The 49,394-nt window shown below is 44.0% G+C and carries 45 protein-coding genes, 1 tRNA gene, 1 rRNA gene and 5 pseudogenes; 29 read left to right on the top strand and 23 right to left on the bottom strand.

The genetic code is table 11. The features are described from left to right. The first annotated feature begins 1 nt into the window (after position 1). Positions 2-103: a cytochrome b6-f complex subunit V gene (petG, locus tag V5G28_RS24885; RefSeq protein ID WP_332989149.1), complete on the top strand. Its 102-nt coding sequence runs from the start codon at positions 2-4 to the stop codon at positions 101-103. A 95-nt stretch (positions 104-198) separates the two neighbouring features. Here the strand turns inward: petG and rsmD are convergent, their stop codons facing one another. Both rsmD and hisH read right to left on the bottom strand, forming a co-directional pair. Further along, the gene (rsmD, locus tag V5G28_RS24880; protein WP_332989143.1) at positions 199-741 is read right to left on the bottom strand and encodes a 16S rRNA (guanine(966)-N(2))-methyltransferase RsmD; all 543 of its coding nucleotides are present in this window, start codon (positions 739-741) and stop codon (positions 199-201) included. Positions 742-1,036: 295 nt separating this feature from the next. Further along, a complete protein-coding gene (gene hisH / locus V5G28_RS24875) occupies positions 1,037-1,672 on the bottom strand; it encodes an imidazole glycerol phosphate synthase subunit HisH (protein ID WP_332989141.1) in 636 nt (211 codons plus the stop codon). A gap of 67 nt (positions 1,673-1,739) precedes the next feature. On the opposite strand from hisH, the gene V5G28_RS24870 reads away from it, so the two are divergent. Together V5G28_RS24870 and V5G28_RS24865 are read left to right on the top strand one after the other, a co-directional pair. Beyond that, the gene (locus V5G28_RS24870; RefSeq protein ID WP_332989139.1) at positions 1,740-2,252 is read left to right on the top strand and encodes a peptidase C15; all 513 of its coding nucleotides are present in this window, start codon (positions 1,740-1,742) and stop codon (positions 2,250-2,252) included. A 40-nt stretch (positions 2,253-2,292) separates the two neighbouring features. Then, entirely contained in the window at positions 2,293-3,684 is a 1,392-nt protein-coding gene (locus V5G28_RS24865; protein ID WP_332989137.1) for a DUF3370 domain-containing protein, read from the top strand. A 118-nt stretch (positions 3,685-3,802) separates the two neighbouring features. Here the strand turns inward: V5G28_RS24865 and V5G28_RS24860 are convergent, their stop codons facing one another. After that, positions 3,803-4,000, bottom strand: coding sequence for a hypothetical protein (locus V5G28_RS24860; protein ID WP_336231324.1), 198 nt, complete (start codon positions 3,998-4,000; stop codon positions 3,803-3,805). Positions 4,001-4,344: 344 nt separating this feature from the next. On the opposite strand from V5G28_RS24860, the pseudogene V5G28_RS24855 reads away from it, so the two are divergent. From V5G28_RS24855 to ureC, 5 genes and pseudogenes are all read left to right on the top strand, one after another. Beyond that, a pseudogene (locus V5G28_RS24855) lies at positions 4,345-5,203 on the top strand (urease accessory protein UreD). 47 nt (positions 5,204-5,250) lie between these two features. Continuing rightward, positions 5,251-5,553 carry an urease subunit gamma gene (ureA, locus tag V5G28_RS24850; RefSeq protein ID WP_332989131.1) on the top strand — a complete coding sequence of 101 codons (303 nt, stop codon included), beginning with the start codon at positions 5,251-5,253 and terminating at the stop codon, positions 5,551-5,553. A gap of 43 nt (positions 5,554-5,596) precedes the next feature. After that, a complete protein-coding gene (locus V5G28_RS24845) occupies positions 5,597-5,905 on the top strand; it encodes an urease subunit beta (RefSeq protein ID WP_332989128.1) in 309 nt (102 codons plus the stop codon). Between the two features lie 254 nt (positions 5,906-6,159). Further along, positions 6,160-6,696, top strand: coding sequence for a DUF1349 domain-containing protein (locus V5G28_RS24840; protein WP_332989126.1), 537 nt, complete (start codon positions 6,160-6,162; stop codon positions 6,694-6,696). Between the two features lie 9 nt (positions 6,697-6,705). Beyond that, positions 6,706-8,483: pseudogene (ureC, locus tag V5G28_RS24835) on the top strand (urease subunit alpha). Between the two features lie 26 nt (positions 8,484-8,509). Here the strand turns inward: ureC and V5G28_RS24830 are convergent. Continuing rightward, positions 8,510-9,331 carry an Rpn family recombination-promoting nuclease/putative transposase gene (locus V5G28_RS24830; protein ID WP_332989122.1) on the bottom strand — a complete coding sequence of 274 codons (822 nt, stop codon included), beginning with the start codon at positions 9,329-9,331 and terminating at the stop codon, positions 8,510-8,512. Between the two features lie 194 nt (positions 9,332-9,525). After that, complete coding sequence (locus V5G28_RS24825) at positions 9,526-10,272, bottom strand: SAM-dependent methyltransferase (RefSeq protein WP_332989120.1); 747 nt, start codon at positions 10,270-10,272, stop codon at positions 9,526-9,528. A 251-nt stretch (positions 10,273-10,523) separates the two neighbouring features. On the opposite strand from V5G28_RS24825, the gene V5G28_RS24820 reads away from it, so the two are divergent. Beyond that, positions 10,524-12,041 (top strand): ABC transporter permease subunit, encoded by a 1,518-nt coding sequence (locus V5G28_RS24820; RefSeq protein ID WP_332989118.1) that lies wholly within the window; start codon positions 10,524-10,526, stop codon positions 12,039-12,041. 108 nt (positions 12,042-12,149) lie between these two features. Here the strand turns inward: V5G28_RS24820 and V5G28_RS24815 are convergent, their stop codons facing one another. Continuing rightward, positions 12,150-12,347 carry a DNA-binding protein gene (locus tag V5G28_RS24815; RefSeq protein ID WP_332989116.1) on the bottom strand — a complete coding sequence of 66 codons (198 nt, stop codon included), beginning with the start codon at positions 12,345-12,347 and terminating at the stop codon, positions 12,150-12,152. Between the two features lie 148 nt (positions 12,348-12,495). Between V5G28_RS24815 and V5G28_RS24810 the strand changes: the two genes are divergently transcribed. From V5G28_RS24810 to V5G28_RS24795, 4 genes are all read left to right on the top strand, one after another. Next, a complete protein-coding gene (locus tag V5G28_RS24810) occupies positions 12,496-13,467 on the top strand; it encodes a transposase (RefSeq protein ID WP_332989114.1) in 972 nt (323 codons plus the stop codon). A gap of 60 nt (positions 13,468-13,527) precedes the next feature. Next, on the top strand, positions 13,528-13,686 hold the full coding sequence (locus V5G28_RS24805) for a hypothetical protein (RefSeq protein WP_332989112.1): 159 nt from the start codon (positions 13,528-13,530) through the stop codon (positions 13,684-13,686). 109 nt (positions 13,687-13,795) lie between these two features. Beyond that, a complete protein-coding gene (locus V5G28_RS24800) occupies positions 13,796-14,038 on the top strand; it encodes a type II toxin-antitoxin system HicB family antitoxin (protein WP_332989110.1) in 243 nt (80 codons plus the stop codon). Next, positions 14,038-14,256 carry a type II toxin-antitoxin system HicA family toxin gene (locus tag V5G28_RS24795; RefSeq protein ID WP_332989108.1) on the top strand — a complete coding sequence of 73 codons (219 nt, stop codon included), beginning with the start codon at positions 14,038-14,040 and terminating at the stop codon, positions 14,254-14,256. Before V5G28_RS24800 ends, V5G28_RS24795 begins: the two co-directional genes overlap by 1 nt. 149 nt (positions 14,257-14,405) lie before the next feature. On the opposite strand, the gene V5G28_RS24790 is transcribed toward V5G28_RS24795, so the two are convergent. Then, complete coding sequence (locus tag V5G28_RS24790; protein ID WP_332989106.1) at positions 14,406-15,683, bottom strand: NACHT domain-containing protein; 1,278 nt, start codon at positions 15,681-15,683, stop codon at positions 14,406-14,408. Between the two features lie 159 nt (positions 15,684-15,842). Between V5G28_RS24790 and V5G28_RS24785 the strand changes: the two genes are divergently transcribed. The 3 genes from V5G28_RS24785 (at position 15,843) to V5G28_RS24775 (ending at position 19,505) form a co-directional block, all read left to right on the top strand. Then, positions 15,843-16,061, top strand: a complete 219-nt coding sequence (locus V5G28_RS24785) for a hypothetical protein (RefSeq protein ID WP_332989104.1) — start codon at positions 15,843-15,845, stop codon at positions 16,059-16,061. Positions 16,062-16,486: 425 nt separating this feature from the next. Further along, the gene (locus tag V5G28_RS24780) at positions 16,487-17,584 is read left to right on the top strand and encodes a sensor histidine kinase (RefSeq protein WP_332989102.1); all 1,098 of its coding nucleotides are present in this window, start codon (positions 16,487-16,489) and stop codon (positions 17,582-17,584) included. Positions 17,585-18,125: 541 nt separating this feature from the next. Then, positions 18,126-19,505: an aldehyde dehydrogenase gene (locus V5G28_RS24775; RefSeq protein ID WP_332989100.1), complete on the top strand. Its 1,380-nt coding sequence runs from the start codon at positions 18,126-18,128 to the stop codon at positions 19,503-19,505. 245 nt (positions 19,506-19,750) lie between these two features. Here V5G28_RS24775 and V5G28_RS24770 read toward each other — a convergent pair whose 3' ends face one another. Together V5G28_RS24770 and rpmF are read right to left on the bottom strand one after the other, a co-directional pair. Next, positions 19,751-20,341, bottom strand: coding sequence for a sulfite oxidase-like oxidoreductase (locus V5G28_RS24770; RefSeq protein ID WP_332989098.1), 591 nt, complete (start codon positions 20,339-20,341; stop codon positions 19,751-19,753). Positions 20,342-20,500: 159 nt separating this feature from the next. Then, entirely contained in the window at positions 20,501-20,677 is a 177-nt protein-coding gene (rpmF, locus tag V5G28_RS24765) for a 50S ribosomal protein L32 (protein ID WP_041042509.1), read from the bottom strand. Between the two features lie 306 nt (positions 20,678-20,983). Between rpmF and V5G28_RS36860 the strand changes: the two are divergent. Then, a pseudogene (locus V5G28_RS36860) lies at positions 20,984-22,854 on the top strand (caspase family protein). A 114-nt stretch (positions 22,855-22,968) separates the two neighbouring features. On the opposite strand, the gene V5G28_RS24750 reads toward V5G28_RS36860, so the two are convergent. Continuing rightward, the gene (locus V5G28_RS24750) at positions 22,969-23,343 is read right to left on the bottom strand and encodes a Mo-dependent nitrogenase C-terminal domain-containing protein (protein ID WP_096570345.1); all 375 of its coding nucleotides are present in this window, start codon (positions 23,341-23,343) and stop codon (positions 22,969-22,971) included. A gap of 647 nt (positions 23,344-23,990) precedes the next feature. Between V5G28_RS24750 and V5G28_RS24745 the strand changes: the two genes are divergently transcribed. Next, complete coding sequence (locus tag V5G28_RS24745) at positions 23,991-25,187, top strand: anion transporter (RefSeq protein ID WP_332989147.1); 1,197 nt, start codon at positions 23,991-23,993, stop codon at positions 25,185-25,187. 697 nt (positions 25,188-25,884) lie between these two features. On the opposite strand, the gene V5G28_RS24740 is transcribed toward V5G28_RS24745, so the two are convergent. The 3 genes and pseudogenes from V5G28_RS24740 to V5G28_RS24730 all read right to left on the bottom strand — a co-directional run bounded on the left by V5G28_RS24740 (position 25,885) and on the right by V5G28_RS24730 (position 30,084). Next, complete coding sequence (locus tag V5G28_RS24740) at positions 25,885-27,657, bottom strand: ribonuclease J (RefSeq protein WP_332989095.1); 1,773 nt, start codon at positions 27,655-27,657, stop codon at positions 25,885-25,887. Between the two features lie 312 nt (positions 27,658-27,969). Then, positions 27,970-28,854, bottom strand: a complete 885-nt coding sequence (dapA, locus tag V5G28_RS24735; RefSeq protein ID WP_332989093.1) for a 4-hydroxy-tetrahydrodipicolinate synthase — start codon at positions 28,852-28,854, stop codon at positions 27,970-27,972. Between the two features lie 185 nt (positions 28,855-29,039). Continuing rightward, positions 29,040-30,084, bottom strand: a pseudogene (locus V5G28_RS24730) (aspartate-semialdehyde dehydrogenase). An 868-nt stretch (positions 30,085-30,952) separates the two neighbouring features. Here V5G28_RS24730 and tig point away from each other — a divergent pair. From tig to V5G28_RS24710, 4 genes and pseudogenes are all read left to right on the top strand, one after another. Next, positions 30,953-32,390, top strand: a pseudogene (gene tig, locus V5G28_RS24725) (trigger factor). A gap of 283 nt (positions 32,391-32,673) precedes the next feature. Next, positions 32,674-33,369 carry an ATP-dependent Clp endopeptidase proteolytic subunit ClpP gene (clpP, locus tag V5G28_RS24720; RefSeq protein ID WP_073635844.1) on the top strand — a complete coding sequence of 232 codons (696 nt, stop codon included), beginning with the start codon at positions 32,674-32,676 and terminating at the stop codon, positions 33,367-33,369. Positions 33,370-33,378: 9 nt separating this feature from the next. Further along, on the top strand, positions 33,379-34,719 hold the full coding sequence (clpX, locus tag V5G28_RS24715) for an ATP-dependent protease ATP-binding subunit ClpX (RefSeq protein ID WP_041042527.1): 1,341 nt from the start codon (positions 33,379-33,381) through the stop codon (positions 34,717-34,719). Between the two features lie 90 nt (positions 34,720-34,809). After that, positions 34,810-35,730, top strand: coding sequence for an alpha/beta fold hydrolase (locus V5G28_RS24710; protein ID WP_096570354.1), 921 nt, complete (start codon positions 34,810-34,812; stop codon positions 35,728-35,730). Positions 35,731-35,798: 68 nt separating this feature from the next. Here the strand turns inward: V5G28_RS24710 and V5G28_RS24705 are convergent, their stop codons facing one another. Then, positions 35,799-36,785 (bottom strand): GntR family transcriptional regulator, encoded by a 987-nt coding sequence (locus tag V5G28_RS24705; protein ID WP_073635846.1) that lies wholly within the window; start codon positions 36,783-36,785, stop codon positions 35,799-35,801. Positions 36,786-36,800: 15 nt separating this feature from the next. On the opposite strand from V5G28_RS24705, the gene V5G28_RS24700 reads away from it, so the two are divergent. The 3 genes from V5G28_RS24700 (at position 36,801) to V5G28_RS24690 (ending at position 38,903) form a co-directional block, all read left to right on the top strand. Next, complete coding sequence (locus V5G28_RS24700; RefSeq protein ID WP_332989087.1) at positions 36,801-36,947, top strand: hypothetical protein; 147 nt, start codon at positions 36,801-36,803, stop codon at positions 36,945-36,947. 39 nt (positions 36,948-36,986) lie between these two features. Further along, complete coding sequence (locus tag V5G28_RS24695) at positions 36,987-37,724, top strand: dienelactone hydrolase family protein (protein WP_332989085.1); 738 nt, start codon at positions 36,987-36,989, stop codon at positions 37,722-37,724. A 276-nt stretch (positions 37,725-38,000) separates the two neighbouring features. Beyond that, positions 38,001-38,903, top strand: coding sequence for a S1 RNA-binding domain-containing protein (locus V5G28_RS24690; protein ID WP_332989083.1), 903 nt, complete (start codon positions 38,001-38,003; stop codon positions 38,901-38,903). A 31-nt stretch (positions 38,904-38,934) separates the two neighbouring features. Here V5G28_RS24690 and V5G28_RS24685 read toward each other — a convergent pair whose 3' ends face one another. Next, on the bottom strand, positions 38,935-39,423 hold the full coding sequence (locus tag V5G28_RS24685; RefSeq protein ID WP_332989081.1) for a hypothetical protein: 489 nt from the start codon (positions 39,421-39,423) through the stop codon (positions 38,935-38,937). A 197-nt stretch (positions 39,424-39,620) separates the two neighbouring features. Here V5G28_RS24685 and V5G28_RS24680 point away from each other — a divergent pair, with 197 nt between their 5' ends. Then, entirely contained in the window at positions 39,621-39,833 is a 213-nt protein-coding gene (locus tag V5G28_RS24680) for a helix-turn-helix domain-containing protein (protein WP_096570359.1), read from the top strand. Positions 39,834-39,922: 89 nt separating this feature from the next. Here V5G28_RS24680 and V5G28_RS24675 read toward each other — a convergent pair whose 3' ends face one another. The 3 genes from V5G28_RS24675 to V5G28_RS24665 all read right to left on the bottom strand — a co-directional run bounded on the left by V5G28_RS24675 (position 39,923) and on the right by V5G28_RS24665 (position 43,049). Beyond that, positions 39,923-42,109, bottom strand: coding sequence for a DEAD/DEAH box helicase (locus V5G28_RS24675; protein WP_332989078.1), 2,187 nt, complete (start codon positions 42,107-42,109; stop codon positions 39,923-39,925). A gap of 221 nt (positions 42,110-42,330) precedes the next feature. Continuing rightward, complete coding sequence (locus V5G28_RS24670; protein WP_332989077.1) at positions 42,331-42,783, bottom strand: type II toxin-antitoxin system VapC family toxin; 453 nt, start codon at positions 42,781-42,783, stop codon at positions 42,331-42,333. Beyond that, positions 42,780-43,049, bottom strand: coding sequence for a hypothetical protein (locus V5G28_RS24665; protein ID WP_332989075.1), 270 nt, complete (start codon positions 43,047-43,049; stop codon positions 42,780-42,782). The genes V5G28_RS24670 and V5G28_RS24665 overlap by 4 nt, the downstream gene beginning before the upstream one ends. A gap of 204 nt (positions 43,050-43,253) precedes the next feature. Between V5G28_RS24665 and V5G28_RS24660 the strand changes: the two genes are divergently transcribed. Beyond that, entirely contained in the window at positions 43,254-43,949 is a 696-nt protein-coding gene (locus tag V5G28_RS24660) for an Eco47II family restriction endonuclease (protein WP_332989073.1), read from the top strand. 9 nt (positions 43,950-43,958) lie between these two features. Here V5G28_RS24660 and V5G28_RS24655 read toward each other — a convergent pair whose 3' ends face one another. Continuing rightward, entirely contained in the window at positions 43,959-44,999 is a 1,041-nt protein-coding gene (locus V5G28_RS24655; protein WP_332989071.1) for a DNA cytosine methyltransferase, read from the bottom strand. A 113-nt stretch (positions 45,000-45,112) separates the two neighbouring features. On the opposite strand from V5G28_RS24655, the gene V5G28_RS24650 reads away from it, so the two are divergent. Beyond that, positions 45,113-45,331 (top strand): hypothetical protein, encoded by a 219-nt coding sequence (locus tag V5G28_RS24650; RefSeq protein ID WP_332989069.1) that lies wholly within the window; start codon positions 45,113-45,115, stop codon positions 45,329-45,331. A gap of 81 nt (positions 45,332-45,412) precedes the next feature. On the opposite strand, the gene V5G28_RS24645 is transcribed toward V5G28_RS24650, so the two are convergent. Both V5G28_RS24645 and V5G28_RS24640 read right to left on the bottom strand, forming a co-directional pair. Further along, positions 45,413-45,497: transfer RNA gene (locus V5G28_RS24645), tRNA-Ser, on the bottom strand. Between the two features lie 73 nt (positions 45,498-45,570). Beyond that, complete coding sequence (locus tag V5G28_RS24640) at positions 45,571-46,500, bottom strand: TIGR04168 family protein (RefSeq protein ID WP_332989145.1); 930 nt, start codon at positions 46,498-46,500, stop codon at positions 45,571-45,573. Between the two features lie 153 nt (positions 46,501-46,653). On the opposite strand from V5G28_RS24640, the gene nadA reads away from it, so the two are divergent. Further along, positions 46,654-47,628 carry a quinolinate synthase NadA gene (gene nadA / locus V5G28_RS24635; RefSeq protein WP_332989068.1) on the top strand — a complete coding sequence of 325 codons (975 nt, stop codon included), beginning with the start codon at positions 46,654-46,656 and terminating at the stop codon, positions 47,626-47,628. 99 nt (positions 47,629-47,727) lie between these two features. Here nadA and V5G28_RS24630 read toward each other — a convergent pair whose 3' ends face one another. Next, the gene (locus V5G28_RS24630; RefSeq protein ID WP_332989066.1) at positions 47,728-48,639 is read right to left on the bottom strand and encodes a hypothetical protein; all 912 of its coding nucleotides are present in this window, start codon (positions 48,637-48,639) and stop codon (positions 47,728-47,730) included. A 517-nt stretch (positions 48,640-49,156) separates the two neighbouring features. Continuing rightward, positions 49,157-49,274: ribosomal RNA gene (rrf, locus tag V5G28_RS24625) — 5S ribosomal RNA — on the bottom strand. Between the last annotated feature and the right edge of the window lie 120 nt (positions 49,275-49,394).

Raw genomic sequence — 49,394 nt, 5'->3', positions numbered from 1 at the left:
CTTGCTTGACGGCATTGTGCTGGGTCTAATCTTCGTAACCTTGAGTGGATTGTTTTACAAAGCTTACCAACAATACAAGCGCGGCAATCAGCTAGGTTTGTAAAGTACTGAGTACTGAGTGGGGAGTCGGGAGTGAGGAACTTTAAATTTTGAATTTTGAATTTTGAATTTTGAATTTTGAATTGTCCCCCACTCCCCTCACTCCACAACTCTGTAAAAGGTTAAAGCTGTGTTTCCGTAAACTTTTTCGCGGTAGATTTCCCAAGATGGAATGACTGGAGGTGTCCAATCTTGAGGATTATGTTCGACTGCTATTTCACCATTGGCGTCTAAAAGCCCAGAGTGAGCGATCGCCTCTAGCACTGGCTGGTATAATCCACTCGCATAAGGTGGATCGAAGTAAATTCTGTCAAACTGTCCTGACAATTTTGGCAAAAGCTGTACCACATCTCCCCGCAGTACCTTCCATTCTTGTTCGGCACTCGCTAAGCTCTGCCAGTTTTGTTGGATAATTGCACAAGCACGGTTAGATTTTTCAATCCCTACGACTAGGCTGGCTCCTCTACATAAAGCTTCTGCGCCCATTGAACCAGTACCGGCGCACACATCCAGCCAGCGACAACCTTCTATTGTCCCTTGCCAAATATTAAAAACTGCCTCCCGTACCCGCGCACTTGTCGGTCGGGTTTCTCTCCCTGGTAAAGTTTTTAATTGTCGATTACCGTAAATTCTTAAACTCATTAGTCATTAGTCATTAGTCATTAGTCATTAGTCATTAGTCATTAGTCATTAGTCATTAGTCATTAGTCATTAGTCATTAGTCATGATTTGCAAACATCTTTTTATTGGGTAAGCATCACCCACCAGTCACTTGTAAAGGTGGGCAATGCCATCCTATATGAAATTTACAAATTTTAACAATCAATTCTCAAAAAACCCTTTGACTATGAACTAGAGACTATGGAGTATTGACGACGACAATTGTATTTAGGCAGCAACTTGTGACTAGAGACTATTGACTCATCCACAATTGTATTTAGGCAGCAACTTGTGTCCAAACTTGGGAGACAAAATTAGACAGAATTTGCAATCCAATATTAGAGGATTTTTCTGGGTGGAACTGAACTGCCATAAGGTTATCGCGGGCGATCGCAGCTGTTACAGTTTGACTACCGTGGGTAACATTTGCAGCACAAACTTGCGGATCTTGTGGATCAACATAATAGGAATGAACAAAATAAACCCAAGGTTGAGATGGGAGATACTCCCACAAATTACTTTTTGGGTGAGTCAGTTCGAGTTGATTCCAACCCATATGAGGAATGGCAATTCCTGGTTCTCGGTGAAATCGCCTGACTGTTCCTTTAATAATTCCGAGTCCCGGTTCAACTCCTTCTGCACTTGACTCAAAAAGAATTTGCAGCCCTAAACAAATGCCTAAAAAGGGTTTGCCAGATGCAATTGCTTCTTTGATTGGTTTTTCCAAACCACGCGATCGCAAGTGTTGCACTGCTGGATCGAATGCACCCACTCCCGGCAAAACTACAGCATCTGCCTTTTCTAATTCCTTTTGAGAGTCAGTAATCTTAGGAGTTGCCCCGGCTTTTTCCAAACCTTTGCAAACCGAGTGCAAATTTCCCATGTCGTAGTCTACGACTGCAATCACTGTCATTTACCTGCTCCCTGTTAATTTATAATGGAGGGTATTTCTATATTATCTATATTAAATAATATTCGATATGAAGAAAAGAATTCTATTAACTTCTTTTGACACTTGGCTATCTGATCAAAAATCAAATTCTTCTGATGATTTGTTGGCAGAAGTTGCTCGGCTTAACTCGTTACCTTATGATTTAACCTTGTTGCGACTGTTGCCTGTAGATGTGCAGCGAGCCCGTTTTCGAGTCATAGAAAAAATCCATGAACTCCAACCAGACTGCATTATCTGCTGTGGCATGGCACGAAAGCGGACACTATTAAGTGTGGAAGTCGGCGCTAGTTGTGGAGAAAATGTGTTGCAGACAACAGTTGATTTAGAGCAATTAGTGGCGGGAGCAAGGGCAGTTGAGATCAGTCACGACTGCGGAAAATTTGTTTGCGAAGGTCTTTACTATTGCGTTTTAGATGAACTACGCCAACAGCAATTAACAACCCCTTGCATCTTTGTCCACGTTCCTATTGTGACTGAAGAAAATTTGCCCTTAGTCGTTGACGATTTTTTATTGATTATGCACAGGCTGGCACTTTGGTAAAGCTGTTTGCGTCTGTAGCGAGAAAAATATATGTAAGTATATGTTGCCATTCTTACTAATTTTTCCGATCGCTCAAATCACTCCTCCCCCTGCAGCACCGCCACAAGAAATTGTGCAACAGCAACAAGTGCGTCCTTTACCAGGAAATCTGGATAATATCCCTGTATTTAACAGCAATAGCCCAGAAAAGGTTCTGAAAGAAGGAATTTTGCTTTCCACCTTTCCATCCGAAGGGAAAAAAGTCCCAACAGCACACCTGAATTTTCCTTTTAAAGGACGATTTGATGTTTTTGCCCACCATGTTGCTCAAGCACCCACACCAGAAGACTTGCGATCGCTGTACCTCGGGATAATCCTGCACAACCCAGGAAAACAACCCGTGACAGTGAATATCTTGCAGGCGGCGAGTTATTTAAGCCAGCCAGATGCGCCGTTTGCGGAGTTGCCATCTAAGAGTGAGAATATTTTGGGGACAATTTTCGCCGGACCAGGCGATCGCGTGATGTATGATGTCCTGCGGGGACAACGACAAGACACATTTCCTCCTCAAATCATCATTCCACCAGGCGAAAGCCGGATGTTGATGAATGCGCCCATTCCTGTGAACGGACTCACACCACCCTTAAATGGTCGGTCTACATTTATGCGACTGTGGAGTAACGACACAGTATATGCAGCGAGTCTGGCAATGTTTGCACCAAAGAATCCTGATGGCAGCGAGCGTGAGCCTAGTTTAGAAGAATGGCAAAATTTACTAGATAATGGTGATTTATCCGGACCACGCGATAAAGTCCCCACCCCTCTTGAGGAGACTAACAAACCAATCATATATGGTCGCGTTGCCGGAGTCGCCCAGGGGACTGAATGGAAAGCATTATTAATAGATGATCCAAAAGCTCAACATCTGACCATTCCCAGTCCGGGACTTGCCTTTTCTTACGCCCTAAGCGCCCTAGATCGCGGTACCTTAGGAACGAGTCAAATACAAAGTGCGCCGATGCTGGTACGCTATCCTGACACCGCATATCGCGCTCATGGAAATTACACTGTGCAATACAGCCTAACATTGCCACTGTATAACAATACTCAGAACCCCCAAACGGTTATGGTGTCAATGCAGACACCAGTAAAAGAAGACCAGTTAACCAAAGCAGGATTGCGCTTTTTAAATCCACCAGCGCCGCAAGTGTTCTTCCGGGGTTCGGTAAGAGTACGTTACAAAGATGACCAAGGTCTACCCCAAACGCAGTATTTGCATTTAGTGCAGAAACGGGGACAACAAGGAGAATCATTAGTGATGTTAAATATGAAAGGAGGCGAGAGAAGATTAGTAGAAGTAGACTTCCTCTATCCGCCAGACGCCACCCCACCCCAAGTGCTGACAGTTCAGACCATGAATAATGTGAGTTCAACTAGTAGTTCATCGCATTAATTATGATGGTTGTATAAGTTTGTAGTAAGGACTTTAGTCCTAGACTCTTTGAGCGTTTGCGCTCACTAGTTAGCCTTCAAAAAAAGAAAAAATCCCACGCTTTCTAAGCATAGGATTATCAATCTGACCTTTCATTTCCCAAAACTTTCACCTTGACGAGAACGTCATCATTGACCTTGACATAAACCTTGACCACCACTCCAAATGTGGGATCGACTTTGACGAAAACGTTGACCTTTACCACAATTTGCAAGAAACCCCGGTAGTTAAACCGGGGAAAAGGGGTTTTGTCGTGTACTTTGAGTCTTTTATGCAAGACCGCATTAATTTATAAAGATAGGCTTGTTTCAATCCAAATAATTGCCAAATTGCCAAGTAACTAAGCAAGAATAGCTAAAATAAAACCCCAGGCTTATTACCTGGGGTTGACGGTGTTTCAACCACGATGTGCATGACGGCTTATCGCCCTAATCTATCCTTTTGTTGTTAACAAGAGTAGCCAAAATGCCAAAAACACTTATCCACAGATAACTACTGAGTTTGCGACAATTCCCTCAACAACTATGTGTTCTTGGCGAAAAATCGTAATAAATATTAAGTAGAGTCGGCAAGGCATACCCTATAGACTAAAAAAAAGAAATTAAAAAAAATTAATAATTTGTGAATCAACAGCCTAACTATCAAACCACAGCACAATCCTCAAATGGCTGGCATGGCAAACTTAATTTAGTGTACGCTCATCGCCAAAATACAACAACGCTCATTCACAACCAAAATCAAGCACCGCTGAAGGTACAACGCCCATTTTATCCAGAAGGGCAAGAGGTTTGTCATAGCGTAATATTACATACAGCAGGGGGAGTTGTGGGAGGCGATCGCCTTTCTTGCAATTTTCACCTCCAAAAGGACGCCCAAGCACTGATCACAACAGCAGCAGCAAGTAAGATATATCGCAGTAATGGCACTCAAGCAAAACAAAGCATTGAGATACAAGTTGATACTGGTGCTTGCTTGGAGTGGTTACCCCAAGAAACAATAGTCTTTAACGGGGCAATTTATCGGCAAGACTTGCGGGTAGAATTAGCTACAGGAGCAAGCTGGATAGGCTGGGAAATCAACCGATTTGGACGCAGTGCCAGAGGAGAGAAATTTGCAACAGGAGAATGGCGATCGCACACGGAAATTTGGCAGCAAGGCGTCCCCTTGTGGATTGATAGGCAATGGTTACCGGGTAGCGAAGAGGTTTTTCACAGTCCCCACGGCTTGGCAGGACAACCTTTGGTAGGTAGTCTGGTATACGTTGGGCAAGAGGTTTCACCGGATTTGGTGGAGAAGGCGCGTTCTTTGTGGTGTGGGGGAAGGGGAAGCAGGTGTGACTCGTCTTTCATGTGGATTATTGTGTCGATATCGTGGTTGTGCAACATCTGAGGTGAGAAACTGGTTTACAGCTGTCTGGCAACTGCTGCGACAATCATTTTTGGCGCGTCGTGGCTGTATACCGCGAGTTTGGCTTCTTTGAACCGCAGAGGACGCAGAGTACACAGAGAGGAGAGAAAGAGGTAGGAAATGCAACTTACGCCGCAGGAGAAGGATAAATTGTTGATATTTACTGCTGCGCTATTGGCAGAAAGACGGAAAGAAAGAGGTTTGAAGTTGAATTATCCAGAAGCTGTGGCGTATATTTCTGCTGGTATTTTGGAAGGCGCGAGAGACGGGCGAACTGTGGCAGAGTTGATGAGTTATGGTACAACGCTGTTAATGCGGGATGATGTGATGGAAGGTGTACCAGAGATGATTCATGAAGTGCAGGTGGAAGCAACTTTCCCGGATGGGACAAAGTTGGTAACAGTGCATAACCCAATTCGTTAATTCTGTCGCGTTTTGAATTTTGAATTTGAAATTTTAAATTATTATGATTCCAGGGGAAATTATCACAGCAGTTGGGGAAATAGAACTTAATTCAGGTCGTCCTACTGTAAGATTGCAAGTGTCAAATACAGGAGATAGACCGATACAAGTTGGTTCTCACTTTCACTTTTACGAAGTTAATGCTGCGTTGAATTTTGAGAGAGAACAAGCGCGGGGAATGCGTCTCGATATTCCCGCGGGAACAGCAGTTCGCTTTGAACCAGGCGATGAAAAAGAAGTGACATTAGTCCCGTTAGTTGGTAGTCGTCAAGTCTACGGCTTCAACGCCAGAGTGAACGGGCAACTAGATTGATGATAAGTCCGCCAAGGGTTAGAAACCCCACAGCGAGTAGCCTAAGTCCTCTCAAGACAACTAAACGCAAAACGAGGCAAGATTTTCAGTCCATTTTAATGTAGAGACGTACCATGGTACGTCTCTACATAGCCGGGAACTTCAGTTCTGAGCGGGTGCGTGAGCTAATTGAGAATAATGCAAGATGTCAGTTCCTAAGTTCCCCACGCCAAAGCCATAAGTGTACACACTTTAGATGTGAGGATTCAACAGAGATGGAATGGTACAATGAACCGCCTGTTTGGAATGTCCAAGGTGACACAATCCACATCACTTCTGGATCGAAAACGGACTTTTGGCGTGAGACGCACTACGGCTTTATTAGAGATAATGGTCACTTTTTTTATGAACAAATTCAGGGTGACTTTGTTGTTGAGGTAAAAGTCACTGGTGAGTATCAAGAATTATATGATCAAGCTGGAGTGATGGTGCGTTTAAATGAGTCTCATTGGTTGAAATGTGGTATTGAATTTGTTCATGGTGTCCAACAAGTCAGCGCTGTCGTCACACGCGACTACTCGGATTGGTCTGTTATCCCAATGCCAGAAAATCCCTCTACAATTTGGGTGCGTGTGACTCGACGCGGGACTGCTGTGGAAGTGCAATACTCTCTGGATGGCAATGATTACACGATGCTGAGACTGGCGTATCTCACTCCTGTGGAAACAGTGAATGTTGGTGTCATGTGTGCTTCTCCTGAAGGGAATGGCTTCCCGATGAAGTTTGAAAAATTTACAATTCGCAGTTTGTGAGGAGTTGTTATGAGTTACAGAATGGATCGCCGCGCCTATGCGGAAACCTTTGGTCCAACAGTAGGCGATCGCATCCGACTAGCCGACACAGAATTATTTATCGAAGTTGAACAAGACTTCACCACCTATGGGGACGAAGTGAAATTTGGCGGCGGTAAAGTTATCCGTGATGGGATGGGACAGTCTCCTATTTCCAACGCCGATGGTGCGGTTGATTTAGTCATTACCAATGCCTTAATTCTCGATTGGTGGGGTGTCGTCAAAGCAGATATCGGTATTAAAGATGGCAAGATATTCAAAATTGGTAAAGCTGGAAATCCTTATATTCAAGACAACGTAGATATTATTATTGGTCCTGGTACTGAGGCGGTAGCTGGAGAAGGAATGATTCTCACTGCTGGCGGTATCGACACCCACATTCACTTTATTTGTCCTCAACAGATTGAAGTGGCGATCGCCTCGGGTATTACCACAATGATTGGCGGCGGTACTGGTCCTGCTGCGGGTACAAACGCTACTACCTGTACCCCTGGTCCTTGGAACATTTACCGAATGCTGCAAGCCGCTGATGCTTTTCCTATGAACTTAGGATTTTTAGGTAAAGGCAATGCTAGCTTACCTCAAGGACTCGTGGAACAAGTACAAGCAGGTGCGATCGGGTTAAAGCTGCACGAAGACTGGGGAACGACACCCGCTGCAATTGATACCTGTCTCAGCGTCGCCGATGATTATGATGTACAAGTAGCAATTCATACCGATACTTTAAACGAAGCGGGGTTTGTGGAAGACACCATCGCCGCTTTCAAAAATCGTGTTATCCATACATACCATACTGAAGGTGCAGGCGGCGGTCACGCACCAGATATTATTAAAGTGTGCGGGGAAGCGAATGTGCTACCATCTTCCACCAATCCTACACGTCCTTACACCGTCAACACCTTAGATGAACATCTGGATATGTTGATGGTGTGTCATCACCTCGACGCTGGTATTGCCGAGGATGTGGCGTTTGCAGAGTCGCGCATCCGACGAGAAACCATCGCCGCTGAAGATATTTTGCATGATTTAGGTGCGTTCAGCATGATTTCTTCGGACTCCCAAGCGATGGGACGGGTAGGAGAAGTGATAATTCGCACCTGGCAGACAGCGCACAAAATGAAAGTGCAACGGGGAGACCTCACCCTTGATACCCCCCTTTCTAGGGGAGCCAGCCGCGTGCGGGGGTTCCCCCCGTTGAGCGGACTGGCGTGGGCAGGGGGGATCTGGCAGACAATTTCCGGGCTAAGAGGTATGTTGCGAAGTATACGATAAATCCAGCAGTTACCCACGGTATTTCTCAGTATGTGGGTTCAGTGGAAGAAGGAAAACTTGCAGATTTGTGTTTGTGGCGTCCGGCGTTTTTTGGTGTCAAGCCGGAGATAGTTATTAAAGGCGGGATGATTGCATGGTCACAAATGGGCGATGCGAATGCAAGTATTCCCACACCGCAACCAGTGCATATGCGACCGATGTTTGGCAGTTTTGCGGGTGCGCGTCACGCCACATCATTAACTTTTGTCTCCCAAGCAGCTTTGGAAAGGGAAATTGCCAGCCAATTGGGTTTGCAAAAGCAAGCCGTTGCAGTCTGTGGAACACGCCAGTTGAGTAAGCGGGATATGAAGCTGAATGATGCGTTACCTCATATTGAAGTTGATGCCGAAACTTATGAAGTGAGGGCTGATGGGGAGTTGCTGACGTGTGAACCTGCAACAGTTTTGCCGATGGCACAAAGGTATTTTTTGTTTTGACGCTAATGGCAAGGAACAATTAGCAATTAGCAATTATTAGCCTGTAACCAGGTGACTAAATCAGCTGGTGAGGAAAAATCCAACAGCGCCTCACCTAAATTTTCTAGCTGCGTGATGGATAGCCTCCTAATTTGCTGTTCCAGTTCTGGCTCAACTGTAACAAGTCGGCGTTTCAGTAGGCGCATAGTGTACGTTAGCGCCTCTTCCCGCTTTCCTTCTTCGAGAATGTCTTGGTAAATAACAGATTCCCGCATAATTTCCTCGCTAAAAAGTTGGCGAATTAAATCCTTTTTAAACCGTAAACCCGCCAGCAGCTGAGTACAGTTGGAAATCAGCTGTCGCTGTTCTGGTTCTTCTATATTACCGACCTCTTCGGCTACTTGGCTGAGCAGCTGGCTGCTATCCTCAGCTGCACAAAGAACTGCCAAGGGCAGCAGTCCTGTATTCTGGAGCAATGGCTCTGGGTTTTGTTCCCACATCCGCACCACATTGTAGCGATGGCGTGTTTCTTCCAGTTGGAATTCACTTGGAACTTCAGCAGCAGCGCGTGATTCTTGCAGTAATACAAGAAATTGCGTTATGGGTAGGCGATAGCTGCGGTGCAATCTCACCCAATAATCCAGCATCCGCAGTGGTAAAGGAGGATTAGTCTCTCCCGCCACTTGAAATTCTATTTGTAGAAGCCGTTTCTGACGGGGTAAATAAGCAACAAAGTCCGCGCGGATTGGCTCGATACTCAATTCGGTTTTTAAGACTTCTATCGATTTAGGAGTTGCTCCAAATAACCAGCTAGCGAATGATTGAGGGTAAGTTTCCGAAAGATATTTGCATATATTGTCGAAAGACATGGTTATTTGGCAAAAATTAGACTTATATTGCTTATTATCTCCATAAAAAGTCGGATTTGAGCATTTCGTTTTGTTTGAGGCACAACATAAAGAAGAGTTTAGTTTCAACGAGTATGCTGGTATTATTAAACTTACTCAAGACCCTTTGGAGTATCAGCAGCGAATTAGGGCTGAGTAGCATTAGCTAAGTCACGTTATTTTGACTTGTTTGCTATCACAATCATTCGGCGACTATCAACCGCCAACGGTTCACCATCATATCCGTAGCCCTCTACTTCGGTGAAGCCCGTTTGCAACAGCCAATCGCGGATTTCAGGAAAGGTAAAATTGCGAACAAAGTACTCACCGCGTCGCACCTGTCCATCGCGAATGATAATACGCTCGCTATAGGTGCGATTGGTAAGCGCATCGTAGCGATCGCGTGTAAGCATATAATTGCCATCACGTTCAGTCACTAAGTCTGGGGTAAAATTTTGCAAGATGTAGCTCAGGTTCCGAATATCGATGAGCAATTTGCCCCCTACTTTCAGAGCGTCATACGCTTGGGCTAAACAAGAGCGATTTTCATCGTCATCGAAGTAACCAAAGGCTGTGAAGCAGTTGAGGATACAGTTGAAGCGATCGCAATTGGGTAGGGAACGCATATCCCCTTGAATGTACTCTACCTTAACGCCGTTACGCTCGGCATCAAGACGTGCTTTTTCTAAGAAGAAAGCCGTACTATCAAGCCCAGTCACATGATAGCCACGAGCCGCTAGCTGATTAGCAATCCGCCCATGCCCACAAGCTAAGTCTAAAATAGTCATCCCTGGTTGTAGATCTAGCAGTCGGCAAATCAAGTCAACTTCGTGTTGGGTGCGTTCTGGTGTTAACAGCGTTTCATAAAAGTAAAGATAATCATCCTCGAACACGCTGTTACCATCGAATGTATTTGCATCCATTTTAAATCTGATTTATAAAGTGAATTTTGAATGTGTAGGGACGACACTTGTGTTGTCGGGTTTATGCCGCACCGAAGTGTCCGTTGCTTGAGAAAATTTTACTATTATTAGAGCAATCGTGCTTAATCGGTTTTTTGTAAGTATTGTTCACTGAGACTACTGGCAAGGCAAATTCTACTTTTGAATCTCTCATAATTATGGAAAGCCAGTCACAAACTAAGCTTGAGTATTTTTAAAGAGGTCTACTGAATATGGCTGGATTGACTGGTATCCGTTGGCTACGTCAGCTAGTTCTTGGCTTAAGCTGTCTACTTCTGCTTTCAACTTGTAGTTTCTCGAACGGTCCCACTGCCGGTGGTAAAACACTTACGATTGCCACAGAACCAACGTATCCGCCTTTCGAGTTTCAGTCTGCAACTGGTGAGTTACAGGGCTTTGACATTGACTTGATGAATGCGATCGCCCAATCTGCTGGCTTTCAAGTTAAGTATCAAAGAATGCCCTTTGATGGTATGATTCCAGCGTTGCAGGCGCAAACTGTAGATGCGGCAGTTGCGGCGATGACGATTACTGCTCAACGGGCGAAGACAATTTCCTTCTCGCGCCCTTACTTCAAATCGGGTGTAGCGATCGCCACCCGCATAGATAATCAAAACATTACCAATTTCGACAGTCTTAAGAATAAGATTATTGGTGTGCAAATCGGGACAACCGGCGCACAGAAGGCTCAAAATATTCCAGGTGCTGAAGTTCGCACTTTTAATGATTCACCCTTAACACTTCAGGCATTACTCAACGGTAATGTCGATGCCGTTCTTAACGATCAAGTTGTGATCTTATACGGCATAAAAAGCGGCAACCTCAAGGGGCTCAAAGTGGTCAGCAGCCTGCTTACAGAAGAATTTTATGGCATTCCTACACCCAAAGGATCACCCTACTTACAAACGATTAACCAAGGTTTGGCAACGGTGCTGAAAAATGGCACTTACAGCCAAATTTACCAAAAGTGGTTTGGTATCCAGCCACCACAACTCCCAGAAAAATCACCCATTGAAAACCAGACTAGCGAAGGCGTATCTGAGCTATTAACCTCACTGGGCATCATCTGGAAATCACTACCCGTTCTGCTGGGTGGGGCTTTGATCACACTTCAACTCACGGTACTCTCGGTATTGCTGGGTACGCTTGCGGGTTCACTAATTGGGATTGTTCGCCTACATCCTGCTCCGTTTTTGCGCTCTTGTGCTAGGGGGTATGTGGAGTTCTTTCGGGGGACACCTTTGCTTGTGCAGATTTTTATGATTTACTTTGGGTTGCCTGCTGTCGTCCAAAGTTTTGGTTTTACCTTCAGCTTAAATCGTTTGGCGGCAGCGGTGATCGCCTTGAGTCTCAATAGCGCTGCCTACATTGCCGAAATTGTCCGCGGAGGCATCCAATCAATTGAGCCGGGGCAAGCAGAAGCCGCCCAATCACTAGGCTTGAGTTCAGTGCAAACAATGCGCTATGTGATCTTTCCTCAAGCCCTCCGCAGGATGCTGCCACCTCTGGGCAATCAGTTCATTAGCCTGCTTAAAGACACCAGCTTAGTCGCTGTCATCGGGTTTGAAGAGTTGTTCCGCAAAGGGCAGTTGATTGTAGCCCAAAACTATCGCTCGTTTGAGATTTACGCCGCTGTTGCCCTGGTTTATTTATTCCTGACGCTGCTTTCTTCCCAAGCGTTTAGTCGTTGGGAGCGATCGCTCAATCCCGTTAAGGAAAAAAGAAATTAACACTCAGTCGCGTGCAAATTGTGTAATCGAGGGCGATGGCGCTTTTCTCCCGCCTTTCCTGCGGTGCCGCTAGGCTTACGCCGATCGCCTTTAAGGTTAGATAACGCATTAAGCTAGCCGTTTGTACAGTTCACCATTTTTCTTAAGTACATACCCCATAGCATCTTGAAAGGATGCTTCTGGCTGTTTCACCAATTGTTCAATGCCCATTAGCACTAATTCTTCTATTGATACGCCAAGACGAGAGGCGGTTGCTTGCAGCTTGACTAAACGATCATCAGGAATGTGGATGGTGATGGTGTTCATTGCTAGCTAAAGCTTTGAGGATACGATCACTTTAGCATTGCAACTTATTTCATGATGTTGAGGCTATTTGAAAAGGCGATCGCTTGCTTTAGGGTAAGAGTACGTTAGCAAAGTTATTTATTCTTCAAATTCGACAATTGACAATGAGATGACCGAACAACGCACTGATTACGATAGTCCTTGGAAGGAAGTTATTGAAAGCTTTTTTCCGCGCTTCTTGGAATTCTTTTTCCCTGACGCTTACGCCGTCATTGACTGGGAACGAGGCTATGAATTTCTGGATACAGAACTGCAACAGCTAGAACCGGATGCAGAAATTGGCAAGCGACTCGTCGATAAAGTGGCAAAAGTTTGGCTACTTAATGGCGAAGAGGCTTGGGTATTGGTTCATGTGGAAGTCCAAGGACAGTATGACAGTGAATTTGCCCAACGGATGTACACATACAATTACCGCTTGTTTGACCGCCACCAAAAGCAAGTTATTAGTTTAGCAGTTTTGGCGGACGAAGAAGCTTCTTGGCGACCTTCGAGTTACGGATACTTACTCGGAGGATGTCGCGTCAGTTTAGAGTTTCCCGTGGCGAAACTTTTGGATTATGAGGCGCAGTGGGAAAACCTAGAACAAAGCACCAATCCCTTTAGTGTAGTGGTTATGGCGCATCTGAAAACCAAGGCGACGCACCGAAACCCAGAAAGTCGGCTAAATTGGAAATTGAGCCTAGTAAGAAGATTATTTGAACGGGGATATAGCCGAGAAGATATTCTGGGGTTATTTCGGTTTATCGACTGGATAATGGTATTGCCAGAGGAATTGGCGCGTAGTTTTAAAGCAGAAGTAAGAAGTTACGAAGAGGTACAGAGGATGCGGTATGTAACTAGTATTGAACGGCTGGCAAAAGAAGAAGGTATTGAGGAAGGAATGCTCCTGACAAATCGAGAAAATGTGATTAAGATTCTACAGACGCGGTTTGGAGTAGTCCCTGAGCCAGTTGTGAAAGTTATCAATGGCATCGATAATATGTCTATGCTGGAAACACTTTTCACAAACGCGATTACCATTGGTTCTATAGAAGAATTCCAGCAAGTTCTTAACGAGAGTACATTTGGGGGAGAATCATAAAAGGATGAAATTACCCTCATCCATTTTTTTTGTTTAAAGTGATGATGTAACAGTTAGACTTTGCATCGGAAGCAAACAATTATCTTACCTGTTAATAAAAAAATTGTAACTGATGAAGAAATGCGTCCAGTTGCAGTGTTGATTGATTATCAAGATTGGCAGAGAATTGAGCAAATATTGGAGGCTTATCAATTACAACAGAAAGAAGAGTTGAATTGAAACAAGTATGCTGGTATTATTAAACTCACTCAAGATCCTGTGGAGTATCAGCTGCAAATTAGGGATGAGCAGAGTTGACACAAGCTTTCATTATTATTGCACACAAATTATGCTAACGAAATACATACAAGCTGCTCTACTTAAAGCAAAATATAAGATTTTGTCAGATGATGGCACGTTTTACGGAGAAATACCCGAGTTCCAAGGTGTCTGGGCTAATGCAGATACTTTAGAAGCTTGTAGAGAAGAATTAGTAGAGGTTTTGGAAGAGTGGATTTTCTTACGAGTTTCTCACCATCTGCCATTACCTATAGTTGATGGCATTGAACTTTCAATCAAGAAAGTAGCATAATGCCTTCCTTCGGATCTATCAAGCGCCCAGACTTAATTAAATATTTGAGGCAACTAGGGTTTGAGGGGCCGTACTCTGGTAGCAAACATCAGTATATGGTCAAGGATGATATCACGGTACGAATACCAAACCCTCACAGAAGTGACATTGGTAAAGGGCTTTTGGCTGAAATATTGCGACAAGCTGGAATTGAAAAGGATGAGTGGGAACAGTTGTGATATTTAAGGGGCGATCCCTCAATTTTTCCTCCAGACCTGGAAGACTCTGCTCGTTTTTCGGAACTTCTTGAGAGAGTTCAAAAGACTAAGCAGGAACGTAGACGTTCTGATGTCTAGCGATCGCGCTTTCTCTTCCATAGGCGATCGCTTCACCTGTGCCGCTTTTCAATCTCCGCCATAGGCAACAGCAGCGTATCCTCAATTTCCAGCCTGACTTCGCGGCTGACATAACAATCGCTATTCAGGCAATCTATTAGTAGCCTATTAGCATCATTATACTGCTCGTGTAGTTGCCTCTGTTGATTGCTGAATTGCCAATTGTAAGCAATATTACGTTGTCTAATTATTCCTGTTCTTAATTGCTTAATCCAAGCCGAACTATTAGTTGCCCACCATTGTTGTTGTTGCTCGTTGCTACTACTTGGGTTAGGCAACTGACCTCTAAGTGAGTGAAATGCTTGCTCAATTTCCGGGTCAAGAATACAAACAAGGTCAAGTTTTTTCAGAAATAGATAATAACCGGAAATTAAGTTAGTATCCTTAGAGGAAATAAAGCCAGAAACTTTACGCCTAATTCCGAGTAAAAACGGGTTCATTTCGGCATCGAAAATCGTAGAGTTAAGTAGGTCATCAATGACAAAGTCAATAAAGTCTTCAAGCTCATTTTGGGGAAGATTACCAACGCCGTATATCTTGTTATCAATGAATTGACCAGGAGCGAGGATCTCTCTGTCGAGAGTATACGAAAGAATCCTATTAATACTGTGGATATTGGGATTATCAAGGGCAAAGTAGTGTGCACGAATGGCGGCTGGTTTGTAGGGAGCATTAACTGAACTGGATTTCTCAGTGACCCACTCCAAAAAACGCTGCAACTTCTCATCCTCTGTCAACAACCCATCAATCTTTCCCTTCATCAACCACACCAAATCATCAGCCTTCCTCATCATGCCAGCAGTCAGTAAAAAGACCTCTCGCCAGCGTTTTTGAGTAATATGCTCTACCAAATTTTTCCAAGCAGAATTAGCAACAATTTCCCTAGCAGCAAAATACTCTTGAAACGTCAGATGAGAAAAGGAATAAATACCCTTTGCTCGTTCCACCAGTAGCCCATGCTGTCCTTCAATCGACTTCAAAACGGCTTCACTGTCAAGTTCTAAATTCTTCGAAGGCTGATACTGTGCGTATCGTTTGCTCAGATACTCCCGCAAGCGGTTTTCTTTGACAGGACCACTGCCACTGATGCTGAATTTCTTGTATATTCCTGTCAGACAGCTACCGAGATTACTGTCGGAGATATTAAGCGCTTGAGTAACTTGGACTCGACTCTTCCCACGACCAAATCTTTCCAGAAATACTTCCTTTTCTCTTTGCGACAATTCACTATATTGTTCCAGTTGCGTAAGGAAGTTTTCTGGTAACGACATATACCTTATCTCAAATCGCCTCAAAGTTCAGTTTAGCTAAGTTTTCTGGGAAATTTACCCTTAGTCAAGATAAGTCAAGGTAAGTCACTGCAAGTCAAATAAATAACCACAAAAGAAAATTGCGACAGTGAACTCAGTCAAGCAACTGAGGCGATCGCAATGCTGGAAATTATCATTAATAAATCTGTTGAAATTATTCTTGGTCTGCTACTAGAGAAGTTTTGGGAATGGGTGCTGAAAGAGCGCAACCTCAAACGCCTCAACCTCTTGCTGAAAAAGCAGATTCTCTTCATGTACTTCCATTGGGTTTTGCTCAAAACACCGCTAAAATCTTTACCTGAGCAACCACAACAAAATACTTCCGAAACACAAGGATAGTATTGATAGAGAGGATAGCAAGGGGCTAAAGCTGTTTTTCTTGTGGAATGGGCGTCTCACCCCTTCTACACTGCCCACTCCACAACAGCGATATAGTATAAAAGCGGGAGTCTAGAACAACAGTAACTCTCGCCTAGGCAATTTTATCTACAACTGGATACCAGCCTACTGATACAAAAATCGTAACCTTTATCGCCTGTGTGTTGTTCTAAAATTCTACGAGCCATGATTGAATTAGCTTGTCATTATTTCTGGCAAACAGGAGCAGCATTCAACCTCTAAAAAAATAAAGACTAAGTTGAGAAAATTTTAGAGTAAAAAATGTTTCCTCCGTAGGAAGTCAACGTAAGTAAAAAATGACAAAAATAATACAAGTCTAGCTTTGTATACACTCATCTAGTTTTACTGCATCTGTTCTATGCTGTATGTCTAAATCTTCTAACTCTGATAAGATTCTGGTTGTAGATGATTCTCCTGATAATGTCTTTCTAATTAAAACCATTTTGGAGGAAGAAGGCTACACAGTTAGCACGGCAGAAAATGGTGCTTCAGCATTGGCACAGATTGAAACATCGGCTTGTGACTTAGTCTTGCTGGATCTGATGATGCCGGGTATAGATGGTTATGAAGTCACCAAGCGTATTCGCCAAAATATGGCATTGCCATTTATCCCAATTTTGCTCATTACCGCCCATGACTCACCCAACGTCGCTCAAGGATTAGACTTGGGTGCTGACGATTTTATCCGCAAACCTGTCACAGTAGATGAATTGCTGGCGCGGGTGCGATCGCTCCTCCGTCTCAAGCACAGTATAGATGAACGCGATGAAATCGCCCGCCAACGACAAGATTTTGTCTCCCGCCTCACCCACGACTTACGCACACCCCTAGTCGCAGCGGATCGGATGCTGTTGCTCTTTCAGGAGGGTGCTTTGGGAAATCTGTCAGATCAAATGCAGGAAGTCATAGAGATTATGGCTCGCAGTAACAGCAACCTGCTGGCTATGGTAAATACCTTGCTAGAAGTTTATCGCTTTGAAGCAGGTCGTAAAACCCTGGCGTTTCAACCTGTTAATGTCAGCCAGTTACTAGAAGAAGTCTCTGAAGAATTAAGTTCTTTGGCAGCACAAAAGGAACTTGCAGTCAATCTGCATTTGGGTGAAGATTCAGGGATTAGTAAAGTGATGGGCGATCGCCTAGAACTGCATCGGCTATTCACCAATCTTATAGGCAATGCTATCAAATTTACCGATACCGGGTCAGTGACTATCCGCATCACCCCAGCGACTGCTTCAGATGAACATATTACCGTTGAAGTAGCAGATACAGGTCCAGGTATTCCTGCTGAAGAACAAGCAACTTTATTTGAACGATTTCGCCAAGGAAGTCACAAGAGTTCTGGTAGTGGCTTAGGGCTGTACCTTTCTCGTCGAATTGTCGAAGCACATCAAGGCACTATTCTCATGAATTCAGAAGTGGGCAAAGGGAGTGTGTTCACAGTACGTTTGCCTATCAAACAGTAATCATTATCGCTTATTCGAGATTAGTTATAAATAAGATATAGGCAAACAGCCCACCGTGACCAAAACAGTGCTGAGTGCTGAATGCTGAGTACTGAGTGAGATAAACTCAGATCTTGCACCTAAGAGTTCACCCGCTAGAGATTGAAATTTCACAGCGAGTAGCGCAAGTCCACTCAAGTGGACTGAAAAGTTTTTCAATTAAGGGTTTGAGTCAGTTTAAACTGACTTGAGCTATTAGCAGGGAAATTGATTTCCGGGCGGGTCGGTCGGAAGTTGCAAGATCTCAGATAAAGGAAACTAGGGGAAATTCACATCTTCCACCAAGCTTTAAAACCCTTATTTTTTGCCCCCTCCTCGCTTGCGGTGAGACCAGTGCTGCAGGAGGGTTTCCCTCCGCAGGCAACTGGCGAACCCGAAGGGGGAGGGGGTTGGGGGGTGGGGTGCATTCCGGTGAGGGGAAATCTTACTCAGTATTCATAGCTCAGAACTTAGAACTTAACTGGCTAAGGGTGGGTTAATTTTAGCTACCAAGGACAAAAAGATGATTGCTCAAGAATTATCAATTGCCGATATCATCCGCAAACAGCGTGATTTTTTTAAGACTGGTCAGACAAAAGACGTTAATTTCCGACTTGAACAACTCAAAACTTTAAAACAAGCAGTTACTGAGAATAAAGAAGCGATTATCAACGCACTAAAAGCGGATTTGAATAAACCAGAATTTGAGAGCTATGCTACAGAAATTGGAACAATTCAAGAAATTGACTATGCTATCAAACATATCAAAACTTGGACTAAACCTCAGAAAGCACCAGTTTCCCTGCAACTATTTCCTGGTTCAGCAAAAATTTATCCTGAACCGCTAGGAGTGGTTTTAATTATTGCTCCTTGGAACTATCCATTTCATTTAATTATCTCACCATTGATAGGTGCTATTGCCGCAGGCAACTGTGCAATTCTCAAACCTTCAGAACTTGCACCCCACACCTCTCGTCTTTTAAGTCAGATGATGGAAAAATATTTCGATCCGGCTTATATTGCTGTGGTAGAAGGAGGTGTGCAAACAAGTCAACAACTCCTGGCAGAAAAGTTTGATCATATCTTTTTTACTGGTGGTACAGCTGTAGGCAAAATAGTCATGGAAGCAGCCGCAAAACACCTGACACCCGTGACTTTGGAATTGGGCGGCAAAAGTCCTTGCATTGTAGATTCTGACATCAATATCGAACACACCTCCAGACGCATTACTTGGGGAAAGTTTCTCAATGCTGGACAAACTTGTATCGCACCTGACTATCTTTTAGTTGATAAAAAAATCAAAGAAAATTTGTTAAATGAAATCCAAAAACGTCTGCAAGAATTTTATGAAGATAATCCTGCCAAGAGTTCTGATTATGCTAGGATTATCCATCAAAAACATTTTGACAGGTTAGTTAGCCTCTTGAAAGATGGCGAAATTCGCATTGGGGGAGAAACTAATCCTTCAGAACTTTATATTGCTCCCACAGTGCTTGATAATGTCTCCTTGACAGACTCGGTAATGCAGGAAGAAATTTTTGGTCCGATTCTTCCTGTCATTGAATACACAGATATAACAGAAGCGATCGCCCTAATTAACTCTAAATCAAAACCCTTGGCTTTGTACTTATTTTCTAATAACAAAAACCTGCAACAACGAGTCTTGCAGGAAACCTCATCTGGTGGAGTTTGTATTAACGACACAGTGATGCAGATTGCTGTTTCATCGTTACCATTTGGCGGTGTAGGTGATAGCGGAATTGGCAAGTATCACGGTAAATTCAGCTTTGACACCTTTTCCCATTACAAAAGTGTCCTGCACAAATCTTTTCTGCTGGACTTCAAATTGTTATACCCTCCCTATAAAGACAAGTTGTCTACACTGAAGCGATTTATTGGTTAACAGTTAGGAGTATGCGTGAAGAGTGAAGAATAAAAATTGATAATTCACGCGGTGTGCGACTTTTTCTTAAGCCCCCTTTTTAAGGGGGTTGGGGGATCTAAAATCTGGGTTACATCACGTGAAGATCCCCCTAACTTGAGAAAGGGGGAACAAAATAAAGTTGCACCGAAGCGTTAATTCATAACTTCTAATTAATGTAGAGACGCTTTCATTCGGCGCGCCTCTACAACTAAAACCCAAAACCACTAACTATATCGTTCCTCCGCCCAGGGTTCACCACGGCGGTGATAGCCATTGCGTTCCCAAAAACCCGATTCCTCGCGTTCTAGAAATTCCAAACCATTAATCCACTTGGCACTTTTCCAAGCGTAGAGGTGGGGAACGACAAGCCGCAATGGACCACCATGTTCTGCTGGTAACGGTTCTCCAAAGACTTTAAAGGCAAAGAAGTTTTCTTCCCGCACAAAGTCTTCCAATGGGATATTGGTAGTATAGCCACCATAGCAGTGTTCCATAACGTGAACAGCTTTGGGGTCTACCTCAATGAGCTTCATAAAGTCTGTAACCTTGATACCAGTCCACTTGACATCAAGTTTCGACCAGCGCGTGACACAGTGGAAATCTGCTGTGAATTCGTGCTGGGGAAGCGCCATAAAGTCTGACCAGGTAAAGGTTGCTCCTTTTGCCAAACCCCATACCCGAAACTCCCATTCATCTGTGGTAACTTGCGGAGTCGCACCGTAAGTTAATACAGGAAATCCCTTAGTCAAGTACTGACCAGGAGGAACGCGATCGCTCTCTTGGTTTGTAGGCTTTTGAAAAAATTTTCTTACCATAGTCACAGAAAAATAGCTTTTCTGAAGACACTCTAATTTTTATAGGGTTATTTGTTAATCAGTCAGAGGTGATAGTTAGTCATTAGTCAATAGTCATTGAGTCAAAGGACTCTAGACTTTTGACTATGGACTCAAGCCTCAGGACTTTTAACTTAGGAATTATGATTCCTCTTCTTCCTCTTCTTCAGCTGTTGGATAAACAAATGTAGAACGTCCAGTCAAAATAGACTTGCCCAGAGAAAGAGCTTTCTGCGCTTCAACTGCGGCTTTGTGCCTCCATGTAGCTCGACGTTTGTCTCGTTTAGACTTGGATGTTTTCTTCTTTGGAACAGCCATTGTAACGGGTACTGCAAATATAGACAACCTTTTTATTCTAAAGCATACAAACAAATGCAGTGAGTCCTTGGGTACAAATCACTATTTTGCTTGCGTCGATGGTGCAGGAGGAGCCAAGTGTGGGGGAACATTCATAGATCCAGTCCTTCCCCTTGGAGCAACAGCACCCAAATTGAGGTATTGCTGGGACAGTACTGGTGATCTGTGGTTTAGCTAGATAGACTATTAGACGTAGGTTAGCCTTGTTTTTTTCACAAAGCCAACCACTACCAAAAGGCAAGTAAACAAGGAGTAACAAAAATCGCGATGGCAAATAACTGGGCGATCGCAATTGGCATCAATCAATATCAGTTCTTTCAACCTTTAAGTTGCGCCCAAACAGATGCCGAGGCGGTCAAAGATTTTTTGGTAACACAAGGTGGTTTTTCGCCGCAACAGTGTCTGCTGATGACAGAGACTTCGCCACCGTTTCGAGAGAAGTCTACCTATCCCACTAAAGAGAATATTTTCCTGTTGTTTGAAGATTTAGCAGCCGCTTGCTGGCGACCACAAGACCGATTGTGGTTTTTCTTTAGCGGTTATGGCGTCAACTACAAGGGACAAGATTACTTAATGCCAGTCGAAGGTGATCCCAATCGCATCGAACAGACGGGTATAGAAGTGCGAGCATTAATGCAAAGTCTGCAAGTTGCTGCCCTTGATGCATTGCTATTGTTCGATATTAACCGTGCTTTTGGAACCCACGCAGATGCTCGCGTTGGCAAAGAAACGATAGAACTAGCCAAAGAACTACAAATTCCTATTATTCTTTCTTGTCAACCAGACGAATTTTCTCACGAAAGTAGCGAACTAGGTCACGGATTCTTTACAGCAGCGCTGTTAGAAGCTTTGCGTTATGGCAATCGTACCAATTTGGCGAATTTAGAAAAATACCTGAGTGTTCGCACGCCAGAACTATGTCAACACTACTGGCGTCCCACACAAACCCCCATCACTATTTTTGTATCAAAGCCGCAGGTTCCCTCCCCGCAATTGGAGGAGAAAAGCGAACCAAGAGTCAAGGAACTAGCAGAAGTAGGGGTAAACAATACTCTTTCATCACCCCATCACCCCATCACCCCAGTTCCCCATCTCCCCATCTCCCCAGCTCCCCAGCTCCCCATCTCCCCATCTCCCTCATCCTCCTCACTCCCCTCACTCCCTCACTCCCTCATCCTCCTCATCCTCCTCACTCCCTCACTCCCTCACTCCCTCATCCCCCTCATCCTCCTCATCCCCTCTATCCCCACAAAAGGTCATCAAACAACCAATTCTTGCCTGACCTTCTACTGGGGAGCATAGCTACAATCCTTCTTCTATGCTTAATCGTGGTTGTTTTGTTCCGCGATCGCCCTTTCTTCAAGTTAGCCCAGATATTACCAGCGTCCTCCAAGCCTGCTAGCAATAACACAAAGGTAGTTAAAGTATCACCAAAACCCAGCCCCACAGCATCACCAATCGTACTAGCCCAACCAGAAATCCAATCAACTCCTCAAGTTACTTCTAGCTCACAAGTCACTCCAAGTGCTGACGAATCGAAACAGCGTAACCAAGCACTGTTGGAATTGCAGAAAATGTCCCTCAGCCCAACTCAGGCTAGCGATTTGAGGCAAGCTATTAATACGGCTCGTAAAATTCAGCCAGGTGATCCCCTGTACACACAAGCTCAAGACAACATCAAGATTTGGAGCCGCATAACTTCAGATTTAGCCCAAGATCGTGCTAAGCAAAAACTATATGCGGGTGCTATCTCAGCAGCACAGTTAGTCCCCAAAGACCAACTTGTATACGCAAAAGCACAAACATCTGCTCAGCAGTGGCGGCTAGAAGCAAAACAGTATGTCAGCAATACAACCCTTATCGATGCTGCTGTTGGCTTAATTCGGTCTGGACAGGCTTCTAGCTACAATCGCGCTATAGAAGTTGCCAAAAAAGTCCCACAAGGTGAACCAGGGTTTGATGTTGCCGAAAAATCTATTCGACAGCTGGAGTGAAAATATTTTGCAGCTTGCTAAAACAAGTCGCCCGAAGAAGAATTTCAAGCCGCAATTGCAACCGCTGCTCTAGTTCCAGAGGGAACAGCCGCATATAAAAAAGCGCAAAATGCAATTACAGAATGGGAAAAAAACAGTCAATAGTTATGAGCTATTGCTAGTTGTTAGTTGTTAGCCGTTGGCTACGAGTTTTTGTACCAACCACTAACTACTAACGACTAAACAGTCTGGATGAGTCCTTAACAAGAGGCTCATTTATCAGCAGTATTGTGTGACATCCTCGCCACATTCATCTGCTAGATAGCACAGCGCTCGAAAACGTAAGCCAACGACTTCTTCATATACGGGGTTGAGCTTGCACATTGGCGGAATATGAAACAAGGTTTTACCCAAAAATTTCACATCGCGCTCAAAGGGACACTGGGAAGGAATCACCTTGCACAAGCGATGAGCAAGTTGGCGATCCCGAACTTGAAAGTTCTCTAACCAACGGCGTATGGGTTGGAGGATATCAATTTGAGCCTTGGCGGAAGGACGGTGCTGGTGGGTTTGTTGAGCATCGCCTTGTGCTTGATTTATCAACACCCAGCTTGCCAAGAAAATGTTTTTTGTGGTATTATCGTATACCTTCATGGTTCACTCCTCTATTTGATTGAGGCTCTTGAACTGCCTGATGAACATCTACAACATTGCCACGACGTGTTCGGGAAGAATGTTGTTCTGACTAAGATGCAATCTGATGATTTGTCTCATCTGATGATTTCGTAGCTACTGGCCTCAGTACCTGTTCTATATTACGTCAAATTAACAATAATTTCCTTTTCCTCGGAAGTATGGTATGGATATCTTGTTTATAACTTGACACAGATAAAATTATAGTAAAGACATCTACCTTTAGGTAGAGGACAACGTATCATTTACATAAACTTCACAAAACAGCTTTACCAGTATTTATGCTTAAGTTAAAATACTGTTTTTTTGTATCAGGCAGTTATGAGCTATTAGGACAACTGCGTAAATTCTACATTGACAGTAACCTCTAAATATTACATCCTTGCTACCAAAAAAAAACTTATATGTAAAAGAGGTTAAGTAGGAGATACATAGAATAAACCAAAGAAAATTTGGCAAAAAAGGCAAATTACCATTTTTTAAGAGTTCATTTTCCGTGATTTCAGCCAGATTCTCACTCGTAGTTTAGAAGTGGTAATCTTGCATTGGAATATGAGTAATTTTGCTGATAGCTGTATCGCTGCTGTGAATAAGTTGATAAATTTGTGATTCTCCTGCGACAATTTGCAATCTATAGTGTGTTAGGGCTGACTTACCTGGGGTTAGCACTGGGTTATCTACCCGGTTTACGCATGAACCGTGCCACAATTGCCCTAGTTGGTTCTGCATTTCTCATTGCTTTGGGTGTTCTGAGGTTGCAAGAAGCATGGGATGCGATCGATGCTACCACCATCGTGTTTTTGTTAAGCATGATGGTTGTGAACGCGAATCTATCTTTTGCTGGATTTTTCCCAAGAGCGCTGTCAGTGCTGTTGAGTTTCACCCGCAGTCCTTTAGGCTTGTTAATCGCCTTAACTTTTTCCAGTGGTATTCTTTCCGCCTTTTTTCTTAATGACACCTTGGCGCTGATTTTTACACCACTGACTTTGAGCCTGACAGAAGCTCTAAGTTTGAATCCAATTCCCTATTTACTTGCACTCGCTGGCGCAACAAACGTTGGTTCAGTAGCCAGCTTGAGCGGTAACCCGCAAAACATTCTCATTGGCTCTTTCTCAGGCATCCGCTACATCGATTTTCTGCGGGCGTTAGCTCCCGTCGCCGTGATAGGCTTGACAATTCAGGTGGGATTACTATGGCTACTTTACCCTGAGGTGCGCTCAACTCAACCCAGCGAGCAATTACTCCTTGGGAAGGCACGTATCTTCAAACCTCTGTATCAAAAAACCATTATCATCACTACCGGGCTGCTTGTCGCCTTTGCTGCAGGCTTACCCCTTGCAGTGTCTGCCCTAGTTGCTGCTGCTTTATTGCTTATTACTCGACGTATTAAACCACAGCGGATTCTCAAAGAGGTGGATTGGAACTTGCTAGTGATGTTTTCTGGACTGTTCATCCTCACGAAAGCGACCCAGAAATTGAACTTGTTGCAACCATTCACTTATGCAGTCAACTCTTCTGCTGGTCTAGTGAGCGTCACAGCTATTCTGTCTAACCTGATTTCCAATGTTCCTGCTGTACTCTTGCTGCAACCCTTGATTCCTAAAGATGATACTCAGTCTTGGCTATTGCTTGCAGCCGGCTCAACCTTGGCTGGAAATTTAACTTTGTTTGGTTCAGTCGCCAATCTGATCGTTGTCGAAGCAGCTACTGAGTTAGGCTACAAGCTGACTTTTTGGGAACATCTCCGCTTTGGGTTGCCACTGACGGTGTTAACTCTACTTCTATTATACCTGTGGATTCACTGAATATATGTAGTGACTGATGGAACGTGCTATTGCGCTTTTAAAGAGCAGGGCATGATGCTGGGGAGAACCAAAAACTATGAGGATTAGCAGTCGGTACTTGAGCGACCAGAATCACATCACCATTCGTATCTATTACCCAACCCTGCGCTTCCACAATTTGAGTGGGGGAATTGACATTATTGAGTAGGACAGCCTCTGTTGTATTCTGACCTTGTGGTTCTTAGCTTGGGACTGTCACTAATCAGCTAGTAGTTTATGTCATTGATTTTGATATGTTCATACGGGTCAGATCCTCGACAACTTTTACGAAGTCGGGGATCTTGTAACCCATTAGAATTAATGAAACAGACCACTAGTACCGCAAGGCGGAAGTCAAAAGTCAAAAGTCAAAAGTCAAAAGTATTATGGAATGGGCTTTTTAGGGATTTTAAATGGTGAACCAGCGCTGCAGGAGGGTTTCCCTCCGTAGGCGACTGGTGAACCCGAAGGGTTGCCCTATTTACGCCGAACTGTACTAGTAGTCTGCCAGTGTTAATTTGATGAATTAACCTAAGCATAGAAACCCAGTTTCTTTAAGAAACCGGGTTTATTGAACCCTTCAAGTGAAAATTGACACAGTACTAGAACGCACCATAATTCAAAGATTCGTTACGTCCTTTTAATGTTCACTGAGTCATTCCCACTCAGCTAGCACTTCTTACGATGCAACTTGAGCAGCAGTACGAGTACGACGCCTTCTTCCATCACTAACTTTTACTGGTGGCTCATCAGGAATTTGCATCAGCAAGGTTACAGATGGTTGACAATGCAGTTCCTTTCGCAAAGAGCGTGCTAGTTCCCGCTCCAAAACCTCTTGTAATCCACCCCAGTCTACCTCTGGCTGGTCGCCATCAAAAGAAGGGGCAAATGCTGACCAGCGCACGGTGAGGATTTCTTCGAGCCGCTGTTGTATCCACTTTTGCAGCAAGGAGCGCTCGACGCTCGTCACAACACCTCGCAGGTGAATTTCTGGCTTCGCCATCAGCTTGCCATTCCAATCTATTGCCGTCGCAATTGTGACAATTCCTTCTTCTGCCATACGTTGCCGTTCTTGCAGCACTTTGGCGCTCACCATACCAGAACCGGAAGTATCCACCAGTTCTAGACCAGCTGACACTTTACCAGCAACACGCAGGGATTCCTCAGTGAGTTCGACGATATTCCCATTCTGAATAATCACCATGTTTTCAGCGGGAATACCCATACTCTGAGCCGTTTGGGAGTGCTTCACCAGCATCCGATGTTCCCCGTGAACTGGTAAGAAGAACTTCGGTCTAGTCAGAGCAATCATCAGCTTTTGGTCTTCCTGACATCCATGACCGGAGACGTGAATTCCTTTGTCCCGACCATAGATAACGTTTGCCCCCTGCATCATCAATTTATCAATGATGGTGACTACGGCGATCGTATTTCCAGGAATTGGGTTAGCTGAGAAGACTACCGTATCTCCTTGTCGGATTTTGATGTGGGGATGTTCTTGATTAGCAATTCGGGTCATTGCTGACATTGGCTCACCTTGAGAGCCAGTAGTCAAAATCAGCACATTTTCCTCAGGAAGATTGCGGACTACGTGCAACGGCTGGAATAGATTATCTTCACACTTGATGTAACCTAGATTGCGGGCATGGGCAATCAAGTTGAGCATTGATCGTCCTACCACGCTGACGACGCGGTTATACTTCTGCGCTAGCTGCAAAATCATGTTAATGCGATGCACGCTAGAGGCAAAGGTGGTTACGAACAGTCGCCCACTGGCTTGACTGAATACCCTGTCTAGATTTGGAAACACAGAACGTTCTGAAGGCGTAAATCCTGGGACTTCTGAGTTCGTTGAGTCGCTCATCAAGCACAGTACACCTTTTTCACCGTGTTCCGCGAGCCTTTGCAAGTCAAAATGCTCACCATCCACAGGCGTGTGGTCAAATTTGAAATCCCCTGTGTGGATAAGTACACCAAGAGGTGTATGAATCGCGACAGTGAAGCTATCAGCGATGGAGTGGGTATTGCGAATGTATTCTACAAAGAAATGTTTGCCAATTCGCACCAAATCGCGGGGAACGACGCTTCTTAACTCTGTGCGATCGCGCACCCCCGCTTCTTCCAATTTGCCCTCTAGCATTGCCAGTGCTAATCTGGGACCGTAAATCACGGGAATGTCAAATTGCTTCAAGTGAAAGGCTATCCCACCGATATGGTCTTCGTGACCGTGGGTCACAATCATGCCTTTAATTTTATGGCGATTTTCCCGCACATAAGTCATGTCTGGAAGAACAATATTGACTCCATGCATCCCGTCTGTGGGAAAAGCCAATCCTGCATCTAACAAGATAATTTCGTCGTCATACTCGAAAACACAAGTATTTTTACCAATTTCATGCAAACCGCCCAACGGAATGATTTTTAGGGCGGCTAAAGATTCGTTTTTAGCCATTTTCTCCTTAGATTGTTCTTTGTCGTTAAAAATTTGAAATTTAGAGATTGTTCTTTGTCTTTTTAGATGTGGAATTTAACGCTCTTGTAAAACTCACAAGACAACCAATCTATGAAATCACTCTCAAAACAGTTGAATTTTTATCAGATATTCAATTGTTGTTTAATTAATTGGGCTTTAAAAGCTCAAAATTCATCATCTATTGATTCAGTCGTAGCACAGGCTTTTCACCTGGATTTTTGTAAAATTACGCACCAACTTTTTATAAATATCTTCCACTAACGAGCCCTGAGCGCCTTCAACAACTTGCTGCTAAATTAGACCTAGCTCTTTGAGAACCACTTCTAACTTACGACTGACTTCTGAGTCAGCTTCGCACAAGGGCGGACGAGTTGAACCAACCTCCCAACCTAAAAGTTTCAGTGCTTTCTTGACTAGGATAGGGTTTGTAGTTGCAAACAAAGCTTTAAACAGAGGGAAGAATTGGAGATGTATTTCCCTGGCTACTTCAGTTTCACCCGCATCAAAGGCTTGAATCATCTTTTGTAGTTGGTTTCCTACCAGATGAGAAGCCACACTGACGACACCCTTCGCCCCTATTGCTAACAGAGGCAAAGTCATGTAATCATCTCCAGAGTATATCTGGAATTCTTTTGGCGTCAAGCGACGGATTTCACTTGCCTGGTCTATACTGCCGGTAGATTCCTTAATTCCGACAATATTGTCAATCTCTGCTAACCGAGCAACTGTTTCTGGTTGAAGATTTTGACCGGTACGACCAGGAATATTGTATAACAGCACTGGTAGGTCAGGCGTAGCTTGAGCGATCGCCTGAAAGTGCTGATAAAGCCCCGCTTGCGGTGGTTTGTTGTAGTAAGGAACAACATGCAATGCGCCATGTACTCCTATTTTAACCGCCTTTTGGGTAGCGGCAATTGCTTCTTTGGTGGAATTGGAGCCACACCCTGCTATCACAGAAGCTTTTCCCGCCACCGCCTGCAACACCACACAAAACAACTGGTATTCTTCCTCCCAACTCAGGGTAGGAGATTCTCCCGTGGTTCCACAGAGCACGAGTGTCTCCGTACCGTTGTCAGCTAGATGTGCTGCCAGTGCTGCTGCTACATCATAATTAACACTGCCGTCTTCTTTAAACGGCGTAATCATAGCGGTTAGAACTCTGCCAAAATCTACCACCCTCTTTTCACTCCTAAATATTCCTCTTTGTTCTTTGTTTTTTTGGGTTTTGGTGGTTTTCTATTGTAATAATCTATCTGACTATTACTTTCTTTGCTTTAGCAAGCGCCTTAGTCCTTTATCATTTCTCTTTGTCATAAGTCATTTGTTCTTTTTCTCATACCCATGACCAAATAACTGATGACTTATAACTTCTGACTAACAGCTACCGCCCCTTTAAGCAGATTTTTTTCTACTAATAACTCAGCAATTTGTATTGCATTCAAAGCTGCACCTTTACGAACCTGGTCACCACATAGCCACAGTTCTAAGCCGCACGGGTGAGAAATATCCTGACGAATTCTCCCTACCAAAACTTCATCTCGACCTGTCGCTTCAATTGGCATAGGAAAATGATTTGCCTTCCAATCTTCCACCAATTTCACACCAGGTGCTTGACTTAGAATTTCTCTTGCCTTATCTGGACTAAATGGCACCTCAAATTCTAGGTTAATCGCTTCCGAATGGCTACGAAGTACGGGAACCCGTACACAAGTTGCAGTAATTCTTATATCCTGATTGCCAAAAATTTTACGAGTTTCGTTAACCATTTTTATTTCTTCCTCGCAGTACCCCAAATCGTTCAATGGGGTGTTGTGCGGGAAGACATTAAACGCTAAGGGATATGGAAATACTTCAGCAACAGGTTCTCTACCTTCTAAAATGGCGCTTGCTTGGGTTTTCACTTCTTCCATTGCTTGAGCACCAGCGCCACTAGCAGATTGGTAAGTTGCAGCAATCAGACGCTGCACTGGTGAAACCTTGTGTAGGGGCCACACTGCTAGTGTCATCAAAATCGTCGTGCAGTTAGGGTTGGCTATAATGCCTTTGTGGTCAGATGCAGCTTGCGGATTCACTTCTGGAACCACCAAAGGAACTTCTGGGTTCATGCGAAACGCACTGGAGTTATCAATCACCACAGCACCAGCCGCTACAGCTTTTGGTATCCATGTTTTCGATGTGGAACCGCCTGCCTTGGCACCAGATCCACATTCTCAAAGGCTTTTTCGCTGACTGCCTCTACAGGCAAATTTTCCCCTTAAAAGGCAGCGATCGCCCTGCACTGCGAACGGAAGCCAATAACTTTATGTCAGAAACAGGGAAATTTCGACTTTCTAATAATTCCAGCAACTCTTTGCCAACGGCACCAGTCGCTCCCAAAATAGCTACACGGTAGGATTTAACAAACAGGCTTCCTTCCTTACATGTTATTATGTGCAATTTGTTGTAAAAATTCAAAGTTTAAATGGCAATAGCAGACATTCAATAAAAACTTTTTAATAGTTTGATTATTTTTTCCAAATGATTGTAATTCTTAATTTAATACATTTATTTTGTTACTTATCCTGATTTATGTTGCAATTTATAATTATTTCTGAATCAAATTGGGACTCGCTTAAAATATCTATTATACAGCAGACTATCTTTCAACGTCAGCATGACACAAGCTTGATGCATATTAGCTCCAGACAGGTATTGGTGTCTTTAAGATGCGTTCGTCTTGATGATTGGTGTACTATGATTCAAATGGACTGAAACCACCAAGGTCATCAGCGAGAGCTTTCAGCGAGGCAGCAGCTAAGCATAAGCTCTCGCTCAGTCTTATAAGGCAGCTAGCACCAACGTTACAACAATGGAAATGCAAACTCCTAGTTCAGAAACAGGATATCACGGTGTTAACCCTTTGGTAAAAAACAATTTAGAGTTGAAATTGCTAAACTAGTTAGCGCTAAAATGTCAAGAACTTTTAGCAACTAAAGGGTAAAGGATCAAGGATGCACTAAGAAGCAATAAACAGGATACAAGCCCTTGGAGAACTCCGTCGAGAAAATCTTTACTGTGTTGTATCCTTGTCTAGAGGCACCGGATTCAGCAAGAAGTGGATACTTCTAAGTCCATAGTTTACACTTGGGTCAACAGTTGGCATCTTTCATCCAAGTCAGGAAACTTTAACTTAAAAGACGCTATTCCCTTGCGCCAAATCACGTAATTAGTAAAAAGAAATACCAAGAATAGAGACAAGCATGAAAGTTACCAGGAAAAACTTCCCGCCAGTCAAATTGGTCTAGAAATAGAGATTACGCCAGAAAAGACCAAGGAAACTTACGAAAAAGTTGTTAAAAACTTAGCCAGTACTGCAAATATTCCTGGGTTTCGCAAGGGTAAGGTACCTCGGCAAATATTGTTACAGCGCCTTGGCGTAACTCGAATCAAGGCAGCAGCTCTAGAAGAATTAATTCAATATGGCATTGAGCAAGCGCTAGAACAAGAACAAATCCAGGCGCTTGGTCAACCACAGCTGCGCTCCTCATTTGAGAATTGATTAACAATTATGAACCAGGCAAACCCCTAACATTTGCTGCATCTGTAGATGTGCCACCAGAACCCAATCTGGGTGAGTATACGACTTGCAAGTCAAAGCCGAGGAAGTCAAATACGATCCAGAGCAAGTGGACAAAGTTTTGGAAAGCGAACGCCAAGAAATGGCGACGTTAATTCCTGTGGAAGGACGTTCAGCACAGATAGGTGATGTTGCTGTCGTCGATTTTAAAGGTGTTGTGGTTGCATCCGAGGGTGAAGATGAAACAGCAGAACCCCAGCCAATACCTGGCGGTGAAGCAACTGATTTCCAATTAGAGATGCAGGAGGACAAATTCATTCCCGGCTTTGTGACAGGGATAGTGGGAATGAATCCTGGAGAAACCAGAGAAGTTTCAGCTCAGTTTCCAGACCCTTACGCAAATGAAGATTTAGCAGGAAAACCGGCTGTTTTCACCGTAACAATCAAAGAACTGAAGGAAAAAGAACTGCCCGAATTGAATGATGACTTTGCCCAAGAAGTCAGCGATTACGAGACTCTAACAGATTTGCGCTCTTCTTTGGAAGAGCGTTTTCAAAAAGAGGCTGAACAGAAAACAAAAGCGAACAAGCAAGAAGCCCTGTTAGGTGAACTGCTCAAGCAAGTAGAAGTTGACTTGCCAGAATCAATGATTCAGCAGGAAGTGGATGCGATGCTGACGCAAACAGCCATGCGGCTTTCTCAACAGGGGCTTGATATTAAAAAATTGTTTACCCAAGATGTGATTCCCCAGTTGCGGGAACGTTCTCGCGGTGAAGCAGTTGAGCGCATTAAGCGTTCTCTGGCGCTGCGAGAAATTGGGAAACGCGAGTCCATCCAAGTGTCAGCGGATGAAATCGAAGCCAGAGTCAAAGAATTGATGGAACAGTACGCCGAAAAAGATGTTGATGAGGAAAGACTGCGTGAAGTCGTAGAAAACGAATTGTTGACCGAAAAAATTATCGATTGGCTTTTAGAACGCTCAACGGTTGAATTAGTCCCTGAAGGTTCTTTGAGTGCAGCAGAAACTGAAACTGAGACTGAGACTCAAGAAGTCAAAGCTGCTGACTCAGATGCTGCAACTGAAACAGTAGAACAAACCCCCCAAGTTAGTGCAGAAATCTCACCACAAGACACAGAGTCAACAGAGGCACAATAGATGACAAGGGGACAAGGGAAAGAGGACACGGGGACCAATCAATCCAAAATTCAAAATTTTGAATTGATTTGTCCCTCCCTCACTCCCTGTCCTAAGGTGGAAGTTTAAGAAATTTTAAATAAGTAACAGTGTACGTAACACCCTTGGTTTGATACTGTTTTACACGATAAGAATTTATATGAGGCATAATGGTTAACACATAGCCACATCAAAAATCAAATTCCTTAAAAAGGCAGCGGTTGCTGTCTCGACCATTGTTACACTTAGTGTGAAACGTTCTTTTATGCTTGTATCGCAATCGGGAAACTACCAATTTAACAGTTTGAGTGACTTTAAACTCTACTCCCTAGACAGTCCTAACAACATCGTCCCGATGGTGGTAGAACAATCTGGCATGGGAGAACGCGCTTTCGATATCTATTCTCGCTTGCTACGGGAGCGGATTATCTTCTTAGGAACGCCAATAGACGATAACGTTGCCAACTCAATTGTTGCCCAGTTGTTGTTTCTAGATGCTGAAGATTCCGAAAAGGATATTCAACTGTATATTAATTCTCCTGGTGGCTCGGTGACAGCAGGCATGGCTATTTATGATACTATTCAGCAAATCCGTCCTGATGTAGTCACGATATGTTTTGGATTAGCCGCGAGCATGGGGGCGTTCTTGTTAGCAGCAGGAACGGCTGGTAAACGGATGTCTCTTCCTGATTCGCGGATCATGATTCACCAACCACTGGGTGGTGCACAAGGACAAGCCGTTGACATCGAGATACAAGCCAGAGAAATTCTTTATCATAAGTCTAAGTTGAATCAGTTATTGGCGACTCATACTGGTCAACCATTAGAAAGAGTCGAAGCCGATACTGATCGCGATTTCTTCATGTCGGCTGAAGAGGCGAAAAATTATGGGTTGATTGATCAGGTCATCTCCAGGCAAAATCTTCCCTCTCCAGGGGAAAACGTCACCATTGTCAAATAAGAGGCTGGTATGTCTAAGTACGACTCCCATTTAAAGTGTTCATTTTGCGGCAAGTCCCAGGAGCAGGTTCGTAAACTCATCGCCGGACCGGGAGTCTACATCTGCGATGAATGCGTAGACTTGTGTAATGAAATCCTGGATGAGGAGTTACTCGACACAAATGCGGCAGCATCGTCGCAACCAGCACCCAGGTCAGAACCACCTCAGAAACGCCGTGCTCGTTCCTCTAATCTCTCGTTGAATCAAATACCTAAGCCACGAGAGATTAAAAAGTACCTAGACGAACACGTTATTGGTCAAGACGAAGCCAAAAAAGTGCTTTCAGTCGCAGTTTATAACCATTACAAGCGGCTAGCATTGGTTCAGTCTAAAGGCAGTGGCAAAGGTTTGGATGATGCTGTAGAACTCCAAAAGTCCAACATTCTCCTGATTGGTCCGACAGGCTGCGGCAAAACTCTGCTAGCACAGACTCTGGCAAAAATTCTCGATGTTCCTTTTGCTGTTGCTGATGCCACCACGCTAACAGAGGCAGGGTACGTGGGAGAAGATGTGGAAAATATCTTGCTGCGACTATTGCAAGTAGCAGACTTGGATGTAGAAGAAGCGCAGCGGGGAATTATCTACATCGACGAAATCGATAAGATAGCTCGCAAGAGTGAGAACCCCTCAATTACCCGAGATGTCTCTGGCGAAGGCGTACAGCAAGCTTTACTGAAAATGTTAGAGGGGACGGTCGCCAACGTACCACCCCAAGGAGGACGCAAGCACCCCTATCAAGACTGCATCCAGATTGATACGAGCAACATCTTGTTCGTCTGTGGCGGTGCTTTCGTCGGTTTAGAAAAGGTCGTAGAGCAGAGAACTGGCAAAAAGTCAATAGGGTTTGTACAACCTGGAGAAGGTCAGACCAAGGACAAGCGTACAGCAGATACTCTGCGCAATCTCGAACCGGATGACCTCGTGAAATTCGGCATGATTCCGGAATTTATTGGGCGCATACCAATGGTGGCGGTGGTAGAACCACTGGATGAAGAAGCGCTGATGGCGATTCTCACCCAACCGCGTAGTGCCTTGGTTAAGCAGTACCAAAAGCTGCTGAAGATGGATAATGTCCAGTTAGAGTTTAAACCAGAGGCTCTGCGAGCTATTGCTCAAGAAGCATACCGCCGCAAAACCGGCGCGAGGGCGCTGCGCGGCATTGTAGAAGAACTGATGCTAGAAGTGATGTACGAGTTGCCTTCGCGCAAAGATGTGACTCGTTGCACAGTCACGCGGGAAATGGTAGAGAAGCGTTCCACCGCCGAACTCCTGATCCACCCATCCACACTACCCAAACCAGAATCAGCGTAATTGTCATTAGTCATTAGTCATTAGTCATTAGTCATCAGTGAAAGACTTTTGACTTTTGACTTTTGAGTTTTCACTTTTGACCTTTGACTTATGCCCTACATTAATGTTCGTGGTGTTGAGAATTACTACGAGTGGATAAAAAAGCCGTGGAAGACTGAAGACAAGCCTGTGATGGTTTTTATTCACGGTTGGGCTGGTTCCAATCGGTACTGGCAAAGTACGGCACATGCTTTATCAGAACAATTTGATTGCTTACTTTACGATTTACGGGGATTTGGGCGTTCCCGTGGACAACCAACTGTAGCCAAAGCGAGTGAAGCTGTGGTTGAGTCTGTCGAGTTGCACTCACCGCAGGCAGAATCTGTAGCAATCCAAGAGTTAACTTATGAGCTAGAGGAATACGCTGACGACTTGGCAGCTTTGCTAGATGAGTTGCAGCTCCAACGCGTGTATATCAATGCTCATTCGATGGGAGCGTCCATTGCTACTTTGTTTCTCAACCGCTACCCGCAACGAGTGGAAAGAGCAATTCTCACCTGTAGCGGTATTTTTGAGTATGACGAAAAAGCATTTACAGCTTTTCATAAATTCGGTGGCTACGTGGTCAAATTTCGTCCGCAGTGGCTGGAGAAAATACCGTTTGTTGACCGAATGTTTATGGCGCGATTTCTACACCGTGCCATACCAGCAGCAGAACGTCGGGCTTTCTTGCAAGATTTTCTCATAGCAGACTACGATGCTGCTTTGGGTACAATTTTTACATCTGTTAGTAAAGCCGCATCTGAGTTAATGCCGCAGGAATTTGCTCAGTTGACGGTGCCGACACTACTGGTGGCGGGCGAGTACGACAAAATTATTCCAGCCCAGATGGGTCGTCAGGCAGCCGCACTGAACGATAAAGTAGAATTTTGCTTGATTCGCAATACGGCTCATTTCCCTATGTTGGAAGACTCAGCTACTTACCTCAAACGGGTGCGAGAGTTCTTGCAACTAGAGCAAAGATTAGGATAGAAAATTGGCTTATGAATGAGTGAATTATGAATTGGGAATTGCCGTATTCATAATTCACTCTTGATCATTCAACCCAAACCCAGCTCTCGTTTGAGCAAGTTAATCGAGTTGGTACCAATATATTTTTCGCTAGTCATGTGTTTAGGTGGGCGAATAATGTCATCCATCGCAGCTTGCATAGCAGCTTGCACCGCAGAAAAACTCACCTGATCAACGCTAAAAATGACTTGTGCCCGCTTGACGATCGCCTGAAGTTTGTAGGCATCTTTTGGTTGTGCAGTCATCACCAGTATTTCATCCCCTCGTAAACCGTGGAGGATAACTTCTGCAGCTCGAAGAATTCCAGAACTGATGCTGACTATGCCAAGACAGCTGTCTTTTGGTAGGTTTTTAAACTGGTTGAATTCGTTGGCGTAGTCATGAATGTCAAGGGGTATGACGCGCACAGCTTTAGGTGCGGCGATGACTTCCACCTCACCAATAAAATACCGACTGGTGACAACTGTCGCTGAGGAAGTTTGATCTAGCACAGCCGCTAATTGTTCCATCGCTACCAACTGCACTGGTATTTTCAGCGCTTGTTCTAATTCATAGACCATCAATTCCCCAACACCGATATCCTGAGTTGGAACAGCAACCAACACTCGCGCACTACAACGCAAGCGCCAATCAACTTCCGCCAAGAATAACTCACGTGCTTGATTGAGGGAGCAGCCTTGAGAAAGGAGCTCGTCTAGTGCAAGCTGAACAACTTTGTATGCTTGAGGATATTCTTTGAGAATCGGTGATTGCAGCCTACTACCACCCTCATGACCTTGGGCGCGGACGTAAATTCCTGACCCCGCAAGACTTTCTACAAGCCCGTCGTCTTCCAATTGACGGTATACTTTGCTAATGGTATTACGATGCAAGCCTGTCTGCATTGCCAGCGCTCTCGTACTCGGTAGTTTATACCCAGGTGGATATTGCCGAGAGGCGATCGCAAACCGAATTTGATTAAACAGCTGGTTTGATGCGGGGATTTCACTGTCTGGCTGTATACGAAACTGAATCATCACCAAAGCTCCTGCATGATAGTAGCTGCATATGACCAGCTGCGAATGCTAACTGTCAAATATTTTACTTATATATTGAATTTCTATGAAGGGAAAATTCTGGTGTGGTTGTTACTCGTAGTTGATAATTTGATTGGAGATCGCCTTGACATCTTGGCATAGCTATTTCTTCATAGTCACACAACACTGGTAAAACCTATTATGGCAGAGCGAGCAATACATACCACAACTGTTAAACTTTCGCAAGATGATTTGCAAATCGACGCCTATCTAGCTAAGCCTTCTCAAGAAGGTTCTTATCCAGGAGTTGTGGTATTGCAGGAAATTTTTGGAATCAACTCCCACATTCGGAACGTTACAGAACGTATCGCCCAAGAAGGTTATGTCGCAATTGCACCTGCACTGTTCCAACGAATTGCCCCTGGTTTTGAAACTGGCTACACCCCGCAAGATATTGAAATAGGCAGAAACTACGCAATGCAAACCAAGGCATCAGAGTTACTGAGCGATATCCAACGATCCATTGACTATCTGAAAACCCTCCCTGAGGTGAAAAAAGATGGCTTTGGCTGTATAGGCTTTTGCTTTGGCGGTCATGTCGCATATCTTGCCTCTACCCTACCAGATATTAAGGCTACCGCTTCCTTCTACGGTGCTGGAATCGCTACCCGTACCTTTGGGGGTGGAGAGGCTACCATTTCTCGCACAAGAGAGATTAAAGGCACTCTCAATGCCTTCTTTGGTATGGAAGACGCCAGTATCCCAACAGAACAGGTAGACCAGATTTCGGCAGAGTTAGAAAAATACAACATTCCTCATCGTGTGTTTCGCTACGATGGAGCTGACCACGGATTTTTCTGCGACCAACGCGCCAGCTATAATTCTATAGCTGCTGCTGATGCGTGGGAGCAGGTAAAACAACTGTTTGGACAACTTTAGCTATCCGATTTGATTTGCGTTCTGGTTGCATTCAGGTCGTCCCTACTCATTAGTCATTAGTGAGCCAGCGCTGCAGGAGGGTTTCCCTCCGTAGGCAACTGGCGAACCCGAAGGGGTTTCCCGACAGAGGCGACTGGCGAACCCGAAGGGTCATTACAAAGAACTAATGACTAATGATAGTCTTCACGAGCAATCATAGTCACTCGAATAGTGTTGTTTAGCGTTGAGTAAAACTCCAGTGGCATCAGCTAGAATCGCAATTTATCTTTAACAGTCATGGATTCCGAAGCGCAATTTTCTCAAAAAGCCAATTCGTCGTTTACAATGGACGACTTTGCCAAAGCACTGGAAAAACACGATTACCAGTTTCAAAAGGGACAGGTGGTAAACGGCAGGGTGTTCCAACTTGATCCTGATGGAGCATATGTTGATATTGGTGGCAAGTCGTCGGCGTTTGTCCCTCGCGATGAGGCTTCTTTGAGAACAGTAACCGATTTGTCCGAGATACTGCCATTAAATGAGAATTTAGAATTCTTAATCATCAGGGATCAGGATGCAGAAGGTCAAGTCACCCTTTCGCGAAAGCAACTGGAAATCCAGCACATTTGGGACCGACTGGCGCAAATGCAGGAGAATTCTCAAACGACGCAAGTGCGGGTAATAAATGTCAATAAAGGTGGCGTTACCGTTAATGTTCAGGGTTTGCGAGGATTTATTCCGCGATCGCACTTGGTTGAGCGAGATAATTTAGAAGCACTTAAGGGTCAATCTCTCAATGCTGGCTTTTTGGAGGTTAACAAGAGCAACAATAAGCTTATCCTTTCCCAGCGCATAGCAACTCGTTCTGCTAGCTTCAGTACATTGGAAGTTAATCAGCTGGTGGTTGGGAAAATCAGTGGTATCAAACCGTTTGGTGTCTTTGTGGATTTAGATGGCACAAGCGCCTTGCTTCATATTAAGCAGATAAGCCAGAAATTTATTGAAAATCTGGAAAAGGTGTTTCAAGTCGGTCAGCCGATTAAAGCTATAATCATAGACTTGGATGAAGGTAAAGGTCGGGTTGCTCTTTCCACGAGAGTTTTGGAAAATTTCCCAGGCGAGATGCTAGAAAATATGGACGAAGTTATGGCATCCGCCGAGGCGCGTGCAGAACGAGCAAAGAACAAGGTGTCGGAATAGGGAATTTGGTTGTAGTTGCGACACGCGACTACTAACCCATTAGCAATGCCAAATCGTGGCGATAGCTCTCTCGAAGTTTCTGCAATGTCGATTCTGTTAAGGCAAACTTGATTAAACCGACTAATTTGCCCCAACTGTACAACACAGGCTCTGAGAGAGCTTGCCAAAATTCATTAGCAAAAAATTCTGCCCACCACTTGGGTGCTTGCTTCCTTTGAGCAGGGTCGTTTCCTCTTTGCCAGCGTTTGCGCCATTTGACAAATTCTGCTGGAGCGGGTGGCTTGACTCCGATAATTGGCGGAAAATCTGCGTAGCTGACAAACTTACTGACACCCTTGGCGTGGACGTATACCACGTAACGCCAGCATTCTACGACGTAGATATCTTCTAACTTGATATTAAACATCAGGCAAACCGCCTCTTCGGTCACAAATCGCGCTAGCTGGTGGAGAAGGGACGATTTGTGGACAATTTTTGAAGAGCGAATGAGGAGCGTTTTTGGCTTGAGTGATGATAGCATATAATAGAATTCCTGTGAAACGTCGAGGTATCTCCCGTGAAACGTTGAGGTACGTGATACGTTGAGGTGTCTCCCGTAATGCGGGATATTTTGGAAAATGTAAATGCGATCGCTCTTCAGTTTCCTACGCCGGAGGGTGATCGTTTTTTAGAATATAATTATTAAACGATAGAATTCAATCGTTTGTCAAGAGTAAAATGGGGCTGATTAGGCTGCGGATTCGAGAATTTGCTGACTATAAGGGTTGGACGCTTAAAGATGTGGCTGACCGTTCTGGAGTAGCCTACAGTTCGGTGAGAGCCTACGCAAGAGCGCCAGGGCTGGCAATGGTTGATTTTACCTCAATCTTGAAGATGGCGCGTGCCTTGGACGTAATGATTGAAGATTTGGTTGAAGTAGTAGAAGAGTGAAGCAACGGATAAAATAACGGATGTAACGGATAGATTGACTGGGGAAATTACAGAGAAATCATCCGCTACATCCACTATCTCATCCGCTGCTATGCTTCATCTCCATCACCAATATCTCGCTTGGGTGGGCGCTTGTAGGTAAACGTGAAAGTGTCACCACTGGTAATAACTTGCCGCATCTCATCATACATTGGATAATTGCCCACACCACTCAGGTTTGCCCAGCCCCGTGTCCTGGTTAAAGCGACAAACAACTGGTTACGATAATTCACATCACTTTCATTACGAGCGACATTATCAAAGCCGACTACATAAACCATATCAGCCTCATTTCCTTTAGCGCGAGGGATACGAGAGACTGTAACAGCCCCATCACACCAGAAGTTGTTTGGCTGACTAACTTGCCATTCAAACTTTAAGATATTACTGCTGGGAGCACTGGGAATATAGATATCAATACCCTGTTGCATCAAAAATCCTGCCACTTGAGTTTCTAAGTCCATTGCCTCGGAATTAGAGCCTAAAATCACAACTAAGATATCTCTGCTGGGATTAAGACCATCATGGACGATGTTATGCATGATGTTCTGCGCCAACGCAGTCATTTCTTCTTGGCGAGAACCGTAAGTTTGAAATTCCAATACAGGTGTGTCCCAGAGTTCAGGAATTGGATTTGGTGAATATTGTGGAGGTCGATGCACAGTTATTGGCTGACCGACACGCCTGAAGTCTCCTGTGACTTCGTAACCGATTCTGTCCCAATATGTTTTATTTGTGATACCAGAAACCATTCCCTCTGGGCGTAGCAAACCCATAGCAATGGCATGAGCAGTTGTGAGAATTGGTCCAGGAGTGCGGTAACAGTGGCGCATCACTACAGCACGTTTGATACCGCCTGGATATTGTGGTTGCTTGCTCAAAAGATTGCTCAAATTCTCGCCAAATACCTCTTTAGCTTTTGGCACTACTATACTATCGAGGCTTTGTGCTTCATCGTAAGCCCAAATTAACCGCCTGTCCTCTGGTTTTTCCTCACTCACTGGTCGCAAGGCTTGATAAGCCATCCAGTAAATAGCTTGCTTATCCTCATATTTCAAATTATCTTCAGTGACTAAATCTTGACCTTCATCAATCAACATGGCATCGAACATCGGCTCAATCTCTATTTCCTCTTGTAGCCGTTTACATAACTCTGCCAAACCTCGGTTAGGTTGTTTGTTCTTTGTATCTGCAACAGTCCCGCGTCTTTTACCGTGGTACTCGCAAATCGTCCCGTACAAACCTGGTTGTTCCCTTGCTCCCCAAGCATGAAGTACTTGCAGTTTCTGGTTTGTCTTATGGTCGTACTCTATCTCACCACAACTGAAGCGGCGTATCCACTTATCTACTAGTCCGGTAATTTGCTCGTAGAGCGATCGCGTAAAAAATACCAAAGCAATATCCCACTCTGGGTGCTTAAGGTGCATCATCGCCGCTTTTTGACACAGCAGCACTGTCTTACCTGAACCTGCAATACCGCGAATTCGTTGAGGTCCTGGGGGAATTTCTTTTCCTATGTGTTCTTGCTGTAAATCTATTTCGTATAGCCTTTGCCGCAAAGTGTCCATAATGCTGGCGCGGGTTTTGCCTGTGGTTGAGGTTGTAGCGCGAGGAGGTTTACGAAGTACAGGTGTTCCGCCAATCACTGACAGTAGTAATTCCCAGTCTTTATCTTCCAGGCTTTCTCCTGGAACTACACAAGAGATTTGTTGAATACGTTCCAATAACCCAACTTTGCCTAACTGGTCTTGGAAAATTACAGGAGGACAGTTGGGTAGTTGGTCAAAACCTTTTTGTTGCCATTGTTCTTGGGTAATCAGAGGTAATGCAACGAGCGATCTTCCAGTAACCCTGCGCCAGATAGCAGATTCGCGGTCAGTGTATGCAATCAATGCTCGCAGTTGATGTTCGGCTCGTTGATAAGGATTAGCTTCTGCGATGTGATAGTTTTGCAACTGCCAAATATCATCATTAATAGTCACTATTTGGTCAATGGCGACTGGCAATACTTCAATAACCACTAAACCAAATTCTCTATCAGCTATGAGGATATCAGGTTCCTTACGAATCTCTCCCACCTTCGAGAAAATCGGATAGCGCCAGTATCCGATACAGTTTCTATCAGAAAAAGCACTCTTAACAGCATCCCAAACTTTTTGCTCACCTGCTTCACTGCTAGCTTTTAATGGTTCGGTAGTGATAAATTTGCTACTTTGTTCTTCGTTACCACGATCCATTCAGTACCTGCCTGTATTTGTTAAACTTCTGATACAAAAGCATTTTGAGTAATGCTGTCAGGCTAGCACTGCAAATGTAATACTTACCAGTGCAGATACACGGAACTACGTACCTGAGTGAGTTCAGCAGATATGCGGTGTTAGTTGAACGAAGTTTGTGATAATTTTGCTTGTTAACTTTTAGATACTGAAGCTAAGTTAGCGTTGCTCCTCCTCTAAATTCAGGGCAACGATGGAATCTCAAAGTCATTGAACAAGCAAACATCATAAGACGTAGCCCCTAAAGCCCTAACCAGGCGCTGGTCTAGAGTCAGTAGCGTAGCACCAACCTGCTGTGAAAGGGCAACGTAAGAAGCATCATAGGCGGAAATGTTATAAGCCAAGGCGATGCTTACGGCATCTGCCATCAAGTCAACCGTCGAGACAACACGCAAGGGGAAAGTTTTGAGACTAGCTAAATCTGCCGGAACGTCACCAGCTGCATACAGTCCGGCCCGGACATATTTCCAAAGGATGTTTGCACACTCAATGTAAAACAGGTCAGGTACGAAAAATTGATTTTGAGGATTGGCAAGGTGAGCAAACAGTTGATTAACTTTAGGGGTTAGCGGATCGGGAACAAATTGCTTAATGCCTACACTAGCATCTACGACGCATCTAAAAGGGGTTGTCATCTGTCGCGGTCTTCTCGGATTAGGGCTGTGCTATCAGGCCATTCGATATCAGTCCTACGACTCTCACGACGACGACCTATTTCTTCCAAGAGTTTTGGCACATCTCGTCGCCTCTGTTGTTCGCTGCGCTGTATCTCAACTGCTGACAAAGCATTTCGTAATAGAGTGATGACTTGGGCGTTAATTGAGCTATTTTCGGTTCTGGCTAGCTCTTGTAGCTCTTGATACAAGTCATCGGGTAAATCTACGTTATCAAGGATAGCCATCTGTCGAACTCCTTGTTGAATTTATTGGACATAGTAGCATGATGCAACTGGTGTGGATTGGAAGGGAGAGAGAGGGCGATCGCGCAATAGCAAATTTATACTACACGAAGTTTGAACTAGTCGAACCCATTACCCTGATTGTGCTGAGGTATAACTGAGGATTGGTTAGTATATACAATTGTTAGGACTACTTAATTATTGAGCATGAGTTATCTTTCCTATATAGCCGATGATGACCTTAAATCTGCCGTCAAAATAGTTGTTGAGTGTATTCTTGAAACTCAACAAAAAGCTGAAGAAGGAATGTATAAAAATGTTATAGATCCGTTTTCAGCCATTTTTGATGGTGCTGTGCAAGGTTTTGGCTTAGATGATTGGCTCAAAAAGGAAAGAGCTAGACAAAGTCAAAAAACTGTACAAAATCAAATAGGTTATTTTCACCAGAATATTTTAGGTAGTATTCCTGGCTGGAGAGTACTTCCTCAAGGATTCGATATTTGTAACGATACAAGGCAAATTTTTGCGGAAATTAAAAATAAATATAACACGGTTAAAGGAAGCGATAAATTTGGAATATACGATTATTTATCAAGCCGCTTAAACGAACCAGATTATCAAGGTTTTACAGCATACTATGTAGAAATTATTCCTAGTAGGAGAAAACCATACGATAGAGCTTTTACTCCTTCAGATAGGACTACTGGCACAAAAAGACCTTTAAATGAAAAAATCAGACAGATCAGCGGTCAAGAATTTTACAACCTGGCAACTGGTGTCCCAGGAGCATTAAGTATGCTTTTTAATGTATTACCAGACGTGATCGGTGAAGTTTCCGGACTTGATAGACTCAGTGAACAACACCAAGCAAGCTATAGAACCATATTTGATAGGGCTTACTGAGGTAATAAATCAATGGGATGCACTTGCTAGCACGTTAAGTATAGCTCTTCCTAAGTGATAAGCAAAATTTACAGGAACTGCATTACCAATCTGTTTATATTTGGAGCCTACACCACCCATAAATTGCCAATCATCGGGAAAAGTTTGAATTCGGGCATACTCCCTTACTGTAAAAGGTCTAGTTTCTTCTGGATGACAGCGTTCCGTTTGTTTTTGTGAGGGAGAAGTAGTCAGCGTTAGACTTGGCTCATCCCAAGAAATTCTACGTGCCATGCCAGTACGTCCACCTGTGAGATAGTAGCTTTTCATCATGTAGCTTTTTTGAACATCTTCAGGTAAATCTCGCCAGCAACCGCCTGGTGGAACTAACTCTAAAACTTGAGATCTCTTTGGACTATATTTCATACCTTCAGAAGGTGGAACATCTTTCAAAGCATCTCTCAAAGTCAGAATTTTAGAAGAAGGAGCAGGGTACTGAAAGCGAATATCTGGACGAGTTCCGACAATGATAACTCTTTCTCGCTTTTGAGGAACGTCATAGTTAACTGCATTTAGTAAACGATACTGAACGTTATAACCAAGAGATTCCAGAACAGATAGAACTGTTTTCAGTGTTTTTCCTTTCTGATGACTTATTAAACCTCTGACATTTTCAGCCAGAAATAGTTTAGGCTGTACCTCTTTAACACAACGGGCAAATTCATAAAATAAGGTTCCACGGGTATCTTCAAACCCTAAACCTTTACCTGCATAGCTGAAAGCTTGGCAAGGAAAACCTCCAGTTACAACCTCTGCATTCATGCCTGCATAGGAGACTTTAGACACATCAGCCTCAATTACATTCCATTGTGGACGGTTATGCTGAAGTGTTGCTACTGCGTCTTTGTCAATTTCAATTAGTGCTTTGGCTACCAATCCAGCTTTTTCTAAACCAAGTGCCAAACCACCAGCCCCAGCAAATAACTCAATGACGGTTTTTGTGGTTGTGATAGGTTCTTGAACCTTCGGTTCCAGGTAGGGCAGTTCAAACAAATCTAGCTGTTTATACATACTTAGGCAGAGGTAAGCCGTCTCTTCATTATTAAATTAGCTAATTAGCCAATTGTCAATACAGCTATTTAGCTAAGGTATACTGAGAAAAACTATTTATCTTAAAAGGGCAAATGGCACAGACACAAAGAAAGCCTGTATATATCCAGCCCGAACATCACGATATTCTAAGACGAATTGCATATGAGCAACGTTGTAACATCTCGGATGTGTTAGATGCGGTATTAGAGCAGGCAGATTGGGAAAAAATTGCTCAGGAGGCAAGTAACAAGCCTGTGGAGAGAGCTAAGGAGCGGGGAGGAAGCTATAAAGTTTCACGGCAGACAACTTAAGTCTTGCCTAAATTTTCTTACAGATAGCCAAATGCCCAATTTCTGCTGTTACGCCCAACCAACCCATCACAAATCATTCAACGGAGAGGGGGAGATTCGAACTCCCGGAACCTTTCGGTTCATCCGATTTCAAGTCGGACGCAATCGACCACTCTGCCACCTCTCCAGTAAAGCTGTCAGCTCTTAGCTGTCAGCTGTCGGCGTTATAAGCCGACCAAATACATAGTATATATCATCCTCTACGCAGGTTGCACTACTGGACTGGGTTTTTGATAAAGAATTTCCTCAGAAGTGACAGTGAAATCCTTTGCCACCCAAACGAGGGAAACTTGGGAGACGACATCACCTTCGAGCAGGACAATGGAGAAGTTACGCTGCTTATGGCTGCCATGTTCCACAATCCTGGGTACACTTGCGGCGTTCAAGTAAACTATCCCCTCTGGACTTCTAAAGATGCGCTTTCGCGGCTCTTTCTTTGTGTGTCGCAGGCTGTGATGCATATGACCAAATGTGACGAGGGGAATGGTTTTACCAGCCGTGATGGTCTGAGAAATTGCCTCTCCTAAATCCGCGTCGCCAAAGTCGCCGCCTATGGGATGCCAATCTTTGCCGCAGGGGTCTTCTGGGCGATCGCCCAACCCAGTGGGACCGTTGTGACCCAGAAAAATTATCGTCTGGTAAGCCGCACTCTTTGCTGCAGTGACAATGCGGGCTGTGGACTCTTCAAAACTGGTCACTCCATACCACTGTTGGTAGAAATCAGTATATTTCCACTCTGGTCCACCCCAGCTAAAGGGACGACCTCCAACAACCGTTAAATTTAGAGCCGGAAAATCTAGCTTACCGTAACCGACTTGGGTTTCACCGAATAAATCCAGTTGCTGCTGTACCCAGTCTTCCTTGGTGCGGTCGTAGGGACACTTCTTCCGTCCCCAGTCTGTAGCAGTGTACCAGGCATCGTGGTTTCCCATCACGGCTGCTTTGGGAATGTCGAGGGATGCGATCGCTCTTACGACTTGCACCGACTCATTGCCAAAATCCCCAACAAACAGCACTAAGTCAACACCCAGATGCTTGAGTGCAATGCCATCTTCTTCTTCCCATTGGTCGTGAACATCTCCTACTACAGCAATTTTCAAAGTTTTTGAGTTTGTTTTCTGACTGGTCATGCCACTTTCCTTGCCATCTGTTTCCAGCATATGAAAATTACGGGATTTTGACACAATTCCGGGGGAGGAGCATCACCCGTCAAACATTTTTGGTAAAAACTACTATAATTGAATCCACTAGATAAAACTTGTAACATTCAGCAACGTCTAACTGTGTTTACGACTGCACTTGCTCAACGTGGAAAAACGGAACAGGGTGATCTACCACTAGATTTATTTACAGCGATTGAGACTCTTAAAAAAGAACTCAATGCTGTTATCCTGGCACATTACTATCAAGAACCGGATATTCAAGATATTGCAGACTTTATTGGGGATTCGCTACAGCTTGCCAAAGCAGCAGCGCATACAAATGCAGATGTGATTGTCTTTGCTGGTGTCCATTTCATGGCAGAAACGGCAAAGATTCTTAATCCCGACAAAATGGTACTTTTACCAGATTTAAATGCTGGTTGTTCTTTAGCTGATAGTTGTCCAAAAGAAGAGTTTGGGGCTTTTAAAGCGGCGCACCCAGACCATTTGGTAGTTTCTTACATCAACTGCTCTGCTGATATTAAGGCAATGAGCGATATTATTTGCACCAGTTCCAACGCTGTCAAAATTGTCGAGCAGATTCCCAAAAACCAGCCGATTATTTTTGCTCCAGATAAAAATTTGGGCCGGTATGTGATGGAAAAAACTGGGCGAGATTTAGTGCTGTGGGAAGGAAGTTGTGTTGTGCATGAAACTTTTTCTGAAAAGAAAATTGTGCAGTTGAAAATAGCATACCCACAAGCAGAGGCGATCGCCCACCCAGAATGTGAAACTAGTGTCTTGCGCCACGCGAGTTTTATCGGCTCGACAGCAGCTTTACTCAAGTATTGTGAACAAAGCCCTTCTCAAGAATTTATCGTTGCTACCGAACCTGGCATTATTCACCAAATGCAAAAACGAGCGCCGCACAAGCGCTTTATACCTGCACCACCGCTAAATAACTGCGCTTGCAATGAGTGTCCTTTTATGAGGTTAAATACGCTGGAAAAGCTCTACTGGGCAATGAAAAATCGCGCTCCAGAAATCACCTTACCAGATAATATCCGCGAGGCTGCATTGCGACCAATTCAAAGAATGCTAGAAATGAGTGCTTGATATTAAGCTACTGACCATTTTGACCATTTTCAATACGTGTGCCTCCTGGGTCGGAGTTGCGCAAACCGCGTAGCGTGCCGTAGGCATATTTTAAATTGCTTAGGACGACCTTTTCTTTGATTCTTCTTCAGCAGCTTGACTATATTTTTTGTATAGTTTAGTGCGGATCTGAGCTTCCTGATAGCGGCTGTGGTTTGGTGGCACGGCACTCATTAATTCTGATGCCCGTTGCCACCTAGCAGCAAGATCCAACCACTGAGCTGAACTTGTAGCTGTTTTACCAGTTGCAGAAGCTTTGTTGGCAATTCGTACTGCTGCTGCAAAGGGATCTACAGAAAAAGTAGAACCATTTGGACTAGCAGTAGGCGGCGGTACTTCAGGTTGTTTTTGGTTGGTAGTTACTGGAGCTAGAGAGTTTAATGTTTCTGGTTGGATTGGGTTTTTCAGCTTATTTCCTAGCAAAGCATACGCAGCTACACCAAGCGACAGAAAAAACATACAAAAGCTCGCGGCTCCTAGCATTCGTCCAACAGGAGAATTTTTGATTTTATTGTTATGAGTAACTACTGAAAGACGAGAAGATTGAGGTTTGGGTAAATTTCTTTTTCCTTGTTCAGTTGTACGCTCTTTAAATTCTTTTATTCTTTGCCTAAAAATATTAGGTTTGACTAATGTAATTTCCTGTGACCACAGCAATTGATTTTCGGGGTTGCGATTAATTTCCTCTAGCCACAGCAACTGCTGTTCCCGAACAATTCGACTGTTGATATTGATTCGACAAATATTGCGTGGTGCAATTGACTCCAGAATCTGCTGGATGTGCTTTACCAAAGTTGATTGTTCAAGTTGCTCTACCGTACGAGCCTCACAAAGAAGTTGTAAGACACCATCGTCAAAAATAGCTCTGGTTCTGATACCAGACGAGGCTAGTTTTTCGTTCAACAGTTGAATAATCGCAGCAACGCTACCTTGATGAGCTTGCCAAGCGATATCATTTATCCGCTCTACCATTTGTGAATTAGGGATAGCAGTTTAACCCTGAATTATTAACAGACAAATTTATTTAGGAAATTTAGACTTTGCCTTGTTTTAGATTTTATGAGTAAAAATATGATATGCCAAATTTGACAAAAATCTCCTTTGTGGATCGGTTGCGTTGCTTTTGTCAAAAGTAACGCGGTTCGTGCGCTTGGGGATGGTGTGCATCAAACTCCTCAAGGGTTAATTTGACACCTCAACTCTAACAAAATATTTCAGCAATATTGCTTATTCACATATCGAGCAATGTCTTCATGTGTCACCAATCGCTTTGGAGACAGGGTGTAGAGCGTCAACTATAGCGCTTCTCGTTTGAATGAAGTACAAATTTATCTGTGTTCCATGAGCGTCCATCTGTGGTTCTTATTTCTTAATGTATTGCACTCAACCCCCGAACCGCTATATAGGGTATATAGACAGCCTCAAAAACAAGGACATAAAAATAAAGCCTCTTTCTGTGTTAGAGAAAGAGGCTTTATTTTAAAAATAGTCCTGGCACCGAGCTATTGTCACAGGCAGCTACCCGCCAACTATCGTCGCCACAGCAGCGTTTCACAACTGAGTTCGGGATGGGGTCAGAGTGGTTCCACCGCGCCATAGGCACCAGGAAAAACAGTGGTCAGTCACCAGTTACCAGTTACCAGTTATCGGACATCCTGTTGACTGATAACTGTTAACTGAGAACTGATTCAAAACCCTGAAGGCTGCACAGTAACGCGAATTCTATC

This window comes from Scytonema sp. PRP1 (assembly GCF_036697665.2).
Lineage (GTDB): Bacteria > Cyanobacteriota > Cyanobacteriia > Cyanobacteriales > Nostocaceae > Kalymmatonema > Kalymmatonema gypsitolerans.
This window is presented reverse-complemented; position numbering and strand designations above follow the sequence as displayed.

Coding starts and splice junctions, on each gene's coding strand:
- rsmD (WP_332989143.1), bottom strand. CDS start 741: ATGAGTTTAAGAATTTACGGTAATCGACAATTAAAAACTTTACCAGGG.
- hisH (WP_332989141.1), bottom strand. CDS start 1,672: ATGACAGTGATTGCAGTCGTAGACTACGACATGGGAAATTTGCACTCG.
- V5G28_RS24870 (WP_332989139.1), top strand. CDS start 1,740: ATGAAGAAAAGAATTCTATTAACTTCTTTTGACACTTGGCTATCTGAT.
- V5G28_RS24865 (WP_332989137.1), top strand. CDS start 2,293: ATGTTGCCATTCTTACTAATTTTTCCGATCGCTCAAATCACTCCTCCC.
- ureA (WP_332989131.1), top strand. CDS start 5,251: ATGCAACTTACGCCGCAGGAGAAGGATAAATTGTTGATATTTACTGCT.
- V5G28_RS24845 (WP_332989128.1), top strand. CDS start 5,597: ATGATTCCAGGGGAAATTATCACAGCAGTTGGGGAAATAGAACTTAAT.
- V5G28_RS24840 (WP_332989126.1), top strand. CDS start 6,160: ATGGAATGGTACAATGAACCGCCTGTTTGGAATGTCCAAGGTGACACA.
- V5G28_RS24830 (WP_332989122.1), bottom strand. CDS start 9,331: ATGTCTTTCGACAATATATGCAAATATCTTTCGGAAACTTACCCTCAA.
- V5G28_RS24825 (WP_332989120.1), bottom strand. CDS start 10,272: ATGGATGCAAATACATTCGATGGTAACAGCGTGTTCGAGGATGATTAT.
- V5G28_RS24820 (WP_332989118.1), top strand. CDS start 10,524: ATGGCTGGATTGACTGGTATCCGTTGGCTACGTCAGCTAGTTCTTGGC.
- V5G28_RS24815 (WP_332989116.1), bottom strand. CDS start 12,347: ATGAACACCATCACCATCCACATTCCTGATGATCGTTTAGTCAAGCTG.
- V5G28_RS24810 (WP_332989114.1), top strand. CDS start 12,496: ATGACCGAACAACGCACTGATTACGATAGTCCTTGGAAGGAAGTTATT.
- V5G28_RS24800 (WP_332989110.1), top strand. CDS start 13,796: ATGCTAACGAAATACATACAAGCTGCTCTACTTAAAGCAAAATATAAG.
- V5G28_RS24795 (WP_332989108.1), top strand. CDS start 14,038: ATGCCTTCCTTCGGATCTATCAAGCGCCCAGACTTAATTAAATATTTG.
- V5G28_RS24790 (WP_332989106.1), bottom strand. CDS start 15,683: ATGTCGTTACCAGAAAACTTCCTTACGCAACTGGAACAATATAGTGAA.
- V5G28_RS24785 (WP_332989104.1), top strand. CDS start 15,843: ATGCTGGAAATTATCATTAATAAATCTGTTGAAATTATTCTTGGTCTG.
- V5G28_RS24780 (WP_332989102.1), top strand. CDS start 16,487: ATGTCTAAATCTTCTAACTCTGATAAGATTCTGGTTGTAGATGATTCT.
- V5G28_RS24775 (WP_332989100.1), top strand. CDS start 18,126: ATGATTGCTCAAGAATTATCAATTGCCGATATCATCCGCAAACAGCGT.
- V5G28_RS24770 (WP_332989098.1), bottom strand. CDS start 20,341: ATGGTAAGAAAATTTTTTCAAAAGCCTACAAACCAAGAGAGCGATCGC.
- rpmF (WP_041042509.1), bottom strand. CDS start 20,677: ATGGCTGTTCCAAAGAAGAAAACATCCAAGTCTAAACGAGACAAACGT.
- V5G28_RS24750 (WP_096570345.1), bottom strand. CDS start 23,343: ATGAAGGTATACGATAATACCACAAAAAACATTTTCTTGGCAAGCTGG.
- V5G28_RS24740 (WP_332989095.1), bottom strand. CDS start 27,657: ATGGCTAAAAACGAATCTTTAGCCGCCCTAAAAATCATTCCGTTGGGC.
- clpP (WP_073635844.1), top strand. CDS start 32,674: ATGCTTGTATCGCAATCGGGAAACTACCAATTTAACAGTTTGAGTGAC.
- clpX (WP_041042527.1), top strand. CDS start 33,379: ATGTCTAAGTACGACTCCCATTTAAAGTGTTCATTTTGCGGCAAGTCC.
- V5G28_RS24710 (WP_096570354.1), top strand. CDS start 34,810: ATGCCCTACATTAATGTTCGTGGTGTTGAGAATTACTACGAGTGGATA.
- V5G28_RS24705 (WP_073635846.1), bottom strand. CDS start 36,785: ATGATTCAGTTTCGTATACAGCCAGACAGTGAAATCCCCGCATCAAAC.
- V5G28_RS24700 (WP_332989087.1), top strand. CDS start 36,801: ATGATAGTAGCTGCATATGACCAGCTGCGAATGCTAACTGTCAAATAT.
- V5G28_RS24695 (WP_332989085.1), top strand. CDS start 36,987: ATGGCAGAGCGAGCAATACATACCACAACTGTTAAACTTTCGCAAGAT.
- V5G28_RS24690 (WP_332989083.1), top strand. CDS start 38,001: ATGGATTCCGAAGCGCAATTTTCTCAAAAAGCCAATTCGTCGTTTACA.
- V5G28_RS24685 (WP_332989081.1), bottom strand. CDS start 39,423: ATGCTATCATCACTCAAGCCAAAAACGCTCCTCATTCGCTCTTCAAAA.
- V5G28_RS24680 (WP_096570359.1), top strand. CDS start 39,621: ATGGGGCTGATTAGGCTGCGGATTCGAGAATTTGCTGACTATAAGGGT.
- V5G28_RS24675 (WP_332989078.1), bottom strand. CDS start 42,109: ATGGATCGTGGTAACGAAGAACAAAGTAGCAAATTTATCACTACCGAA.
- V5G28_RS24670 (WP_332989077.1), bottom strand. CDS start 42,783: ATGACAACCCCTTTTAGATGCGTCGTAGATGCTAGTGTAGGCATTAAG.
- V5G28_RS24665 (WP_332989075.1), bottom strand. CDS start 43,049: ATGGCTATCCTTGATAACGTAGATTTACCCGATGACTTGTATCAAGAG.
- V5G28_RS24660 (WP_332989073.1), top strand. CDS start 43,254: ATGAGTTATCTTTCCTATATAGCCGATGATGACCTTAAATCTGCCGTC.
- V5G28_RS24655 (WP_332989071.1), bottom strand. CDS start 44,999: ATGTATAAACAGCTAGATTTGTTTGAACTGCCCTACCTGGAACCGAAG.
- V5G28_RS24650 (WP_332989069.1), top strand. CDS start 45,113: ATGGCACAGACACAAAGAAAGCCTGTATATATCCAGCCCGAACATCAC.
- V5G28_RS24640 (WP_332989145.1), bottom strand. CDS start 46,500: ATGACCAGTCAGAAAACAAACTCAAAAACTTTGAAAATTGCTGTAGTA.
- V5G28_RS24630 (WP_332989066.1), bottom strand. CDS start 48,639: ATGGTAGAGCGGATAAATGATATCGCTTGGCAAGCTCATCAAGGTAGC.